The sequence below is a fragment of the Halomonas sp. NYA30 genome, from assembly GCF_976980765.1.
Genome location: NZ_OZ334477.1, coordinates 4526436 through 4584106 on the forward strand (window position 1 = coordinate 4526436; position 57671 = coordinate 4584106).

The following is a 57671-nucleotide window of genomic DNA, read 5'->3' on the forward strand; positions in this document are numbered from 1 at the left end:
AGGAGCAGAACCCAACAGCATTGCATAGCTTGGTTAGCGCGATTGCCCAGCAGATAGAGCAAGCACGCGGGCAGGTGCGCCAAGCCGTGAATACGGCCATGGTACAAAGCTACTGGGTAATAGGCCGATTGATAATCGAGCATGAGCAGCAAGGCAGCAGCCGTGCCGAATACGGTAAACAGCAGCTCCAGCAGCTTTCGCATCAGCTCACCGAACGGCTGGGTAAAGGCTTTGATGTCCGCAACCTACGCAATATGCGCCAGTTTTATCAAAGTTTTCCAAAACGGAACGCAGTGCGTACCGAATTGAGCTGGACTCACTATCGCACCCTGCTGCGAATAGACAATGCCCAAGCCCGGGACTGGTATTTGCAAGAGGCCATTAACCAAAGCTGGAGCGCCAGGGCCTTGGAGCGCCAGATTAGCACCCTCTATTATGAGCGCCTGCTGGCCAGCCAGAACAAAGCCCTGGTAGAACAGGAAGCAAAAGACAACACCCAGCCCTTAGCAGAAACCGCCAAGGACTACCTGCGCGATCCTTACATTCTGGATTTCCTTAATCTGCAGGATAAAACCTACCAGGAAAGCCAGTTAGAACAGGCCATTATCAGCAACCTGCAGCAGTTTCTGTTGGAACTGGGCAAAGGCTTTGCGTTCGTAGAGCGCCAGCAGCGCATCCTCTTTGACGACGAAGATTTCTACATTGACTTGGTGTTCTACAACTTCAAACTGAAGTGCTTTTTGCTGGTGGATCTCAAGCTCGGCAAGCTCAAACACCAGGATATCGGCCAGATGGATACCTACGTGCGCTTATACGATGAGCAACGCAAAGGCAGCGACGATAACCCCACCATTGGCTTGGTGCTATGCAGTGAAAAAAGCGAAGCCGTGGTGAAGTACTCGGTGCTGGCCGAGCAGAAGCAGCTGTTTGCGGCAAAATATCTGCCCTATTTACCGAGCGAAGAAGAACTCAAACGCGAGCTGGAACGCGAGCGAGCGCAGGCAGTGGAACAACTCCAGCAGAAGGAGTCAGAGGATGAGTGATCAAGTAGCGGAAATGAGTGCAACATATTTGGTTGAAGCGGCGCAGGATGCCGTGCCGGTGGGGTATAAGCAAACAGAGATTGGAATTATTCCAGCAGACTGGGAAATAGAAAAGCTAGGTAATTTAGTTGATATATCTAGTGGCGAGAGTCCATCTAAGTTCCAGTTTCTTTCAGAAGGTGTTCCATATTTCAAAGTTGAACAACTCAATAACGACTCTGTATATGCAGAAGCAACCTCTTATTTTATAGCAACTTCTAAAGCTATTCCTGCTGGTAGCATTATCTTTCCTAAGAGAGGCGCTTCAATTTTATCCAATAAGATCAGAATTTTAAAAAATGATTCTTTTATGGATACAAACCTGATGACATTGACTTGCTCTCAATGCCTTAACGAATTCTATTTATATAATCAATTAAATTATAAAGGCCTCGATTCTGTAGCAGATACTACATCTATTCCGCAGATCAACAATAAGCATATTTATCCTTATACTATTCCTCTTCCATCAAAAGTAGAACAAACCGCCATCGCCAATGCCCTCTCTGATGTCGATGCACTCATAAGCGAGCTGGAAAAACTGACCGCAAAAAAGCAGGCCATCAAAACCGCCACCATGCAGCAGCTACTCACTGGCCGCACTCGACTGCCACAGTTTTCTTTGCGCGAAGATGGTATGCCAAAGGGCTATAAGCAAAGTGAGCTGGGGGAGATACCAGAGGATTGGAAGTTTATAACTCTTGGGAAACTTGTGACTTTTTTAAAAGGATCTGGTCTTCCTAAAAGTGAATTAGTCGAAGATGGTTTGTCACCATGTATTCACTATGGCCAACTTTTTACTACTTATGGCCCTAAAATTGAAAATATTCTTTCGAAAACCAATTCGCCTGGTGGGGTTAAATCAGAAGCTAACGATATTTTAATGCCTACTTCTGATGTAACTCCGAATGGATTAGCTACTGCTAGTAGCATTACAGAATCAGAAGTCATACTAGGTGGTGATATTTTAATTATCAGGGGAGATAAAAAATCGCTTAACGGAGTATTCTTCTCATATTTAATAAATGTAATGCATCATCAAGTAATGCAATTAGTAACTGGTTCAACTGTTTATCACCTCTATGGAAGTGATATGAAAAAGTTTTGCCTAGCTCTACCGTCCATAGTAGAACAAACCGCCATCGCCACCATTCTCTCGGAAATGGACGATGAAATTCAGACCCTGGAACAACGCCTTGGCAAAACCCGCCAAATTAAGCAAGGTATGATGCAAGAGCTGCTAACGGGCAAAACGCGCTTGGTGGCGCCAGCCGCTTAAGTCGCCAATACACAGGCTGATTTAGCAGGCTTGTGTAAAAGATAAAAAAGGGAACAGGGCTATGAGCAACGTCGGCCAGCGTGAGCGTGCCACCCAACAGCGTATCGTTGATTTTTTTCAGTCCGAGCTGGGCTATCGCTACTTGGGCGATAAGCATGATCAGGACAACAAGAATATTGATGTGGCGCAGCTCAGCACTTGGCTGAGGCAGCGTGGTACCAGTGAAATGCTGATTACGCGGGTAATACGCCAGTTGGAGATCGCCGCAGCGCTGGGCGAAGGCAAAAAGCTCTACTACGCCAACAAAGAGGTCTACCGGCTACTGCGCTATGGCGTAAAGGGCAAGGAAGGCGCGGGCGAACAGAACCAGACCGTTTGGCTGATCGACTGGGAATACCCGGAAGCCAACGACTTTGCCATTGCGGAAGAAGTCTCCATCAAGGGTGAAAACAAAAAGCGCCCGGACATTGTGCTGTACGTGAATGGCATTGCGTTGGGCGTGATCGAGCTTAAGCGCTCGTCGGTGTCGGTTGCGGAAGGCATTCGTCAGAACCTGGATAACCAGAAAAAAGCCTTTATCCGTGATTTTTTCAGCACTATTCAGTTGGTGATGGCGGGCAATGACACCCAAGGGCTGCGCTACGCCACCATCGAAACCCCGGAAAAGTATTACCTGGAGTGGAAAGAAGACACCGCCAACCAGTTTGATTACACCCTGGACTTTCACCTCAGCCGCCTTTGTAACAAAGCGCGCTTCCTGCAAGTGATCCATGACTTTATTGTTTTTGATGCCGGGGTTAAAAAGACCTGCCGTCATAACCAGTTCTTCGGCGTTGAAGCGTCGAAACAGCATATTGCCCGGCGTGAAGGCGGCATTATTTGGCACACCCAAGGCTCGGGAAAAAGCCTCACCATGGTATGGCTTGCCAAATGGATTCGCGAACATATAAAAGATAGCCGCGTGTTGATCGTGACCGACCGAACGGAGCTGGACGAGCAAATTGAGAAGGTGTTTACCGGCGTGGATGAGGATATTTACCGCACAACAAGCGGTTCCGATCTTATCGCCACCCTCAACCAGCCGCACCCTTGGCTGGTGTGTTCGTTGGTACACAAGTTTGGACATCACTCAGAGTCGCAAAGCGACGCCGCCACCGATGCGTTTATCGAAGAGCTAAAGCAGTCATTACCGCAAGGTTTCCGCGCCAAGGGAGACCTGTTCGTGTTTGTGGATGAGTGCCACCGCACCCAAACCGGCAAGCTGCACGAGGCAATGAAAGTGCTCCTGCCGGATGCACTGTTTATCGGTTTTACCGGCACGCCATTGATGAAAAAGGATAAGAAAAAGTCCATTGAGGTCTTTGGTGCCTATATTCACACCTACAAGTTTGATGAGGCGGTGGCCGATGGCGTTGTGTTGGATCTACGCTATGAAGCCCGTGATATCGACCAGACCATTACCTCGCAGAAGAAAGTGGATGACTGGTTTGACGCCAAAACACGCGGCTTATCCAATATTGCTAAAACGCAGCTCAAACAGAAGTGGGGCACCCTGCAGAAGGTGCTCTCCAGCAAGTCCCGCTTACAGCAGATCGTTAACGATATTTTGCTGGATATGGACACCAAACCCCGGCTGATGGACGGTCGCGGCAACGCCATGCTGGTGTGCGCCAGCGTCTACCAAGCCTGTAAAGCCTATGAGATGTTCAATCAGTCAGATTTGGTGGGTAAAGTTGCCATCGTCACCAGCTTTCAGCCCACGGCAGCCAGCATTAAAGGCGAGGCAACGGGTGAAGGCCTGACCGAAAAGCTCTTCAAGTACGACACCTACCGCAAGATGCTGGCGGACTACTTCGAGCAGCCCGAAGATAAAGCAGCCAGCCAAGTAGAAGCGTTTGAAAAAGAGGTGAAGAAGCGTTTTGTCGGCGAACCAGGGCAGATGCGCCTGCTGATTGTGGTCGATAAGCTGCTGACAGGGTTTGATGCCCCATCAGCTACCTATCTCTACATTGATAAGCAAATGGCCGATCACAACCTGTTCCAGGCTATCTGCCGCGTCAACCGGCTGGACGGGGATGACAAAGAGTACGGCTACGTTATCGACTACAAAGATCTGTTCCGCTCCCTAGATAAAGCGATTACTGATTACACCCAGGAGGCGTTTGACGGCTATGACAAGGAAGATGTCGCAGGCTTGCTCAAAGACCGTTTAGAGCAGGCCCGTGAGGATCTCGATAACGCGCTGGAAATGGTGCGCGCGCTATGCGAGCCGGTAAAAGCCCCCCGACATACCCAAGACTATATTCACTACTTCTGCGGTGAGTCGGGTAGCAATAAAGAGGAGTTAACGGAAAAAGAGGCCCTGCGTTTAACCCTTTATCAGTACGTCGCTAAGCTGCTGCGCGCCTTTGCCAATATCGCCAATGAGATGCCTGACGCGGGCTACTCCAGCGCTGAGATTGACGCTGTACGCCGGGAAGTCACGCATTTTGAAGGTGTACGCGATGAAGTGAAGCTGGCGAGCGGTGATCTTGTCGAAATGAAGCGCTTTGAACCGGCCATGCGCCACCTGCTGGATATGTATATTCGTGCCGACGACAGCGAAGTGCTGATGGATTTTGAAGAGCTGGGGCTGATTGAGCTGATCGTCGAGAAAGGCGAGGATGCGGTGAAGGCACTGCCGGAAAATATTCGCAATAATACCGAGGCCATGGCGGAAACCATCGAAAACAACGTACGTAAAACGATTGTTGATGAAAACCCGGTCAACCCAAGGTATTACGAACAGATGTCGGTATTGCTGGATGAGCTCATCAAACAGCGCAGGCAACAGGCCATAACCTATAAGGAATACCTGCAGCGCATTCGTGATTTATCAAGAAGGGTGATTCGCCCTGAACAAAGTACGGAGGATTATCCAGCCACCATTGATTCGAATACTAAGCGTGCGCTTTACGATAACTTTGGCAAAGATGAGCAGCTTGCCATGAAAATCGATGAAGCGATTCGCCATACCAAAAAAGCGGATTGGGTGGGAGATCGCTTTAAAGAACGCGAAATTGCCAATGCCGTACGCCAAGAAACCGCCGGTTACGAGGTAGATATCCAAAGCGTACTGGAACTCGCCAAAGCCCAAAAAGATTACTTATGAGTAGAGACGCAACCTGATGGCAAATATCGAGATTGGCACGATAGCCATGCAACTTAATCGTAAAGCGATCAAGCATTTGCATATCAGCGTATTGCCGCCGGATGGTCGTGTGCGGGTGTCTGCGCCTACCGCCATGTCAGACACGTCGATACGCATGGCGGTCATCAGCCGCATTCCCTGGATTAAACAGCAGCAGCGTGATTTTGCGAAACAACCACGCCAGTCCGAACGCGAAATGGTTAGTGGTGAGTGCCATTACCTATGGGGAAAAGCGCATCGTCTTAACCTTGTTGAGCGAAGCGGCAAGCATGACATCCAAGCCAGTCGGCGCAAGCTCAATTTGCATGTAAATCCAGGCACATCGCTCGATAATAAACATCGGGTATTAATCGAGTTTTACCGGGCAGAAATCAAATCCCGCATCCCCGAGTTGCTCACCTACTGGCAGGATAAAATCGGCGTTGAAGCGTCTGGCTGGGGTGTCAAAAAAATGAAAACCAAATGGGGCAGCTGTAACACCGACGCGAAACGCATCTGGCTGAACCTCGAACTAGCAAAAAAGCCACCGGAATGCCTTGAGTACATTTTGGTACATGAGCTAGTGCACTTATTGGAACGCCATCACAACGAGCGCTTTATGGCCTATATGGACAAATACCTGCCCGATTGGCGTGAACGCCGGAACCTGCTTAATAGCATGCCATTGGCCCATAACCATTGGCTTTATTAATTTTTTGAAGGGCTAAAAAAGCGAAAAGACCCGGCGCACGTACCGAAGCTTTAACCCCAATCAAGCACTACGCGCTCGCCTATCTTTGTCATCTTATAAATTGCTTTTTAAAAAGATAGCAACTAATGTGTTGCCATAGACTAAAAAGCAACTTATTTGACGACATCACTATGCCGCTACTGGATCAGATCAAAACGCGCCGTGTTGAGCTGGGTTTCAAGCAGAGTGACATGCAGATGCGGGTGGGAATGTCGCGCCAGCAGTATCAGCGGCTTGAAGCTAGCGGAAACCCGCGCCTTAATACATTAGAACTGGTAGCTAAGGGGTTGAACAGCGAGATTATGTTGATCCCTCAAGAGAAGCGCGACGCGGTTTTGGCTCTGCTCGCGGGTCATGCCGCTGGCAAACCTGCCTCTGATATGGCGGATGAAAGCGATAGCCTCATTGATGACCCTTGGAAAGGCTTATTAGGGGATGATTAACCGTGCAAAGGCGGGCTAAATGGATCGATTGAGCATTCTGCAGCTCTCTCTGCATGGGAGCGTGGTGGGCCATCTTGCGGGTTACTCCCATGGCAAGAATATCCTGCTGTTCGATGATGCGTTTCGCCACAACCCTGAACGGCCAACGCTTAGCCTGATTACGCACCCTAATTTCCCTAAATCTGAAGAGATTTTAGCGAGAGACTGGTCGAGGCACCAACGGCTGCATCCCTTATTGTCTAACCTGCTGCCTGAAGGTGCGCTGCGTGAACTGCTAGCGCATAGTTTGAAAACCCATATTGACCATGATTTCTCTCTTCTAGCATGGCTTGGTCTTGACCTCCCCGGCGCCCTTATCGCTCGCCCTCTCACCACAGACAACATCCCGGCGAAAGTACTGGCTCGGTTACCACATGCACGATCTGAAACCCTTGAATACCCACCTATACTAACGCCTGGCAATAAATTCTCGTTGGCTGGCGTACAGATGAAATTCTCCATGAAGGAGAAAGATGGCCGTTATAACTTAGTCCATAGCGCCGTAAATGATGACCATGAGGCGTTGGGTGAGTGGATTATCAAAACGCCCTCCACCCAACATGCTTACGTTCCTTTAAACGAATTTTCGGCAATGCAACTGGCGGCCCTGGCAGGCATTGATATGCCCGAAACTCGCTTGGTTGCGCTTGATACGTTAGACAATCTGCCTGCTATCCGTTTACCAGAAGAGCCTATGGCGTTTGCTATCAAGCGTTTCGATCGTCAGAGCGGAGTGACAGGTACCGAGCGCGTTCACATGGAAGACTTTGCTCAAGTTTTGGCGAAATATCCTCATGAGAAGTATGGCTCGGCTAACTATGAACAAATTGGCCGTATTTTGTACCAGTTTTCCGGTGATGCTATTGCGGATGCCCAGCAATTTGCCCGACGCCTGCTGGTAAATATTTTGCTAGCCAATGGCGATGCGCACTTAAAAAACTGGAGCCTTTTGTACGCTGACCGCTACACACCACGGTTATCACCCGCTTACGATATTGTGACTACCAGCGTATATCTGGAAAACGAGCGTACTACTGCGCTCAATTTGGCGGGCCAAAAAGCGTGGTATCAAACTTCCATGGAAAGCTTTCAGCAGTGGGCTAAAAAAGCCGATATTCCTTGGCGCTTAATCAAGCCTCACCTAGATGACACGCTTGATAAAGCCCGCACCTTATGGCCTAAAGCACTGACGGAGTTACCAATGCATGAGCCCCATAAGCAGGTACTGCGTGAACATTGGCAGCGTCTCCATACTGATTTTCGTCTGCCTGGTGGTTAACAGCGATTTTTAGTAGTTGAAAACATCACTCAATATTCTGAATCTGCTCCCGCATCTGCTCAATTAACACCTTCAATTCCACCGCACAACGGGTCGTCTCCGCCACCACGGATTTTGATGAGAGCGTGTTGGCTTCGCGGTTGAGTTCCTGCATCAGAAAGTCCAAGCGTCGGCCTTTGGGGCCTTTTTGAGCGAGTTGGTGGCTGACTTCTTCGATATGCGCGGTGAGACGGTCTAACTCTTCATCCACATCGGCTTTTTGCGCCACCAGCACCAGCTCGGCTTCCAGGCGTTGGGGGTCGAGTTCGGTCTTGGCGACTTCCAGGCGTTCCAGCAGCTGGGCGCGTTGGCGCTCCAGAATTTGCGGGAGCAGGTTGCGTACGGTGGCCACTTGTTCGCTTACCGCGTCTAGGCGGGTGGTGATCATCTCGGCCAGCTTATCGCCTTCGCGGGCGCGGGCGTCGATCAGTTCATCCAACGCTTGGTTAAATAGCGCTTTGGCGGCGGCTTTAATGGCGTCTTGGTCGAGGTGCTGGGTTTCCAGTACGCCGGGCTGGTTGAGTAGTGCGAGCGTGGTGGGCGGCACGGCGCTGGGCACTTGCTGCTGTATGGCGGCCAGGGCATCGGCAATCTCTTTCAGGCGCTGGGCGTTCATGGCAGGCGCTTGTGCGGTGTCGGCGCTCTCAAACCTTACGCTGCATTCAACTTTGCCACGGGCTAAACGGGTGCGCAGTGCTTCGCGCAGCACCGGCTCTAAGTCACGCAGGCTTTCATGCAGGCGGAAATGTGGCTCTAAGTAGCGCTGATTCACCGAGCGAATTTCCACCTGCAGGGTGCCGAAAGGAGCTCCCTGCTCGGTGCGGGCGAAGGCGGTCATGCTGTGTACGCGGCTGGAAGTGGCCATGTTTCATCCTGATAGAGAACAACGGTGTATAAAAGCATTGCCAACAGTCTACCCGATAGGCCCATCAGCGCACTCCCAGACGTGTACAATGGAGGGCTTTTCCTAGTTGTGCGTTTATTGAGAGGTACTATTTGTGAGCAGCGCTAAGCGTCCTGATGTTGTGCGTCCCAGCGGTCGCGAAGCCGACCAGCTCCGTGATATTCGCCTGACCCGCGATTACACCCGTCATGCGGAAGGCTCTGTGCTGGTGGAGTTTGGCGATACCAAAGTACTGTGTAATGCCAGCGTAGAAGCCGGTGTGCCGCGCTGGCTGCGCGGTAAGAATCAGGGCTGGGTCACCGCTGAGTACGGCATGCTGCCCCGCGCCACTCACACCCGCAGTGGCCGTGAAGCGACCCGCGGCAAGCAAGGTGGCCGCACGCTCGAAATTCAGCGTTTGATTGGCCGCAGCCTGCGTGCCGCGGTCAATTTGAAGAAGCTGGGTGAGTTCACCATTACCGTGGATTGCGATGTGATCCAGGCAGATGGCGGTACCCGCACCGCAGCGATTACCGGTGGCTGCGTGGCGCTGATCGATGCGATCCGTTACCTGCAACGCGAGAAGAAGATCAAAGCCGACCCCTTCAAGCAGTTGGTAAGCGCTATTTCCGTGGGCATTTATAAAGGCGTTCCGGTACTGGATCTGGACTACCCGGAAGACAGCAAAGCCGATACCGACCTGAACGTGGTGATGACCGAAAGCGGCGAGTTAATCGAAGTACAGGGCACCGCCGAAGCCAGCGCCTTCAACCGTGCCGAGCTAAACGGCATGCTCGATTTGGCCGAGAAGGCAGGTGATGCACTTCGCGACCATCAGCGCGAAGCGCTGGGTATTCGTGGCTAAAAATTAACGCCCGCCACAACGCAACAAGCCGACCCAAGGGTCGGCTTGTTGCTTATTACCACTACTGACAGACTGCGACGCGGGAAAAGTTCGTTGCCTAGCGCTTAGAGCGCTAGGTCGTACTCAATGATCAGCGGTGCGAACTCGGAGAAGGTCGCATCGTAATCAATCCACGCGTCGACCACGTGGCGACGGAAGTTGGGGCCGACTAATTGATAGTCGATCCGCCAGCCTTCCTGGCGTTCACGGGGCACGTCTTGGTCAAGCTTCGGCCACCAGGTGTACTCGCCTGCATCGCGGTTAATTTCGCGGAAGGTGTCGATAAACCCGGTGGGGCCAAGCACCTGATCCATCCAGGCGCGCTCTTCCGGGCGGAAGCCTGAGGTCAGTTGATTGTCCGACCAGTTAGCCAAGTCGACGGTTTTGTGGGCAACATGCCAAGTGCCGCAGAGGATGTATTCGCGGCGTTTGCGCGACATCTTCGTCAGGTACTCCTGGTACTGCTCCATAAACGCCTGTTTGGCTTTTTGGTCACTTCCATCAGGCATCAGGAAAGAGACAATACTGAAGCGTTCATAATCCGCCTGCAGAAAACGTCCTTCATGATCACACTGAGGAAACCCTAGGCCATACATAATCGCCTTGGGGATTTTGCGGCAATAGAGTGCCACACCGGAGAAACCATCCTCTTCGGCATCTAGGAAGTAGCCTTCATAGCCTTCCGGATACAGAATGTGGTCACCCAGTTCAAAACTTTTTGCCTTGATGTTCTGCACGCAGACCACGTCGACATCCTGCTGAGCCAGCCAGTCCAGGAAGCCACGATCGACGGCATCACGAATACCATTGACATTGATGCTGGCAATTTTCATAAATCGTCCCTTTTGCGTCGCTGCTGTATGATACCCGACGTTTAGACGTTTGGGTAAAGGCAGCGACTAAAACTTGCCATTTACCCGCGTTTATTGTTGCTTTCGTGCCGATTTAAACCTACCGCCTAGTGAGGAACGCCGTGGCTACCACTCTACAACCCTACCAGCGCGATTTCATTGCCTTTGCCATTGAGCAAGGTGTGCTTAAGTTTGGTGAGTTTACGCTTAAATCTGGCCGTGTCAGTCCTTACTTTTTTAACGCCGGGCTTTTTCAAACCGGGCGCGCACTGGCCAAGCTGGGGCGCTTTTATGCCCAGGCAATTGCCGATAGCGGTTTAAACGCTGATGTGCTGTTTGGCCCGGCGTATAAGGGCATTCCGCTGGCAGCGGTCACAGCGGCGGCCCTGGCCGACCATCATGATATTGATATGCCCTACGCCTTCAACCGCAAAGAGGCTAAAACCCACGGTGAAGGTGGCAATATCGTTGGCGCACCGCTTTCCGGCGATATTTTAATTATTGATGACGTGATTACCGCGGGCACCGCGATTCGCGAAGTGATGACGTTGATTGAGCAGAGCGGTGCCCACGCTGGCGGGGTGATCATTGCCCTTGATCGGCAGGAGCGCGGCCAGGGCGAGCAGAGTGCGATTCAGGAAGTGCAGGCCCAGTATGGTATGCCGGTGGTCAGCATCGTCACTCTTGAGCAAGTGCTCACTTACTTGGAAGAGCATGCTGGAGGCGAAATGCTCGCCTACGCCGAAGCCATCAGGGCCTATCGTGACCGCTACGGTATTGCCAACTGATTAGACTGACAGCGCGCCAGTGAAACCTTGCTGGCGCCACGCTTCGTAGCTCACAATAGCCACAGCGTTGGAAAGGTTCAGGCTACGGTTATTGGGCTGCATAGGCAGGCGCAGTTTGTGCTCAGCGGTTAGCGCTTCGTGTACCTGGGGCGAGAGCCCAGCGGTTTCAGAACCAAATAGCAGTACATCGCCCGGGGCAAAGTCGGCATCGCTGTAGGTGCGCGTGCCTTTAGTGGTGATCGCCCAGATGCGCCGCCCCTGCATGGCCTGCTGAAAAGCGTTAAAATCCGCGTGGCGGGTCACGTTGTCGATATCACGGTAATCCAACCCAGCGCGGCGCAGCTTTTTCTCTTCCAGGTCGAAGCCAAGCGGCTCAATCAGGTGTAAACGGCAGCCATTGTTGGCCACTAAGCGCATAATATTGCCCGTATTGGGCGCCATGCGCGGTTCAAAAAGCGCTACTTCAAACATCTCCACCTGCCTGTTTATTATGCCTTCGCCAAGCGGCTGATTGTACTTGAAACCGTACTTGAAGCCGACTAGCAACTCTCGTAGAGGATGACCGACGCCATGACGCCTGCCACGCCCAAGAGCATTCTTAGCCGCATTAAAGGGCTAAACCCGCGCCAGCAGGAAGCCGTGCGCTACATCGATGGTCCTTGCTTGGTGTTGGCGGGCGCAGGGTCAGGTAAAACCAGCGTTATCACCACTAAAATTGCCTATTTGGTGCAAGAGTGCGGGATGAGCGCGCGTAAAATCGCGGCAGTGACCTTTACCAATAAAGCCGCCCGAGAGATGAAAGAGCGCGTGGGCCAGATGCTGCACGGCAAAGAGGGCCACGGGCTAACGGTCTCCACCTTTCACACCCTGGGGCTGAATATTATTCGCGGCGAGCTTAAAACCCTGGGCTACAAGCCGGGCTTTTCGCTCTTTGACCCGGAAGACGCCAAGGCACTGCTGCGCGATTTAATGAACAAAGACGCCCAGGTGGATGCCGAGCAGATCAACGCCGTGCAGAGCAAAATTTCCACCTGGAAGAATGACTTGGTGCTGCCCAGCGATGCCCTCTCGTTTGCCGCCGATGACGATGAGCACTTTGCCGCCCGGGTGTATGAAGCCTACGTCCGTCATTTAAAAGCCTACAACGCGGTGGATTTCGACGACCTGATTCTGCTGCCGGTGGTACTGCTCAAGAACGATCCGGAAGCACTAGAGCGCTGGCGGCGCAAAATCCACTACATGCTGGTGGATGAGTATCAGGACACCAATGTCTCCCAGTACCTGCTGGTGAAACTGCTCATGGCCGAGCGCTCCACCTTTACCGTGGTGGGCGATGACGACCAGTCGATCTACGCCTGGCGCGGTGCACGGCCTGAAAACCTGATTACTCTGGGGGAAGATTTCCCGCGCCTGAAAGTCATCAAGCTGGAACAGAACTACCGCTCTACTGCCACGATACTGCGCGCCGCCAATACGCTGATCGCCAATAACCCCCACGTTTATGAGAAAACGCTGTGGTCCGATATGGGCGACGGTGCGCCCATTCGGGTCATCGTGAATCGGCATGAAGAGGCGGAGTCCGAGCGGGTCGCCAGCGAAATGCTCACGCGCAGGATCAAAGAGAAGGCCGAGTGGCGCGACTTTGCGGTGCTTTATCGGGGCAATTTTCAGGCGCGATTACTGGAGCTCAAGCTTCAGCACTATCAGATCCCTTACAAGCTCTCGGGCGGCACGTCGTTTTTCTCCCGCAACGAAATCAAAGACGCCATGGCCTACCTGCGCCTGTTGATTAATCCCGCCGACGACAACGCGTTTTTGCGCATCGTGAACGTGCCACGCCGTGAAGTGGGCCCCGGCACCGTCGAGAAACTCGCTAACTACGCCACTGAGCGTTCCATATCGCTATTTGCCGCTTGCCACGAACTTGGGTTAGAACAAGTACTGCCGACCCGAGCTACTGAGCGTTTAAGCCGCTTTACCCACTTTATTGACGGTGTGCGTAAGCGCATGGATCAAGGCGATGCCATTGCCGCCATTCGTGACATGCTGCGGGATATGGATTACGAGGCGTGGCTGTACCAAAACGCCAGCGCACCCACCGTCGCCGAGCGCCGCATGGCCAACGTGTGGATTTTGATCGACCAGCTAGAGAAGTCACTTAACCGCGACCCGGAAGAGAATACCGACTCCACCGATACCGAAACCGACGGCGTTCAAGCGGCTATTTCACGCTTGGTGCTGCGGGATATTCTAGAGCAGCAAGCAGAAGAGGATGACTCGGATAGAGTGCAGCTTCTCACCATGCACGCCTCCAAAGGGCTGGAGTTTCCGCATGTTTATTTGATGGGGCTAGAGGAAGACCTGCTGCCCCACCGCAACGCCATTGAAGTAGGCACCGTGGAGGAGGAGCGTCGCTTGGCTTATGTGGGGATTACCCGGGCACGGCGAACATTAACGCTTACCCTGGCGCGGCAACGTAAAGCCTACGGTGAGTTGATGGACTGCCAGCCGAGCCGCTTTTTAGAAGAGCTGCCCGCCGAGGATCTGGAGTGGGAAGGCCGTGCAGATAAAGAAGACCCTGAGAAAAAGCAGGCCCGGGGTAAAGACGCCATTGCTGGGCTGCGTTCACTGCTAGGATGATTGATTATTAGGCAGGCAAAAAATAATCCACAGGGCAATGTTTAAAACGCCCTGTGGATAAATTACTTAAACGCTAGTGGTTGGCGACGTCTTACTGAGCTTCTGCCATTAAGTAATCAACGACGGCCATGACTTCTTCATCAGACAGGTTGGGGTTACCGCCTTTGGCAGGCATGGCGCCAATGCCGTTGATTGCACTGGCGTAAAGCTCGTCAGCACCCTTTTCTAAACGCGCTGCCCAGGCTTCTGAGTCACCTTTGGTCGGTGCACCGGCAACGCCGCTATCGTGACACGCCGCACAGCCAACGCTTGCGTAAAGCGCAGCGCCATCCAGGTCGCTACCGCCACTCGCTTCTTCTTCGTTTGCTGAGGCGTCTTCTTCACTCGCCGCGTCGTCGTTAGCAGCCATCTCTTCTTCAGCAGCATCACCTTCCGCAGCGGCGGTTTCTTCTGCAGCTCCCTCGTCTGTTGCCGCCTCTTCAGAAGCAGCGTCATCGCCACCGCCTAATTCTGGCACTTCCATCACCGGTTCAACCATATAGGCAACCGCTGCTTCGACTTCTTCGTCGGAAAGGCTGGCATTGCCGCCTTTCGGAGGCATGGCGCCAATACCATTAATCGCGTGATCTAACAGCGTGGCGAAACCTTGTTCGGTACGTTCAGCCCAAGCCTCTTCATCACCGCGGATAGGTGCACCCGCAGCGCCGGATTCGTGGCAGGCGCTACACACGTTGCCGTAAATACCTTCACCGTCGATATCACCGCCACTGCTGGCGCTATCGCCTGCAGGTGCGGCTGCCGTTCCACAGTCTTGGCCTTGCAAACAGAGTTGACCCACCGGCGCTAAACGCTCGGCAATCGCATCACGTGCGGCATCATCTTGGGCATAAACACTGGATGTGCCCGCCATGAAGCCGAGGGCCACCAGCCCGCTCATGATCAGCTTAGCTTTCACTCTCACCACCTCTTGAGTATTGTCATCAAACGTTTTTTCTTAACCTCTGTCTTAACCCCTGCGCGGGGCAGCGCCAATATCCTAAATGCACCGCTGAGACGCCAAGACACGCGTATAGAACTAGTATAACGGCAACGCAAAGCGCAAGAAAATGCTACTAAGCGCGCCTATGCCACCAACGACTGCTATTTAGGCCTTATTGAGGTGCTTCACTCCTTCCGCCACCCCCTTTCCACGCTAATAAACGCTGCTGTGCATAATGCACAAAACCAGCCTCCTGATAGAGCCGTTTGGCCGGTAGGTTGACGTTATCCACCGCCAGCATGACCTCTTGCACACCCGCCTGCTGGGCAAGCTCAAGTGCGCTATTCAATAGCGCGCGGCCCAAGCCAATCCCACGCCATTCAGGCGCTAGCCCCATCAACATAAGCTCCCAACGGCCTAGTGACGGGCGTGGCGCCAGCAGCAAAACACCCGCCACGGCATCTTGATAATTGACGGTGTACCAGTGCTGTGGCGCCTGGGGGTCCTGTTGATGGAACCCGGTCAACAACTCTTGCACCGAGAGTACGTCGCGCAAGGGGCGACTATCTAGCGAATCGTGCCCCACGGCGGCCAACAGGGCCAGCTGTTGCGTTTGCGAAAACTCGCCAAATGGCTGCAGTGACAATGGCCTTGCTTCCTTCATTACTAAACGGCGGTGACTGCTACCGGTTAAATGCGCCAGGTTGGCCAAGCGCTGCATGCCATGCTCCATCAGCAGCGCTTCTGTTTCAGCGGCCTGGGGTGAAAGCGTCAGGTGGCAGAGGCGAATAGGCTGATTGTTTACCCACCTATAGGCTGCATGTAGTAGCGCGTGGGCATGTGCGCCTTCGGCCTTGGGTAACCACAGCTGGGCCATGTTCATCGGCAAGGGTTGCACCCAGATAGCGCCCTTTAGTCGTCCCGCGTCCAGGCTTATCCATAACCCGCCCCACTGTTCGTCTGGCAGATCGTACATTGCCTTTACCGCCTCGCTCAGGGCGGTTTGCTGCTCAGGATCATGAGCGGCCGCCAACTGCAGCAGCGCCTCGCGACGTAGCGAGGGAGGACACTGCACGGTCTCAAGGGGCGTTACCTGCGCGGAGGTCATCAATGCGTTACCTCTCCATTGCTCGGTCAAACCAGAGATAAATATTTATCCCTGGTTAAGTTTTCGTTAAGTAAACCCGCCCAGAGTGTCGGAAAACATGATGGAGATCACCCGATGGCTCGCCTACGTTCGCTCCCCACTGCGCTGGCAACACTGGATTGGCACGAAGCCCTCAATTGGCAGGAAAAAGCGATGCTTCAGCAACTGATTCAGCAACGCTTCGCCCAGCAACACAGTGCTTATATCCAGCATTTTCTGCCCCGACTGTTTGGGCTGTGGCAGGCGGGACAACCGCAAGCGGCGGTGGGGCTGCGCCTTGCCAGCAGCGGGCCACTCTTTCTGGAGCGCTACCTGGATGGCAAGGCTGAACAGGTTATTAACCATGGGTTTCAGCAGTCACTTGCCCGTCGGGATATTGCCGAAATTGGCAATCTGGCCAGCCTGCGCCCTGGCTTGCAGCGGCAGCTGTTTATTTACCTGGCTCATCAACTGGCGGCGGAAGGCATCACTTGGCTGCTATTTACGGCCACGCCTGAAGTCGCCAACGGCCTGCGCCGCCTAGGGCTTGAACCACAACCGATTACCCCTGCCGACCCTAATCGACTAGGCGAAGAGTCGCATCTCTGGGGGCGCTATTACCAGCATCGCCCCTGGGTGATGGCCGGTGATCTTCGCAGCGCCATGCACACGCTCCAGGCTCAGTCAGCCTTCACAGAAACAGATAGTGAAGAGGTACTGCATGCACGCCTTGCCTAATGCGCTAATGGCGCGGCTTGCCCACCATGCCCAGCAAACCCCACAGCGTACCGCACTTAGCGATGGCGAGCAGAGTTTGTCGTATGCAGATGTCATTCACCACGTCGCCCAGAGGCGCCAGCGTTTACGCGATGTTAACGCACGACGCGTCGCATTAGCGCTGGATAACGGGCTGGAGTGGGCACTATGGGATTTAGCCTTGATGGCCGAAGCGTGTGTGGCAGTGCCTATTCCCGACTTTTTCAGTGAACAGCAGCGCCGCCACCTGGTTCAGCAGGCGGGCCTGGATAGTTGGGTTGGGCATGGAGGGGAGCCCTACGGTTTTCAAGCTACCCCCGACCCAGCCATCGCTCAGCGTCGGGTTGACCATCCCCCCGCGTTACACGAAGGCACCACGCGCATCACCTTTACCTCGGGCACCAGCGGCACCCCCAAGGGCGTGTGCTTGGATAACGCGGCGCTGCTGACCGTAACTGAAAGCCTGGCGGAGATAGTGGCACCGCTTGATATACGCCGCCACTTAGCCATGTTGCCCCTCTCCACGCTGCTCGAAAATATCGGCGGGCTTTATCTACCGCTATGGTTGGGTGCCTGCAGCATTTTACCGGGTATGGCCACTTTAGGCTGGCAGGGAGCTAGCGGTTTTAACGCTCGGCTCGCCCTTGATGCGATTGAGCGCTACCAACCCCAAAGCATGATTTTGGTGCCTCAGCTGCTTCAAGCATTGGTCAGCCAGTCCACAAGGGCACCTGATAGCCTGCGCTTTGTGGCAGTAGGCGGCGCGCAGGTGGCCAACACACTGCTCACTCACGCCCGGCGTGGCGGATGGCCGGTCTATGAAGGCTATGGTTTATCCGAAGGCACCTCGGTGGTCTGTCTGAATCGCCCAGGCGAGCCAAGCTGCGGCGTTGGCCGCCCACTGCGCCACGCCCAGATCCGCATTGATCGCGAAGGCCAGCTGCATATTCGTGGCGCCTTGATGCTGGGTTATATCGGCGAAGCACCTTGCGGCGACTGGTATGCCACAGGGGACACCGGTCAGTGGCAAGACGGCACCATCGCGCTCAATGGCCGCCAGCGGGAAGTCTTTATTACCGCCTATGGCCGTAATATCAACCCGCAATGGGTAGAGGGCGAGCTCTGCACGCAGCCTGCCATTGCCCAAGCCATGGTGTATGGCGAGGCCCTGCCCGCTAACCGCGCGCTGATCGTGCCCACGACGCCCCATATTACCAATGCCCAGATCGACGCTGCCCTCAATGCATTGAATCGCACGCTACCCGATTACGCCCAAGTGCATGAGTGGCAGCGCGCCGCCCCCTTTACGCCCCACAACCAACAACTCACGGCCAACGGCCGCCTACGCCGCGACACCCTGCTAGCCGCCTATGGCCACTGGCTAAGGGCCGTCGTGACCGACACACCCAAAGGAGTAACACCATGACCGCTTACCAACAGCTGCAAGACGCTACCCAAGACGCTCGTCACTGGTTGCTGACCACCCCCATCGTGACCCGCGCTCTGGCGGGCAATGTCACGCTAGAGGAGTATCTCGCCTTTTTAGGTCAAGCGTATCACCACGTTCGTTTCACCGTGCCGCTAATGATGGCCTGCGGCGCACGGCTGCCCGACCGGCTCGACTGGCTGCGCACGGCGCTGGTGGAATACATCGAAGAGGAGCACGGCCATGAAAAATGGATTCTGGATGATATCCGCGCCGCAGGCGGGGATGCAGAAGCCGCCGCTGCCGCCCTGCCAGACCCCGCCACTCGGTTAATGGTGGCCTGGATTCGTGATGCCGTAGAACACGGCAATCCGGTGGCGTTTTTCGGCATGGTGCAGGTGCTGGAAGGCACCAGTACCGCGCTTGCCACCCAGGCCGCCGAACGCTTACAGGCAAGCCTTTCGCTACCCAACAATGCCGTGCGCTATCTCACCTCCCACGGCAGCCTGGATATTGGTCATTTGGCCTTTTTTGAAGAGCAGATAAATCAGCTGGGTGCCGACGATCTGGCCGTGGTGACTGATAGCGCCAACATGTTCTACCGCCTGTATGGCGCAATGTTTAGAGGCATCGAAGCCCGCTGTCAGGGCGGCAGCGCGGTGGAGGAACTTAGTCATGCGCTTGCCTAGCCTGGCTTGGCCTAGAAAAAATAGGCTGCCCGGCGGATGGCCGGGCCAGAGGATTTTAATCACCGGCGCCAGCGGCGGTATTGGTATGGCCCTGGCCGAAGCGCTGGCGCAGCGGGGCGCGCACCTACTGGTAAGTGGTCGCCAACAAAACGCGCTGGCTTCGTTAGTCGACCGTTTTCCCAAGCACATCACCGCCGTTAGCGCTGATCTAACCAACGCGAGTGATCGCAGCCGCTTAGTCAGCGCTGCGCAAGAGGCAAGCTGCAATATGTTGATTAATGCCGCTGGCAGTAATCAGCAGGGATTTTTTGATACTGCCAGTGACAGCGATATCGAACAGCTGGTGGCGATTAATCTGACCGCCACCCTGCAACTGACCCGCGCGCTGCTTCCCCAGCTAATGGCTGGCCCCCGAGCGACGATTATCACCATTGGTTCGACGCTCGGGCGGCTGGGCTACCCAGGCCAAGTCACTTACTGCACCACCAAATTCGCCCTGCGCGGTTTTAGCCAAGCGCTGCGCCGGGAGCTGGCCGATACCCGTGTGCGGGTGATGTATATCGCCCCACGAGCCACCCGCACCGCGATGAACTCGCCACAAACCGAGGCACTCAATGAGGCGCTGGGCAATACCATCGACTCTCCTGACGCCGTTGCCCTGGCCATTATCAATGCCATAGAACAGCAGCGTGAGGAACTACAAATTGGCCTGCCAGAACGCTTCTTTACCCGCTTGAATATGCTATGGCCAGGCGCTGTTGACCGGGCCCTGTTACGCCAACTGCCCGTCATTCGCCGGTTCGTTGCCACCAAGGAGTCTTCCTCATGATCATGCTAGCTTTCAAAACGCTGCGTACCACGCTACTGGCTAGCGCCATTGGCTTGATAAGTTTTCAGGGGTTTGCCAGCGAGGTCGACAGCGCGGCTGTCGCCGCATCGCTTACCGAACTACAGCAGCGTTGGGCGGAAATTAACTATACGCTGCCGCCGGGTGAACAGGCGGCAGCCTTCAGCCGCTTGGGCGACCAGGCCGAACAGCCCGTCAAACGCTACCCGGACGCCGCCGAACTGCATATCTGGGCCGGCATTATCCGCTCGACAGAAGCAGGTGCCAGTGGTGGGCTGGGCGCGCTGGGGCTGGTAAAACAGGCTAAAAAGGAGCTTGAAACCGCGCTGGAACTGAACCCGCTGGCGCTGGATGGTTCGGCCTATACCAGCCTGGGTGCGCTCTATTATCAGGTTCCCGGCTGGCCACTCGGCTTTGGCGATGAACAAAAAGCCGAATGGCATTTGCAAAGAGCCCTTGCGATTAACCCCGAAGGGATCGACAGTCTCTATTTCTGGGGCGACTATTTACATGAACAGGGTCGCGATGCAGAAGCGCGTCAGGCATTGGAAAATGCACTAGTAGCACCACCCCGGGCGGGGCGTGAATTGGCGGATAATGGCCGCCGTGACGACATTCGCCAGTTAATGTCAGAACTCGAATAATAAGGATCCCTATGCGCATTTTGCTGGTAGAAGACGACCCAAGCTTAGCCTCGGGTATCCGCTTAGCGTTAAAGCCCGAGCACTACACGGTGGATCACCTGAGCGACGGCACTACCGCGCTAAATGCGCTAACAGAGGGAGAACCCTTTGATGCTGTGATTCTTGACCTGGGGCTGCCGCGCATGGATGGCATGGCGGTATTAAACGCTGTCAGGCGCCACGGCAGTCAGGTGCCCATTTTGGTACTGACGGCCCGCGACGCGGTGGATGACCGCATCGCGGGGCTGGATGCTGGCGCCGATGACTATTTAACCAAACCGTTTGAAGTGGCGGAACTGAAAGCCCGATTACGCGCCTTGCTGCGCCGCAGCCAAGGCCAGATCAGCAGCATATTGAGCTGTCGTGGTATCCGCCTGGACCCGCACACCTTTAACGTCAGCTATCAAGACCAAGATGTGAGCTTGTCGCGGCGCGAGTTGACGCTACTGCAAGAGTTTATGAGCCATCCGGGCCGGGTGTTTACCCGCGATACCTTGACCCGCTTGGTCTACGGCTGGGACGAGGATGTCGAGAGCAATGCCATTGAAGTCCATATCCACCATTTACGACGCAAGCTATTCACCGACGTCATCCGCACGGTGCGCGGCATTGGCTATGTGATGGATAAGCCAAAGGATGAAGTATGACGTCTATTCGCCAACGCACCCTAGGGCTGGCGCTACTGGTATTTGGCCTAAGCATGCTGGTAATCGGCTTTGTCAGCTACCGTTATGCCGCCCATGAAATAGAAGAACTTTACGATGCCAGCCTGGCGCAGAATGCACGCTTGCTGGAAGGGTTGTTACAGGCACCGCTGCCGGATTCTGACCGCAATGTGCTACTAAACAGTCTGGAAAGCGCCTTGCAGCGCGCTCGTCAGTCCGACAAGCGCTTTGCGGGCCACCGTTACGAAAGCAAACTGGCCTTTCAGTTGTGGGAGGACGAGCAACTGCTGCTGCGCTCTGCCACGGCCCCTGAAGCCCCCCTTGCCCAACAGCCTATCGGCTACTCGACGCTGACCGTGGACGAGCACGATTGGCGAGTATATGTGCTTGAAGTGCCGGACTCATCAAATCGTGTGGTAGTGAGCGAGCGCGAAGACGTTCGCGGGGAACTGATCAGGGCGGTAGCGCTCCGAACGCTGTTGCCCGACCTGATCGGCCTGCCACTCCTCTCCGCGCTGCTATGGTGGTCAATTGGCTGGGGGCTGGCACCGTTATCCCGCATGGCCGAGCAGATTCGCAGTCGTGATCCGCACAATTTGCAGCCCTTGACGCTTAGCCCCTTGCCCCACGAGTTGGACACCATCGCCGGCGCGCTTAACCGGCTGTTAGAGCGCATCCGCATCATGCGCGTACGCGAAAAGCGCTTCATTGCCGATGCCGCCCATGAGTTACGCACCCCCTTAGCAGTGCTTGACCTACACGCCCAGAACGCACTGACAGCCGATAATCTTGAAGATCGCCAGGAGGCGCTCAGCCACCTGCGCGGCGGCGTTGCCCGGGCCACGCGCTTGGTTACCCAGTTGTTAACGCTGGCGCGCCTGGACCCTGAAGAAGAGTCACAACCTGAGTACCGCGCCACCAACCTACTCAGTGAAGTGCGGGAAACCCTGGCCAAGCTTTCGCCGCTGGCCGCTGAACGCCAACAGCAACTGCTGCTAAACGCCGATGAGCAGGGGGAGTGGTCCATCACAGAAGAGCCCGGCGCGATTGAAACCTTGGTACAAAATCTGGTCGGTAATGCCATCCAGCACTCGCCTAATCAGAGCGCCACCAGCATCACGTTGGCGACGACGCCACACGGCTTTCAGCTCATGGTGGATGATCAGGGACCCGGCATCCCGGTCAATGAACGCAAAAAAGTGGTCGAGCGCTTTCAGCGCGCAGGCCCCAGCGCGGGTTCGGGGTTAGGGCTTTCCATCGTTGAGCGGTTAGTCACTCGCCATGGCGGCACTCTTCAACTTGATGATGCGCCCAGCGGAGGGCTACGCGTACGTATTGTTCTGCAACGTCCAGAAAAGCAATAAATTTTTCTTTGCTTCCTAAGCTGAGTTTTATGGATCTCTTAAGGTTCTGATAAGAATTGCATGCAACTGTGGAGGCACACTGCGAGCCAGATACCCACGGCTCGCTCTTTTCTCCACATGGAGGTCCCCCGATGAACCAAGTAACCTTTTCACCTAAGCCATTAGTTCAACTAGGCTCAACCCCTCTTTTGGCGATGCCTGCCCCACGGCGGCTGTTGCCCACCAGTCCTGCCATGACGGTGCTTACCGACTTTTCCCAGGTAATGCCGCAGTCGGTTGAAGCCGATACGCCTATCGACGAGGCACACCTTAAGATGCGGCATGGCGGTGTACGGCTTTTGTTCGTCATGGATAAACAGGCGCACTGTATCGGCGTTATTACGTCGAAAGAAGTGATCGGTACCCGGCGCATCAACCTGGCCATGCAGCAGCGTAACCTGACCCGTGCAGAAGTCACCGCTGAAATGATCATGACGCCATGGCACAAGCTGAGCGCTTTGCCTGTCGCGCAACTGGCATCGCTGACCATCGAAGACCTGGTACTATCAATGGAAGCCGTTACCGACCAGCATCTCTTGATCACCGAGCAAAATGATAATCACGAACTAAGAATTCGCGGCATTATCTCAGCAAGCGATATACAGTCGGCGGTAGGCAAAGAGATCAATCCGGTGCCGATGGCGAAAAGCTTTGCCGACATCTGCCATGTCGTAACCGGTCACGATCTATAACGCTTCAGCAGGGCTAGCCTTTAGGTTAAATAGAAACGCCCTTCACCGATTTCTCGGTGAAGGGCGTTCGCATTTGAGGAGCGCTTTCTGTCTAGAGCTTCTTTTTGTCTAGAACATTGAGGCGTTAATCCACAAGTGGGTAACGATGCTAGCGGCATAGCCTAATAAAATGGCTGGCATCCAGCGAAGGTGAACGGCAAAGGTATAGATCCCCCGCGCCTGCCCCATCAAGGCGACGCCCGCAGCAGATCCCATCGAAAGCAAACTGCCCCCCACGCCTGCGGTCAGGGTAATCAACAGCCAGTTACCCTCGGTCATGTCCGGGGCCATGGAAAGTACCGCGAACATCACCGGGATGTTATCCACAACGGCCGAGATAAGCCCCAGCACCACGTTAGCCCACACCGGGTTCCAGCTACCGTAAAGCGTTTCGGAAAGCAGGCTGAGGTAGCCCATAAAGCCAAGGCCACCGACACACATCACGACCCCGTAGAAGAACAGTAGCGTGTCCCACTCGGAGCGCGCAATACGGCTGAAAATATCAAACGGCACCACGCTACCGAGCTGTTCAAGCTTCTTCCAATCGCCACGGCGAGAATAGCGCTCGCGCTTGCGTTCCAATGAACGCGGCAAACTGCGACGCAGGTAGTAACCAAAGAACTGCAGTAGGCCTAAACCAAACATCATGCCCATGGCGGGCGGTAAGTAAAGAATAGAATGACAAAGCACGGAGATGGCCACGGTAATCAAAAACAGCACGATAATCCGCCGCGCGCCGCGCTTGAGCCAGACATTCTCTTGTAACGCCGCCGGCTGGCGATTAGCAATGAAGAAATTCATGATCACTGCAGGCACCATAAAATTAACCACGGCCGGCACCAATAATGCGAAGAAGCCTTCAAACGGTACTTGGCCCGCCTGCCACACCATCAACGTGGTGATATCGCCAAACGGGCTAAAGGCACCGCCTGCGTTAGAAGCCACCACCACGTTAACGCAGCAAAGGCCGATAAATTTCTTATCACCTTCAGCCACTTTGAGTACCACCGCACACATCAACATGGCGGTGGTCATATTGTTGGCGATCGCCGAAATACCAAACGCCATGACGCCGGTAATCCAGAATAGGCTGCGATAACTGAAGCCTTTGCGCACCAGCCAAGAGCGCAGCGCATCGAATACACGGCGCTCTTCCATGGCGTTGATATAAGTCATCGCGACCAGCAGGAACAGTAGCAGCTCGGCGTATTCAAGCAGCGTTTCACGGAAGGCGGTTTGCGCCTCTTCTGGCATGCCCGCTTGCACATAAGCCCAGGCGACGAGCGCCCAAATAAGGCCGGCAGCAACCAATACAGGTTTAGACTTACGCATATGCAGTAACTCTTCAGTCATCACCAATGCATAGGCGAGCACGAAGATCACAACAGAAGAGATACCGGTTAGCGTGAGGGTAAGGTCAAGTGTCCCGGCGGCGGCATAAGAGAGCGAAGGAAAGATAAAAAGCGAGCAGGCGAGCAACAACCAAGCGACTCGGCTAGCGTAATGCCGAGTTGCGAGGACGTTTGGTGGTTTCATGGCGATATTATCCAATCAGGAGGGAGAAAGACCGCCACGATAATAAGCACCCTAACGACATGCTGCAACGCAACGGCTGCGCATAAGATGCGGCGTATTGCCGCATCTTGTAAAGCGTTTTTATTAGCTTAATGCTAATGTGGGAGAGTAATAAAGTTTCATACTTAAAATCCATGTACAACGGACTCTGTGGCTTGGGATTCAAGTCATTTTTGAAAAAAGTATCATACTCATCAGACAAATTTAGTTGTTAAAGCCTTAATTATAAGTAATAAAGTCTCATACTAAACCTATGGGGATCGGCCGTGTTATCGAGGTATGTACGTTAACTCGGGTGAGATCTAGTTCTCAATCCATTGAAGTTTTCGTTAAGACCTCGCTCCCAGCGATGAATACGGATAAGCAAAGTGGGCTCCCGCTTCCAGCGCTTCAATTCAATGACGGGTAATTGCTTACGGTGGCTAAATAAAAACTCAACCCACGGCCTGAATTGAGCCTCCAAATAGAGCGAGGATGGTCCTTAAGACTAAAAGCATAGCTGGAAAATCGTTAGCGCCAAAACATCACGGCTAGCTAGAGCACACTGTTCCGGCAACAGATCTGACGCTATCAATTTATCCTGTCGGAAAGAGGCCAGTAGCCAGCAACCATGCATCTTTCGGCTGACCTTGACCGACCTAAACTACCACCGGTTTAATCGCCACTGAGCAGCAGCAAGTTCAAACTCAACTCTTACGTCTCATTAGTTCCGGGTTTGGATGGTTGGCACCACAGACATACCCACGCGTAGTTTATTCGCCTCAGGCTGACCAGAATCCACGCGAATGCGTAAGGGAAGGCGTTGCACAATTTTAGTAAAATTACCGGTTGCATTGTGTGGCGCAATGGCGGAGTAGCTGACCCCACTAGCAGGGCCTAAACTTTCTACTGTCCCTTTCAGGGTGGCGCCGGGCAAGGCATCTACTTTGATGTCCACCGTTTGTCCTATTTGGATATGAGCCAATTGCGTTTCGCGATAGTTCGCCTGGATATAGACGGCATCAAGTGGAACGATTGCTAGCAGTGGAGTACCGGTATTGACGAAGGCTCCGACACGAACCGATTTCTGTCCCACGGTACCGTCAACTGGGGCCGTGATACGCGTATAGGACAATTTTAATTCCGCTGCGGCTTGAGCGGCCTGGGCTTGGGCTAGCGCTGCTTTGGTCTTTTCCAGTTCAGCTTGCAGAATGGCCACCTGCTGCTGGGCCGCTTTTAGTCCCGCTTGGTTCTTCTCTTGGCTCGCCAGACGGATATTCAACTGTGATTGGGCCTGTTGCATGGCTTGGACAGTACCTGAACCATCGGCGGCCAGGTTGCGATAGCGTTCGTGGTTAGCTCTCGCCAATACTAGCTCGGCCTTATCCATGGCAACGGCTGCCTGCGCTTGGTGTATCGCGTTTTGCTGCTGTGTCAGACGAGCTTCCAGACTGGCGACACTGGCGTTAGCACCGGAAACTTGTGCTTTAGCGGCATCCACGGCGACGACGAAATCCCGGTCGTCAATGGTCGCGAGCAAGCCCCCTGCCTTCACCTGCTGGTTCTCCTCCACGAATACCTGATCGACCTTCCCAACAATCTGTGGGGCAACAAAAGTGAAGTCTGCCTGTACATAAGCATCTTTTGTGGACTGACTTGATGCGCTTGATTCTGGCCGATTGAGATAAAGCACACAGCCTATCGCGACTGCCAATAGCAGTACTGCACTGGTGATTTTGGCTTTCTTTGGCAATGCCATGATGAAATGATCCTTATGAAGATGATGATAAAGAAGTACTGGCCTTCAGGTCAGGCGCAGGAATGTAGGTCAGCCGCAGCACGAAAGGAATCAAGATCAGTGCCAGAACCCCCAAGGCGCGATAGGCATCCGACACCGACAGCACCAATGCTTGTTGGCCGATAATGCCCATCAACTGGGACGGCTCAGGCACCGATGAGAGAGAGGACTCAGCTAGCGCGGCATGATCCAGCAACATTTCCCCATGAAAGCGTCCGCGAACCGTCAGGAACTGCCCGACCACGGCACCGCCTATCAATGAGCCGAGAGCACGCAGCGTATTAATGGTTCCCGACACATAAGGACCTTCGCTAGGCCGCACCACGCTGGTGGCGAGAAACAGCATTGATACCACCGCCATGGGCTGGCCGAGTGCCTGCAGCATCTGTACCATCACGAACTGATCCCGATTCCAATCTGGAGTAAGCCAACTGCCCGAGAAACACGCCAGCGCAATCAAAAGCAGGCCAAGGCTGAAAACGAAGCGAGCATCGACCCATTTCTGGTACAGCAAGACCGCTACTACTGAGCCAAAGATCAGTTGTGGCAAGGCGATAATCAAACCAATGGGAGCTATCTGCTGGGGGCGGTAATCCTGTAATGGCCCGAGGTAGTGCATTGGCAACATCACCCCGGAGCTCATGACTACCAGTAGAAAGACAAACAGTGTACAGTTCAGCCCCAGGTTGCGCCGCTCCAGCAATTGCAACTTGATGAACGGAGAAGGGTGGTACCATTCAGTAAGTAGATAGACGCCCAGCAAAGTGAAGCCAGCCACCAATGACACGACAATCAGGGGGGAGTTAAGCCAATCCAGCCGCACTCCCTGATCCAGAGCAACCGCAATAAGGCCCAGCGCAGGCGCACCCAGTGCCAGGCCAACCCAATTGGCTTGCCGGAAACGCCCGGTCTGAATGGCATCCTTCGGCAGCCCCCAGGCAATCAGCCCACCTGCGATAAGGGCCAAGGGTATGATCTGCCAATACACCCAGCGCCAGTCGAGCAGTCCGTCAGTCCAATGCCCAGCCAACCAGATCGACACATTGGGTGCGAAAGTAGCCGTCAGTGCATACAACGCCAGACCATGCAGCCGTATATGGACAGGAAGGAATTTCAATGCCGCCATCATCAGCAAGGGAATCATAGTTCCGCTAGCGACACCTTGCACGAAGCGTAGGGCGAGCAACAGATCGAGACGCTGGATAAAGGGCATCACCAAGGCCAATAATGCGCAGGTGCCAATCATCCACAGCTCAAAGCGCCGTATGGACAGCGTAATGGCAAACCAGGCGGCGAAGGGCATGGCGATGAGCTCACCGGCGGTATACACAGTGGTAAGCCAGGAGGCGCCGTCCAGGCTAAAACCCAACGCCCCTCGCACGTCCGCCAGCGCCAGCGCACCAACGCGGTTGTTCAGCCCCGCCATCATGGCGGCGACAAGAATGCCGACCAGGCCACCAAGCGCGCGCCCGGATGGCTTTGCCGCCACAGCAGGCGAGCTTGCGGGCGGCTGTACTACGACCGTGCTCATTGGTCCGCCTCCAGGGATGACGGCGCAATCGACAGGGCGTCCGGATCCCATCCGCCCCCTAGTGATTTGTAGAGGTTCACCAGCGCTAGGGTGGCGTCGGTGGCATTGTCATTGAGCCGGGATTCGCTCTCCAGCACGTTGCGCTGTGCGGACAGTACTCGCAAATAGTCCACCGCACCCTGCTGGTAGCCTCGCTCGGCGGCATTCAGCGCCTGTATGTTCTGCTCGTAGGACACCTGCAGGTTGGCGTGCTGGCTGCGTTGTGCTGCCCAGGCATCCAAGGCGTTATCCACTTCGTGCCAGGCCTGCAGTACCGTTTGCCGGTAGGCCAGCGCGACGCGCTTTTGTTTCGCCTCATTCAGTGCTAGTCGCTGTTTCAGCCGCCCCCCTTCAAAGATGGGCAGATAAACGGTAGGGCCGACGGAAAAAAAGCGGGAATCCCAACTATCTAGGTCGTCGGATTCAAAGGCTTCTACCCCAATTCGAGCTCCCAGGCCAATGCGGGGATAGAAATCAGCCCTGGCAACGCCGATGGCGGCGGTGGCCGCATGCAGTTCGGCTTCGGCACGCTGAATATCGGGTCGTCGCTGCGCCAGCTCGGATGGAACCCCCATCGGCACCTTGCTCGGCAATGAAGGCAGGGGCATGGCGTTTTTCAACTCGGTGTCGAATGCCCGCGGTTGCTCTCCCAGCAGTAAGGCCAACGCATTCATCAAAGCGTTTCTGTGCTGAATGAGCGCAGGCACCATGCCCTTGACTGTAGCCACTTGCGCACGAGCGGACGCGACCTCAAAGCCGGTGGCTACCCCATTGCGTTCACGGCTTTCGATCAGTTCTAGGGCTCGCTCGGCAATCGCCTGATTTTTCTGCGTAATGTTCAGCTGGGCCTGGGTGCCCCGTAATTGCAGGTAAACACGGGCCACCTCAGCGGACAATGCCACCCGGGTCGCCTCATGGTCGTATACCCTCGCCTCAAGGGCGGCAGTGGCCCCTTCGCGCGCTCGATGAGCTCGCCCCCACAGATCAAGCTCCCAGCTGGCGTCAAATCCGAGTTGCCAGAAACCGGTGGCGCTGGTCGGTGCTCCCAGCGCGGCCAGCCGGCCGTGCTGGCTGAGCCCGCCACGGGAATAGCTCGCATTGCCCGCCGCACCGGGCAACAGCTGGGCCGACGTGATACCCAGCTGTGCGCGGCTTTGCTCTATGCGTTCCGCCGCCATTTGCAGGCCCAGGTTACCGGCCTGGGCTCGTTGCTGCAGTTCGGTTAATATCGGATCATTGAACAGTACCCACCACTGCACAGGCACATTGACTACGGATGTTTCCTGCATATGACGGTAATCATCCCGAGGCGATAACGGCGTTCCCGGCAGACTGTTGCCGGGCTGAACAAAATGGGGGCCGACCGCACAGCCGGCAAGCAGCAGTATACTGAGCGCTACCGTGGATTTACGCAGCGAAGGTAACAACGATTGTGGAGTCATATAAGCTCACCGAACTGGTGGCAAAAAAATAATCCGGGTAACATTGCCCACCAAGAACGATGGGATGCACCAGGATAGCGATACAATTTGCACTGTACCGTACAGTTCGATACAGTGTCAAGAATATACATCATTGCCAAGAGGCCGATTCAGATGCAACAACGCAACCTAACCGAACATGTTTCCCTTTCGGGTGAAACCGAGCTTAGTGGTAAAGCACTCAAGGTTTTGCAGGCTGCTCGAAAGGTATTTCTGGCCCATGGCTTCAGTGCTGCCACCACCGACATGATCCAGCGCGAAGCCGGGGTTTCAAAATCAACGGTATATGCGCACTTCACCAACAAGGAAGCGCTCTTTACCGCCGTGATCAAATCCGAGTGCGCTGCTTTTACCAGAGCCCTGCATAATATCCGCTTTCAGCCGGGGCGACTGAAAGAAACCCTGGGCATACTGGCTCGGACCTATCTGGATGTGGTGCTCTCCCCGTCCGGACTGGCACTATATCGTGTTGCCATTGCCGAAAGCGCCCGCTTTCCTGCTCTGGCACATACATTTTACCGTGCCGGGCCGCAGGTTAGTGCCAGGCTGGTTGCCGATCTGTTAGCCGGTGCCAGCCAGTCCGGTGAAGTAAATTTTGGTGACACCAGTCTGGAGGCCGTCGCCTGTATGTTTGTAAACCTGGTCCGCAGCGAGCTGCAGTTACAGTACCTGACTTACCCGGACAGCCCACCCTCGGCAGCGCAGATAGAGACTTGGGTAACCAATGTAGTGACCCTATTTATGCGTGCCTACGGAGGCGGTGATAAATAAACCAGAATCAACATAAACACTTGATGGCAAAAACTAATTGCTCTGACAGCACCACAGGATCGAGAAGGTAATTGGCAACTTCACGGGAAAATGCGGGGAGTAGGGCCACCGGTCCTTATATCAGGAGCCTGCTGGCGGCGGGTAAATACCAAGCATGTGATAAACCCGGTATAGCCTAATCACGATGTCCGGCTGCAAGCGCACAACTTGCAAACTCAGAGCCTTCAATTTGTGCCGCTAAGCCAGGCTTTGCATGTGCCTCTTGAGATGCATTGTGTGATTATTGTTCTGTAGAAATCAGCCTCACAAACACCCTTTCAGCCCACTTATCAATGTCCTCTGCGGTAATTGCTCCGGGCTTGTCAGACTTTTGGTGTGGAATCCAAGTGTGATTCTCTGCACCGACCAAGTTATCCAAATGCTGCTTCGGCCAGGATAGAGATGCCTTAAGCAACTGCTTTTCCATCTCAAACAAGTGGGGCTCTATGTCGCCGATAGCCTTGGCGAGAATCACTTTAGTCGATAAGGCCTTGCTTGCATCTGAAGTATCGACTTCCAGCAGATAGTACCCTGTGAGGCCTGCTGTAACATGGGCGACCGACATACACCTCGGATTTTGATCAGTTTCCAATATATGCTTTTTGCATTTACCAATATTCGGCAACTTTCTCAGTGGATCGGTGTTGACCTTAAAGCCATATTTATCCCTAAGTAATCCGAGCATTTTTAAGTAGCTCTCGAATTTGTTCAGATACAGGTAAGCATCATCAGTTTGGTCATCAAGATTGTTCCATTCGGCGCTTATCAGACCTCCGTATGGTCCTTGCTCTTCGGTACTGACATCTTTGGAAACTTCACCCTGCTCACCATCGTTCTCGTGGCCTTTCACCGTGGACTTTCTCTTTTTGCTGATCTTCGACGTCTCCACCGCACGATTGAACGCAAGCTCAGTCGTGTTTTCTCGAATCATGACCGGCTTGTTTTCCCGGCTTCCTTCCGCCGCGTCATCCACGTTATACCCAGGCGGCCGCTCAAGAGCAGAGCCGGCTACTACACCTTTCCCAGCGACCCGAGTGAAAAACTTGGGACTGTAAAACTCGATATGCTCAGGTAAGTTGGCGGGAATATTTCTTATGCTGGTAACCTCGTAAACCAAGAACGTTTGGCTTTCTGGGTCAAAATTACCTTTCAACTTCAGGCTGGCACCTTCCAGTACTGGAGGTTCGAACTGAAAGGTCCATACTCTGTATTGCCCGTCATCAGCTCCATTACGCAGCTGGTAATTGCCAATACTGTCGTATGAACGCCAGGCATCAGCATCCATCAACAACCAGGCAAGCACCCGGCGATAACCATAATCGTTAAACAGCTCTGCCGGACAATTGCAGGTATCCAGTACGTTGATGATGGCCTTTCCCCACACGTTGTCGTACTCAACTGCAAACTCATTGTTCAATACGTCATGAATTACCGAAGAACGGGCCAGATAGCCATTGTGAAAAAAGAGCGCTCTCGCCAGTTCGAACTGGGGAAGATAGATCCTGGTACCGTCTGGATGGTGGAACACGAAGCAATGTTGCCTAGCTTCCTTATGCAGCCGCCTCTCAAGAGCCGGACAGTTACCAAGCTCGTCAACTAGCCATTCGTGGGTCGAGGTTACTGTAAATGTTATCTCGTAATTCTTACGGTAATAGTCTTTGGTTGGGTTGATGATGTTCTTGCGTATCAGCATAGGTGCATTGGAAAGAGAGGTTGAATCCTTTCCATGCTCCTTGCTGGGGTAGATGCTTAAATTGATCCCCCATCTGACTCCGTCCACCCTACAGAAAAAATCGCCAATTCCGTTGAGCCAGGTATCGTCCTTGAACCCTTTCAGGTAGGTGCTGCTGTTCAAATTTCGAGTACCTCCTCAAGAAATCGACGGGCCAGGTTGGTAAGCCGCTGCTCGCTCAAGCTAGCTCCCCTCAGCACCTGCCAACGTTTCAGTGGCTCGTCATCCCGTGTTATGTGTATGACGGTGCGGGTGATTCTTCTTATTTGATATTCAAATATACTTTCACAGTACCGAACAAAAAACAAACTACACAAAGGTAGTAGATCTAAGTGCTTTTCTACCTGGGCCTTATACTCCAACTGGTTCAAATACCAGTTCATTGAGTGCCTAGGTGTATCGAGCTTCTGTTCGCTTAGTTCTAGAATGCCTATAAGCTTTCTAACGATATCTTTGTCACGTCTCTGCCAATCAACCTTAGCTTTATGTTTGGGCTCCAGCTTTCTATTAGTCTGGTTAGTTTTGAACAACCAGTTTCTATCGCGACGATACAGCCAAGCATATACCCCCCCAAATCCATTGAGACGAGCCTGTTTAGTACCTTGCTTTTCGACTACGGCCAGCCACCGACTGCGATATTCAATTAGCAAAGGATTATCTTTTTCATCCAGAATCTTTGTCGGGATTTTCTTATCCAATTTAAGTCGAGCAACCCTATCGACGACATCAACTAGTTTCCATTTTGGCTCCATAAAGGCGTAAAGCACTACTAGGTGCTCCAGGTAGCTGAAAGCCTTGCGGTGCTTCCGAAATATATTCTTAAGCCAATTAGTTTCACTATCATCTGGCATAAGTCCGTATAAAGAAAGCCAGCTTGCTCCCCAGTACCCGACGACCTTTTCGCGGATAAGCTTATGGCGCATTTGGATACCGCGAGTTAATCTGTGTTCGGCTGCCAAATTGGCATACCAAAGGCTCCATTGGGGCAGTTCGGGTACTACTACTGTTCCTAGGTTCAACAGTTCATCTATGCTTTCTGCAAGCAAATTGCTTTGCCATTTCCCCGGTAGTTGATCGATTAAAGGGCAAATATTCGGATCCGCCGCCATAAATTCATGCCGTTGGGCATCGTGACGACGTGTTTTTGAATTGATGAGGCTTCCGTGTGCAGGACAACTATCGGCACCAGCCACCTGCCAGTCACGCCGCCAATAACATTCTCCGTGCTTGCTCACTTGCTCGCACATGCAAGCAGGACAATATCTAAGATAGATCGGTTGCCTAATGCGCGAAGCCGCTACCCCGACAGCGAGGTGAACCGCACTCTTGTCGTTTGCGGTCAGTTCCCGGATCAAAGCAATCCGCCGAGTTTCCCCCACGAAAGGCGCATATAAAGGGAAGAGGGTATTTTGATAGAGTAAATCGAGCGGTGTAACACCGAGTGCTGCAGGGTAAAGCTCTGCGATCCGCCCCAGATGCGATGGCAGATCAGACGTGGCTAAGACCTTGGTATCGCCGAAGACCTCCAATAACAGCCCCTTCGGCGAGACAATACCACTGTGAACCCTGTGCCTAGCAATAGTGCTATATAGCAATTCGTCGCGATAAGGCAGAGGGAAACCCAGCATGTCAGCCCACATGCCTTAGCCAATTAGGCACATCGAATAACTCTTTATCGTATTTCAGATCATCGTACAGCCGTCCCTTGTCTGCCTGAGAGAACTTAAATCTCAAATCTTCAGAAGATAGCGTATGCCAATCTCTAGGGTTCACCTTTTCAGCTTTGATCTTTTTTGGTTCAGACGGCTTAGAATACCACTCCAATATGATTCGACTCAGCTCCGGCAGAGAAAGATTCGGGTGTTCTTTGAAAGCATTTACGATCAGAGGCTGTAACAGTTCGGAAGTACATCCCATGGCTTGCAACATAGTATGCAGCCGCAGTGCTTTTTTACCTTAGTACCAGATACGTAACCGGGCACGAAAGGACCGAAAGAAGCCTGAATAGTTTTGAAACTACGCTCGACGATCCCCTTAGCATCACCGCGATAGGGCGGTGTATTTTCTATTCTTACTGAAAAATTACTCTCTAGATTTTCGATCTGATAGCCCAACAGCTCACCTCTGTCAGCCAGAATTGCGTCTGGCAGACCAATGCTTGGCCAGTTCTCCAATTCGATGTCAAAATCCAATTCTTTGCAGTACGAAGTTTTATCGGTAGTAGCCATAAATAAAGCCTGCATAGCTGCAGCATAGGAAGCATTTTCAAAACCTATATAGAAACCGGCAATCATGCGGCTGAACACATCTATAACCATGTAGACAACGGGACGGCCGACTATATTTCCCCTCTCACTATCAGATACAAGGTAAATATCGGCGATGGTGGCGTCTATCTCGTAGCGGGATCCTGGCCCGAGTACCTGAGTATTCGCCGTGCCATACAGAGGTCTAATATCCTTGTTATATTCTATGCTCGACACACGCTTTCTGAGCTTGTCCGGTTGAGAATACTCGCGCTTATAAAAATGCATCATCTGCCAGTTGCTGGGCAATTCTTCTTGAGGTGTATCGGGGAAATAGTTTAGATATAGAGTCTCGAAGCGACGATGGGCATAGGGGAATGAATGTCCTTTGTCCTTCAACAAATAACGATCAATGGCCATACGAAACAGGCGCTCTATAAACTCATCAATTTTGGCTCCGATGCCAGGCTCATATTTACGCGGACGCCCAAGTTTCTTGTCATTGGCTATCCGCCTCTTACCCTTGCCGCCAGAATTTTTGTAGTCAGGCAATAAGGAATTCGGCGTCTGCCCGCGCTGCCAGTAGCGACGAGCTAACCTATACAAAGTCTGCTTGGTAGAGCCATGTTCGGCGAGGATGCTTTTAATGACAGCGCCACGGCTTTTCGGTACAAAGAAGTCGGGTAAAATGAGCAGCGGTTTGATCAGAGCATAGTTAGTGTCGCGTTTGGTTCTGGCAGTGCTTCCTTCATTAGGCGTTTCAAAGGCTAATTCGCGATATGGGTCCTCGACACGCTCAAGGTTTTCCTGCTCAATGGCTTTTATCAATTCGTCGATAGAAGCTAATTCAGGGAACGCAGACTCGTCGTTAATATCTATCCATACTAGGTATTCACCTAGCAACTGTAGAACGCGGTAACTACGTTCGCCGATCTTAAGAACTTCATTGATTCGAAACAAGATATGTCTCCCGGATAAAACCCAGCTCTCCGGCTTTTAAATCACACGCCTTGAGCTTTGTGGTCGGAATAAATATATCGAAGGAGAAATAGCGCTTGGCTAACAAACACCTAACTTCGTAAAGCGATTCGCCGAGCTGCAGGTCATAAGCGATGTCCATCTCTTTACAGATGACAAGTACCGTCTTGTGAGGGCTTTTTTTGAAGTGGTGGGCATAGAATTCGATCTGCTGCAGCGCCAGCTCAGCATCTTTTTCTTCCTCTCTTTGAGCCGGATAGAGCCACTTGATATTATTGGTTACTACATCTGGCACGTCCTGATCTGTTATCAAATACCAAGGCAAGGTTTTTTCTTGCCAATATCGGCGTTCGAGTTCCACTTTTTCCACAGTTCTGACATCGTTGAGAGCTGATGCATACTTAGCCTGTAGTACCCATCTAGGCTCTTTTTCGTCGGTAGAGTCGACCAAAAAATCCGACGACATATACTGGTCTAACCCGGCGATATTGGGGTGTTTTATCCCTGAATCTATTGCCAGTCTACGGGTAAGATCCCGCTCCAGTGGAAATTGCTCGCGGATCTGGGTGACTTCACTGTGCCATTCCAGCATCAAGAAAACGCAAAGTTCAAGATCAGAAAATAGATGATGGGTTCGTTTCGATTTATGGCCAAAGACTCGATGAACGCGGCCTAGAGAAGGAAAATCTCTAACCGTTAACCAAGGTCTGTAGTCTGCATGCTGGCCGCTACCGCGACCCTCTTTGATCCACTTATCGAATTTAACCTCGGTAAATCCCTTCTTGTACGATGCCATAAAAAAAACCGCCTGACTCAGCTCATTAAATAAGCATAGTTCTGACGGTCTTGGTATGCAACTCTATTACTCAGTATGATACTTTAATACTTAGTATGATTGTTTATTACTATCCCACAGCTAAATATGATTTAGCGTATTAATTACTCTACTGTCACGCTTTTAGCTAGGTTACGCGGCTGGTCAACATCGGTGCCTTTAAGCACGGCTACGTGGTAACTCAGCAGTTGTAACGGCAGGGTATAGAGTAGCGGCGCCAGCGCTTCATGCACGTGGGGAAGCGTCAGAACGCGAATATCTTCCTGGGCATCCATACCCACACTTTCGTCGGCAAACACGAACAGCTGGCCGCCGCGGGCGCGGACTTCCTGAAGGTTGGATTTCAGCTTTTCCAGCAGGTCGTCATTGGGGGCGACCGAAATCACCGGCATTTCGCTGTCCACCAGTGCCAGCGGGCCGTGCTTTAACTCCCCGGCGGGGTACGCTTCGGCATGAATATAGGAGATCTCTTTGAGCTTAAGTGCCCCTTCCAGCGCAATCGGATAGTGGGCGCCGCGTCCCAAGAAGAGTGCATGATTTTTTTCCGCAAATGCTTGGGAAAGCGCTTCGATCTGGCTGTCTAGCGCCAGCACCCGTTGGCACACCTCGGGCAGCGTGCGCAGTGCGGCGATGATATCTGGGTGTTCGGCTTGCCCTTTTGCTTTGCTCACGGAAAGCGTGAGTAGCATTAACGCCACAAGCTGAGTCGTAAAGGCTTTGGTGGAAGCCACACCAATTTCAGGGCCTGCACGTGTCATCAGTGTAATGTCCGACTCACGCACCAATGAACTGCCAGGCACGTTGCAAATTGCCAACGACCCGACATAGTTCAGCGTTTTCGCAAAACGCAGCGCCGCCAGCGTATCTGCAGTTTCACCCGACTGGGAGAGGCTGACGAACAACGTACCTTCGGGCACGACTGGATGGCGATAACGGTACTCAGAGGCCACTTCAACTTGAACCGGTACACCGGCGTAACGCTCTAACCAGTAACGCGCCACCAGCCCGGCGTGGTAGCTGGTGCCGCAGGCGATAATATGCACTTGGCGGGTACGCTGGAAAAGCGCCAGAGCATCGGGGCCAAAGCTCTCCACTAACACGCTTTGAGCACTCAGCCGCCCTTCTAATGCTGCCTCGATCACCTTCGGCTGCTCAAATATTTCCTTGAGCATGTAATGACGGTATTCGCCTTTGCTGGCAGCACCGTCACCGTGCTCAAAGGTCTGAATAGGACGCTCAACGTGGTTACCATGACGATCCACAATGCGAATAACGCCCTGCTCGCGTAGCTCAACCAGGTCGCCCTCTTCAAGATAAATAAAGCGATCCGTCACTGGCAGTAGTGCCAGCGGGTCAGAGGCTAAAAAGGCTTCATTAATGCCCACGCCAACTACCAGCGGGCTTCCCTGGCGGGCGCCGACCACCACACCTGGTTCTTTAGCGCTCATCACGCCCAAAGCATAAGCGCCACCTAAGCCGTTAACGATCTGTTGCGTCGCGTCAAAAATGGTGAGGCCATCGTTCAGCTTTTCGGAGAGTAAGTGGGCAATCACTTCGGTATCGGTTTCGGAGTCAAACGCGTAGCCGTTGCGCTGTAAGTTATCTTTTATATTCTCGTAGTTTTCAATAATCCCGTTATGCACCACCGCCACTTGGTTTTCATCAACATGGGAGCCGCTATGATGCGGGTGGGCATTGGCTTCAGAGGGTTTGCCGTGGGTTGCCCAGCGGGTGTGTGCAATGCCCGAAAAACCCGGTAGCGCGGAAGCTTCCAATTGCGCAGCGAGCGCCGCCACTTTTCCGAGCGCCCGGCGGCGGGTCAGCACGCCATCGCTAAACACCGTCATACCGGCCGAATCATAGCCTCGATACTCCAGGCGTTTTAGACCTTCTAATAGAATTTCTTGGACGTTGCGCTGGGCAACGGCGGCAACAATGCCACACATAATCACTCTCCTAGGTCATTAACCAGAGCACTTTACAAATACTACTCAACCAATCCGCAGAACGGTAAAACGACGGCCACTGATTATGAATACGGCTTTTTAATGATCCTTAACACCATTTTAAGAACTATGGCTTTAAGAACTATGGCTCTGTGCGCTTGCTGGGGCGCAGCCAGTCGATTTTTTCTAGCTGGCGACCACGCGTGACGGCTAAGGCGTAATCGGTAACGTCTTTAGCAATTGTCGACCCTGCCCCTACGGTAGCGCCTTTGCCTACCGAGACAGGCGCGACTAGGGCTGTGTTCGAGCCAATAAAGGCATTATCACCAATCTCTGTGTGGTGTTTGTTAGCACCGTCGTAGTTGCAGGTAATCGTGCCCGCACCAACGTTCACATCCCGGCCTAAGCGTGCATCACCTACATAGCTTAGGTGATTTATCTTACTACCCTCACCGACATCGGCATTTTTGGTTTCAACAAAATTGCCCACCTTGGCTTTTACCGCCAACCGTGTCCCGGGGCGTAACCGCGCAAAGGGGCCGATCTGGTTCAAGCCCGCTGCCACGGTGCCCTCTATCACACTATGGGTGTCTACCACGCTTTCGGCACCAATGGTGCTATTTTTAATCACGCAGTAAGGGCCAATACGCACGCCTTCACCCAGCTCAACGTCGCCTTCAAAAACGCAGCCCACATCAATGAAGACATCATGCCCGCAGGTTAAACGCCCGCGCACATCCAAGCGTGCGGGGTCGGCAAGCGCCACGCCCTCTGCCATCAGCTTATCGGCAAGCTGCTGCTGATAAGCACGTTCCAGGCGGGCCATTTGTGCGCGATTATTGACCCCTTCCACTTCAACCGCAGTGGCTGGCTGGGCCGTGCATACCTTGATGCCTTCATCGGCGGCCATGGCGATCACATCGGTCAGGTAGTACTCACCCTGGGCATTCTCGGCGGAAAGCTGCGGTAACCAGCGTTTTAACTGAGCGCTGGTCATGGCCATAATACCGGTATTGCATTCGGTGATCTCAAGCTGGGCACTGTTGGCATCTTTTTGCTCAACGATCGCCACCGCCTCACCTGCATCGTTGCGCTCAATACGACCATAGCCGGTGGGGTCATCCAGCGTCACCGTCAATAGCCCGATGTGCTGTTCATCCACTTGGGCCAACAGCTCCCTTAATGAATCACGCTGTAACAGGGGAACATCGCCATAGAGGATAAGCACCTTGCCGCTACCGAGCTGCTCAAGCGCTTGGGCCACCGCGTGACCGGTGCCTTTCTGTTCGGCCTGCACCGCAAACTGCACCGCAGTGTCGGCCAGCGCCTCGCGCAGCTGTTCTGCACCATGGCCGATGACGACATGGGTACGATCAGGCTGCAGCCCGGAGGCAGTATCCAGTACATGCTGCACCATTGGCTTACCCGCCAAGGTATGCAGTACTTTAGGGGTTTGAGAACGCATACGCGTGCCTTTACCCGCGGCGAGAATGACGATATCCAGTTCATGCATGTTATTCACCTGTTACGGGTTATTCGGCGGGCATGGCCGCTGGTGGGTTCGAGGCTGATAAGGGGGAGGCTGATAATTGCTCAATGCCCAGTTCATCCACCAACAATTCACCGAAATAATTAACGAATTCGGGTGAGGCGACACTGCGCCACTGCTCTCCATCACGCACGAGCAGAAGCACCTTGAGATCGTTTTCGATGGCCATCTGCATGGCCTCCTGCTCGCCCACCACCAGCAATGCTGTCGCCCAGGCATCCGCCCAAGCGTTGGAAGGATGGAAAACCGATGCCGACGCCACTTGGTGAGTTACCGGTCGACCTGTTCGTGGATCGATAGTGTGCGAGAAGCGCTGGCCATCCACTTCAAAATAGTTGCGATAGTCGCCTGAGGTAGCGACTGCCATGCTCTCCAGCGGAATAATATGTTGTGCACGCTGCTGGCCATCTTCGGGGACTTCAATGCCAATCCGCCACGGCGTCTGCTCGTCTTCATCTCTTACGCCACGGGCGATCAGATCGCCACCTAAATTGACTAAGTAGTGTTCAATACCCTGTTGATCCAAATATGTGGCCACTCGGTCCGTGGCATGGCCTTTGGCCACACCGGAAAGATCGATAAACACATCGCGAGTACGCCTTGCCTGCATATTTTGGCTATCAAGCTCTACTGCATCAAAACCCACTCGGGCAAGTTGCTCGGCCAGCAACTCATCAGCAGGTACCTCTTCAGGCCGGGACCCGGGGCCGAAGCTCCATAAATTAACTAGGTCACCCACCGTAATATCAAAGGCACCGTGGCTAGCTTCAGCCACCGACTGGCTGATGGCCAATACTTCAATCAGTTCGTTGGAGAGTGGTTGCCACTCGTCTACAGGCGCCTCGTTAAAGGCGATTAGTTCGGAATCGTCACGGTAGGTGGACATCGCCTGATCAACGCTCTCAAGCTCTGCTTTGAAACCCTCTTCCAGTGCAAGAGACTCGCCCTGAGTGAGCGGATCCATAATGGTAACTTGATAAAAGGTGCCAAAAATATTGCCGTCAAAACGGACGGGGGGTTCCAGCGGGCGATCACTCTCGGAACAGCCAGGCAATACCAGCAGAGCACCCAACAATACGCCTAACACTCCTAATGCCCTTCCCCACCTACCCGACCTTTCTACCAACTCAGTTTTGCCAGACTTTTTCTTATCAGATCTGTTCATAGCTGCCTTGCCCTGGAAATAAAACTTTTAAAAATTAAGTTCTTAAAATCAATATTTTAAAATAAATTATTGAAAACAAACTGTTAAAAATAAAAGAACCACAGCAGCCAAGCGCCAAACAATACGCGATAAATAACAAACGGCTGCATTCCCAATTGTTTGATGATGACTAGGAAATAGTGGATACATAGGTACGCGCTGACCCCGGACAATAACGTACCCACTAGCATCGCTAACCAATCAATCGACTGCGGCGCGCTAAAAAGGCCTATGGCTTCCAAGCCACCGGCCAACACAATCACCGGAATCGACAGCAAAAACGAGAAACGCGAAGCGCCTTCCCGGCTCATTCCCACCATTAACGCCGCTGTAATGGTGATGCCCGAGCGTGAAGTGCCCGGAATTAGCGCCAGCGCCTGGGCACCGCCAATAATCAGCACATCCTTCAAACGCAGTTGGTATTCGCTGCGCGTTCCCCCTTTACGCCAATCGGCATACCCCAACAATAGCCCGAAACCAATTAAACTGAAGCCTATTATCAGCGTAGAGCGCATAAAATGAGAAATAACATCGTGCAGTACTAAACCAATAATACCGACGGGAATGGTGGCTAATGTCACCCAAAAGGCGAGCCGTGCATCATCATTAACGCCTTTACCGCGTATAGCCGCTAGGCTGCTGGTCACCATCTGCCAAATTTCTTGGCGAAAATAGAGTATTACGGCGGAGAGGCTGCCCAAATGCAGCGCCACATCAAAGGCTAAGCCTTGGTCTTGCCACTCTGTCAGCACAGGCACCAAAATTAGGTGGGCAGAGCTTGAAACGGGTAAAAATTCAGAAATTCCCTGAACAACCGCTAACACCACCACCTGGAGCCAATCCATAAATAATCCCGTGTGTCGTCATAATTTGATGGTTTTCAATGGCGCTAAAGCATACACATCCGTCCATTCTTTGTCCGCCATTGCCTTACTGAGATTGCCCGCTACCGCCGCTTAAAAGCGCTGTTTCACCCTCCAAAGGCAGTGGATGCTATAGAGGATATAAGGAGTGCGCTACAATAGGCGTCTATTGAAAGCGTGCGTCCTTGCAAGGTACCCATGACTCAGACCGTTGAAACGCCAGTGGTTCACGACCAAGCGCGACTTAGCCAAGAAGCCAAGCGTGTCACCTACATCGGTGCGTGGTTGGATGCCCTATTGAGTATCGTTAAAGTCACGATTGGTTTTATGGTCGGCTCAGCGGCGTTGATCGCCGACGGCATTCACTCTTTATCGGATTTAATCACCGATGGCTTTGTTCTCGCGGCGATTCATTATGGCCGCCAGGAGCCCGATAAAGACCACCACTACGGCCATGGCCGAATCGAAACCCTGACCACCCTATTGCTGGGGAGTGTACTGATCTTCGTCGCGGGCGGTATTGCCTGGTCGAGCCTGGACCGCCTGTTTAGCGGCACCGACGTCAACGCCCCTGGCCTGCTGGCGATTGTTATCACGGTGATTGCGCTGCTCAGTAAGGAGTGGATTTTTCGCTACACCATGCGCGTCGCCAAGCGAGTAAAGTCGAAATTACTTGAAGCCAACGCTTGGCACTCGCGCAGTGACGCACTCTCCACCGCCGTGGTGCTGGTAGCCCTGGTAGGCGCCCAATTTGGCTTGGGCTGGTTGGATGCTGTTGCTGCCATCATCGTGGGCTTATTGGTCGGAAAAGTAGGCTTGGACTTGCTGTGGGAATCGGCCCGCGAGTTGGTAGATACCGCGCTACCGGTGGATGTACAGGATCAGATGCACGATGTGGCCTGCAGCGTACCGGGTGTGGATAGCGTTCATGACCTGCGTACGCGCCAGTCGGCGGGCTGGGTGATGGTTGATCTGCACGTGGTGGTGGGGCCCAAAATTACTGTGTCAGAAGCGCATGAAATCGGTAACGAAGTCAGCCGCCGCCTACGCCATGAATTCCCCGCGTTGACCGATGTGATCTTCCACGTTGACCCCGAAGATGACGCCGGTGCGGGCGACCCAAGTCGTTTGCCTGGGCTCCCACTTCGCCCTGAAGTAGAGGCGGCCCTGGATGCCCGCTGGTATAAGCACCCTGTGTGGCGCACTCTGAACGAGCTGCAGTTGCACTACCTGGACGACAAGGTCTCGGTATCGCTGATTATTGCTGATGCGGTCCATCAACCGCCTCAGTGCCTCGCTAGCCAGTTAAAGGCACTGGCCAGCGATATTGAGTGGCTCGGACACGTCGAAGTGCTGTTTATTACCCGGGCGGCCAGTAGCTCAATGCGCTAGGTTTAACCGCTTATTTATAGACCGGATAGCATGAGGGTGGCGATACTGAAGTAGATCACCACCCCAGAAGCATCAATCAGCGTGGTCACCAGCGGTGCCGATGCGGTTGCTGGGTCGACATTAAAGCGTTCCAGCACAAACGGCAGACACATACCCAGCAAGCTGCCGAACAGTACAATAACCACCATGCTAAAGGCGACCACCATGGCCAGCGCCTCACCGCCGCGCATGATGCCAATCGGCGTTACTGCAATGGCCATGGTAATACCTAACGAGCCCGCTACGAGCAATTCGCGACCAAGCAGTTTCCCCCAATCTTTAACGCCCACATCCCCGGTCGCCATACCACGCACCATCAGCGTGGCTGCCTGAGCCCCGGCATTACCGCCACTACCGATCAACAGCGGTAAAAAGAATACCAGCGCCACCTGGGCGGCAATGGTCTCTTCAAAATAGGCAATCCCGGCACCCGAAAACAGGTTGGCAAAGACCAGCAGTACTAGCCAAAACACTCGCTTGCGATAGAGGCTCCAGAGCTTCACACGGCTCACGCCATCCTCTAACTGACCGATCGACATCCCTTTATGGAAATCCTCGGTGGCCTCGGATTCGGCCACGTCCATGGCGTCATCGTGGGTCACGATGCCAACCATCCGGCCGTCCGCATCGATCACCGGCAGCGCTAACAGGTCGTACTTTGCCACAATTCGGGCAACATCTTCCTGAGCATTATCAACGCGGGTGCTGATAACATCCTTGATCATGATGTCATCCACAATGGCGCCTGGGCGTGCCACCATCAGTTGGCGTAACGACATAGTACCGATCAAATGCCCATCACTATCGAGGATATAGAGCTGATAGACCGTTTCTGCATCGGGCGCGGTTTGGCGTACCCGCATCATCGCTTGTGACACCGTCATGCCACTGGCTATAGAGACATAGTCAGAGGTCATGATGGCGCCAGCGGTACCCTCTTCGTAGCTGGCAAGCCGTTTGAGATCTTCCCGCTCGCGATGGGCCATGCGACGCAGCAGCGCTTCCCGGCGGTCTTCACTGAGTAGATTAAACAGGTCGGCGCGTTCGTCTGAACCCATCTCTTCCAGCAGCTTGAGTACCTGGCTGTCGTCCAGCTCCCTGACGACCTCAAGCTGGCTCTCACCGGGCAAGTAACCCAGTACGTTTGCAGCACGCTCGGCAGAGAGAATATTGAGCAACGCGAGCGCGGCTGGCAGCTCCTCATCGTCTTCAATCATCTCTTCAAGCACTTCACCGATATCCGCGGAGCGGGTTTCGGCCAAACGCAAAGAGAGCACCGATTTACTAGGCACTTCCTTGGCCAACTCGTCGAGTAGTTCGGCTTTTAATTGCTGTAGGCTTTCATCGTTAAGTGCCATGGCTCTCCCCTTCACACTGACAAACGTCGTGCTGCCGACTTAATCCATTACAAAATCCATTACCTAACTCATCATACTTACTTATATTACTATCCTTACTACCCAACAAAAAAACGCCCCTTAAACCCTGATAACGGGCTTAAGGGGCGCTGTACCACGCCAAATGCGTGGGTATTAGCCTTTACCCGCCTTTTTACGCAGCTGCTGAATCGTTCGCAGCTGAGCAACGGCTTCGGCAAGTTCAGCGGCCGCTCGAGTATAATCAAGCTCCGATGACTTATCGTTAAAGGCTTTCAGCGCTTGCTGACGCGCTTCTTCGGCAGCAGCCTCATTGAGGTCGCTGGCCCGTGATGCGGCATCAGCCAGTATCGTTACCACATCCGGCTGGACTTCCATGAAGCCACCAGTGACGTAGAAGTTCTCTTCTGCGCCACCATCATAGATCACGCGAACCGGACCCGGCTGAAGCTCAGTCAGCAACGGAGCGTGACCTGGCAAAACGCCCAGATCACCCATCACCCCGGAAGCAATCACCTGCTCAACGGTACCTGAGAAGATGGATGCTTCAGCGCTGACGATATTGCAAGTAAAGCTATTCGCCATAGCGAATCCCCCTCATGGACGGGATTACTTCTTCATCTGGTTGGCTTTCTCGACGGCTTCGTCGATTGAACCGACCATGTAGAAGGCCTGTTCCGGCAATTCGTCGTATTCACCAGCCAAAATGCCCTGGAAGCCACTGATGGTGTCTTTCAGCGAAACATACTTGCCTGGTGAACCAGTGAACACCTCAGCTACGAAGAACGGCTGCGACAAGAAGCGCTGGATTTTACGCGCACGAGATACGGCTAGCTTGTCTTCATCAGACAACTCATCCATACCCAGAATGGCGATGATATCCTTAAGCTCTTTATAGCGCTGAAGAACGTTCTGCACACCGCGAGCGGTCGCATAGTGCTCTTCACCGACAACCAGCGGATCCAACTGGCGCGACGTGGAGTCGAGCGGGTCGATCGCCGGGTAAATACCCAATTCGGCGATAGAACGCGCCAATACCACGGTAGCATCCAGGTGCGAGAAGGTGGTCGCCGGCGACGGATCGGTCAAGTCATCCGCGGGCACGTATACGGCCTGTACGGAAGTGATTGAACCGGTTTTCGTCGAGGTAATACGCTCCTGCAGAACGCCCATCTCTTCAGCCAGCGTAGGCTGATAACCTACCGCTGACGGCATACGGCCAAGCAGTGCCGATACTTCGGTACCTGCCAGGGTATAGCGGTAGATGTTATCGACGAACAGCAGTACGTCGCGGCCTTCATCACGGAATTTCTCAGCGATGGTCAGGCCCGTCAGCGCCACGCGCAGACGGTTACCCGGGGGCTCGTTCATCTGACCGTAAACCAGCGATACCTTATCGATAACGTTGGATTCAGTCATTTCGTGATAGAAGTCGTTACCCTCACGCGTACGCTCACCAACACCGGCGAATACAGAGTAGCCGCTGTGTTCGGTGGCGATGTTGCGGATAAGCTCCATCATGTTAACGGTTTTACCCACACCGGCGCCGCCGAACAGGCCAACTTTACCACCCTTAGCAAACGGGCAGACCAAGTCGATAACCTTGATACCGGTTTCCAGCAGCTCGTTAGAGGCTGCCTGGTCGGCATAGCTCGGTGCTTTACGGTGAATAGGCATACGCTCTTGCTCACCGATCGGTCCTGCTTCGTCGATCGGCTCGCCGAGTACGTTCATAATACGGCCCAGCGTTTCCTTACCTACCGGTACGGAAATAGCAGCACCTGTGCTGGTCGTTGCCATGCCACGCTTCAAGCCCTCAGTGGAGCCCATGGCGATGGTGCGCACCACGCCGTCGCCCAGCTGCTGCTGGACTTCGAGGATAGTCTCAACATCGGAGACCTTCAGCGCGTCGTAGACCTTGGGCACAGAGTCCCGCGGAAACTCTACGTCAATCACCGCGCCGATGATTTGTACGATACGTCCGCTCATCTTGGTTCCTCTCTAAAACCTGCAAATGAAACCTGTCTGCCGGGAGCCGCTAAAAGCGTCGGCTCCCTAGGCGTTATACGGCAGCAGCGCCGCCGACGATCTCAGAAATTTCCTGGGTGATGGCGGCCTGACGGGCCTTGTTGTACACCATCTCCAGATCGTCGATCAGGCCGCCTGCGTTGTCAGTGGCACTTTTCATAGCGATCATCCGGGCGGCTTGCTCACAAGCGCCGTTTTCCACTACCGCCTGATACACCTGCGATTCGATGAAACGAACCAGCAGGCTATCGAGCAACGCCTTGGCATCCGGTTCATACAGGTAGTCCCAGCTTCCGGGACGGGCGTTTTCGTCGTCTTGCTCAGCGTCTGCGCCTAGATCAGGCGACAAGGGAAGAAGCTGACGCACAACTGGCCTTTGCGTCATGGTGTTCACAAACTCGTTGTGCACCACGTACAGCCGGTCGAGACGTCCTTCATCGTACGCTTCGAGCATGACCTTAATACTGCCAATCAACCCTTCAACGGTCGGGGCTTCGCCTAAACCGCTCTTCGCCGCTACCAAATTGCCACCGTAGTTACGGAAAAAGGTGCTGGCTTTAGCACCCAGGGCACAAAAATCCTGCTCTGCGCCCTGCTTTTTCCATTCGCTGGCCTGTTTGAGTAAGGCTTTGAAAAGATTATGGTTCAAGCCACCGCACAGACCACGGTCGGTGGAGACCACAATGTAACCAACGCGTTTCACCTCGCTACGCTCGACCATATAGTCGTGCGTGTACTCGGGGTTCGCGTCGGCAATGTGGCCGACCACGTTGCGGATCTGCTTAGCGTAAGGCTGACTAGCTCTCATCAGATCTTGCGCTTTACGCATTTTAGATGCAGCCACCATTTCCATGGCGCTGGTAATCTTTTGCGTATTTTTAATGCTCCCGATCTGGGTGCGTATCTCTTTTGCAGCTGCCATAGCGATCTACCCTTCGTTCGTGGCTCTCAGAAAGCATGCAAACCCGCCCGCAGGCGGGCTAGACATTACCAGCTCTGAGTCGCCTTGAACTTCTCGAGACCCGACTTCAAGCTGTCTTGAATCTCACCGTTGTAGTCACCGCTCTGGTTGATTTTGTCGAGCAAATCACCGTGTTCAGACTTCATGTAATCGTGCAGCGCACGTTCAAAGTCCAACACTTTGTTCACTTCGACATCATCCAGGAAGCCTTCGTTGGCGGCATACAGAGACAGCGCCATTTCAGCGATCGACATCGGCGAGTACTGATTCTGCTTCATCAGCTCAGTCACACGCTGGCCGTGCTCAAGCTGCTTACGCGTGGCTTCATCAAGATCAGACGCGAACTGCGAGAACGCCGCCAGCTCACGGTACTGAGCCAACGCTAGACGGACACTACCGCCGAGCTTTTTGATGATCTTGGTTTGCGCCGAACCACCCACACGAGAAACCGACAGACCTGCGTTAATCGCCGGACGAATACCGGAGTTAAACAGGTTGGTTTCCAGGAAGATCTGACCATCGGTAATCGAGATTACGTTGGTCGGAACGAACGCAGAAACGTCACCACCCTGGGTTTCGATGATCGGCAGCGCGGTTAAGGAACCGGTTTTGCCTTTCACTTCACCGTTGGTGAACTTTTCAACGTAGTCGGCGTTAACACGCGCAGCCCGCTCAAGTAGACGCGAGTGGAGATAGAAAACGTCACCAGGATAAGCTTCACGGCCGGGCGGACGACGCAGCAGCAGCGATACCTGACGGTACGCAACGGCCTGCTTGGAAAGGTCGTCATACACAATCAGCGAGTTCTCGCCGCGGTCGCGGAAGTATTCGCCCATGGTGCAGCCAGAGTAAGCAGCCAGGAACTGCATGGGAGCCGGATCGGCAGCGCCAGCGGCGACAACGATAGTGTGCTCCATGGCGCCGTGCTCTTCGAGCTTGCGCACCACGTTGGCAATGGTCGACTGCTTCTGACCAATGGCAACGTAAACACAGGTCACGCCTTTGCCTTTCTGGTTGATGATCGCATCAATGGCAATGGCGGACTTACCAATCTGACGGTCACCGATGATCAGCTCACGCTGACCACGGCCGATCGGCACCATGGCATCGATCGACTTCAGACCGGTTTGAATCGGTTCATCAACGGATTGACGAGTAATAACGCCCGGCGCCACTTTCTCAACGGCGTCAGTCATTTTAGCGTTAATCTCACCTTTACCGTCGATGGGGTTACCCAGCGCATCGACAACGCGACCAATCAGCTCAGGGCCTACCGGCACTTCGAGAATACGACCGGTACACTTGGCGGTCATGCCCTCTTCAAGCTGCAGGTAGTCACCCAGCACCACGGCACCTACGGAGTCGCGCTCCAGGTTAAGTACCATGCCAAAAATGCTGTTAGGAAATTCAATCATTTCACCAAACATCGCGTCTTCTAGGCCGTGAATTTTCACGATACCGTCAGAAACGCTAACGATGGTGCCCTGATTACGGGCTTCAGATGCGACGTCAAGCTTTTCAATTCGCTGCTTGATGATGTCGCTGATCTCGGAAGGATTCAGTTGCTGCATGCCATGTCCCTCAGACTCAAGCGGTTAGCGCTTCGGAAAGGCGGTTCAATCGACCACGTACCGACCCGTCAATAACGGTGTCGCCAGCACGTAGGATGACACCGCCGATAAGCGACTTGTCCACCTGAGTAGTAATGGAGATTTCGCGATTCAGACGTTTCTTGAGCGCGTTCGCGAGCTTGGTCTTCTGCTTACTATCTAATTTGTAAGCAGAGGTGACGTTCACTTCAACACGCTGCTCATGTTCGGCACGTAGGTGCTCAAACTGCTCAGCGATTGATTTCAGTGACATCAAGCGACCTTGGTCTGCTAATACATCTAAAAAACGACGTAAAGCGTCGTCTTGCTCGCCTGGTGTCATATCGGCCAGCAGAGATACTTTTTGCTCGTTCTCAAGCTTTGGACTGCCTAGCAAACGACGAACATCGCTGTCAGCTACCGCAAAGCTTAAAAAGCTCAGCGACTGTGACCAGCTATCAAGCGCATCATGATCACGCGCGTATTCAAACGCTGCTTTAGCGTAAGGACGAGCGACGGTCAGTAGTTCCGCCATGATTCACCTCCTTACAGTTCAGCAGCAAGCTCATCGAGTAACTTGCGATGTGCTTGTTCGTCGACCGACGCTTCAAGAACACGCTCGGCACCCATAACAGCGAGATAAGAGACTTGGGCGCGAAGCTCGTCTTTTGCACGGTTCACTTCTTGCTCAATCTCTGAACGTGCGCTGGCTACAAGGCGTTCACCTTCGGCACGGGCTTGCTCGCGGGCCTCTTCAATCATCTGGGCAGAGCGTTTGTTGGCCTGCTCTAGAATCTGAGAAGCTTGCTCCTTGCTTTCACGCAGCGTCTGCTCAGCGCGTTCTTGAGCAAGCTCAAGATCACGGTTAGCACGGCTAGCTGCGTCCAAGCCATCAGCAATTTTTTTCTGACGCTCATGAAGCGCGTTGCTGATCGGAGGCCACACATACTTTATGCAAAACCAGACAAAGATCGCGAAGGCGATCGTTTGCCCGATTAGCGTCATGTTGATATTCACAGGAATGTACCTCTGACAAGTTCGTGGCGACCGGAGTGAAACAAAACCGAGCGCTTAGCGCTCGGCTGAGCTGTCATTAACCGGCAACAACGAAAATCAGGTACATCGCAATACCAACACCGATCATCGGAACAGCATCCAGCAGGCCGGCCATGATGAAGGTTTTGGTTTGCAGTTGGTCGCCCAATTCAGGCTGACGCGCAGTTGACTCAAGCAGTTTGCCGCCCAACAGAGCGAAGCCGATGCCGGTAGCCAGTGCGCCCAGACCGATGATGATGGCAGCTGATAGATAAACCATTTCCATGATAAAGCTCCTGAGTTTAAGTTTTGGTTAAGGTTGAGGGTTAATGAAAACGTTATTGCTAGGTTAATGGTGTTCGTGTGCAGCGCTCAGATAGACAACCGATAGGGTTGTAAAAATGAAGGCCTGCAGAGTGACCACCAAGATGTGGAAGATGGCCCACGGCACATCCAATAGCCAGATAGCCCAAAACGGCAGCAGGGCGATCAAAATAAAGATCACTTCACCGGCAAACATGTTGCCGAAAAGACGTAGACCGAGACCAAGCGGCTTCACCAGCAAGCCAATAATTTCGAGCACTAGGTTGAAAGGAATCAGCGCCCAGTGGTTGAACGGAGTAAGTGACAACTCTTTGGCGAAACCACCGACGCCTTTCACCTTAAGGCTGTAATAAATAATCAGGCCAAACACGCCTAACGCCATGCCGAGTGTGGCATTGGGGTCAGTCGTTGGGACGATTTTCATATAGTCGACGCCGAGCTTGGCGAACAACACTGGAAAATAGTCCACTGGAATGATCTTCAGCGTGTTCATCAGCAAAATCCAGACAAACAGCGTTAGCGCCAGCGGTGCAATGTTTGCGTTACGCCCATGGAAAGTGGCCTTAACCAAGTTTTCGATGAACTCGACCACCATCTCTACCGCATTTTGTAGCCCGCCGGGTACTCCGGTAGTCGCCATTTTACCGGCTTTACGGAAAACCCAGATAAACAGCAACCCCATGGCGATGGACCAGCCCATGGTGTCTAGGTGAATGGCCCAAAAGCCCATTTCACGGGCTTCTTCAGCAGAGTGTGCCAGCGACCAACCATTAACGGGGTGGTTACCAAAGGTCAGGTTCTGCAAGTGGTGCTGGATATAGTAAGTCGAAGAGACTTCGTTTCCTGCGGCCATGGATGTGTCACCTCAATTAGTTGTGCGATCTCTAGGCATTAGCATTTTTTGGGATTAACCAAGGCGTCAGCCAATGCGTTAGAACAACCGCGACGTAAGCGTAAAAAAATAAAGCGGGGTTTGAGGGGGGCGCTACTACAAACACTGCGACAAACAGTGCCACCGTCAAACCAAACTTGCCTGCTTCAGCGCGAAATAAGTGAATTGCTCCTCGTGTTCGGCGCTTGGCGTGAAAAAACCCCATTCGCTGAATAAAAAACGCCTGGGGCAACAGCGCGACTAAGGCTCCTAGCAATACAGATAACAAACCTTCCGTTTGCCCAAGCATGTAGCCAAGCACCATGCCCACTACTGTAACAATCAACTGCGCGATGGTAAGTCGAACGATATAGGCTCTTCGCCGCCGGGTTTCGTATCGCTGCATAGCTTTCTAAATAGCTCTCTGACATAGCGTTCTGAAATAACACCCAGCTTTTACATAAAAATCGTTATATCTCGACAAGCGTATTCCTAGACAATCGCAGCCAACCTGCACAAATCTTGCGCGATTATAGGGAAGCGCTATCACACCTTCAACCGAAGTCGCATCGATTTTGCCCGCTTAAGGGCTGATTTGCGACCAAAGGGGGAAAACGTGTCCGCTTCTTACGCGATATTGAATAGCCTGCTATTTAATATGGTTTAAGATTCCATCCAGTTCTTCCAGGCTGGTGTAGCGAATCGTTAACTTACCTTTGCCTTTTTGACCATGATCAATCGAGACCGGCGCGCCCAGTAACTCGCCAAGGTGGGTTTCCAGTTTTGCCACATCGGGCTGTTTGTTTGGACGGCTAGGCGTTTTAATAGGGGCTTGGCTGGTCTGCACTTTTTTCACCAGCGCTTCGGTTGCCCGAACGGTCATATCGTTATTGACCACTTCATGAGCTACTTGGCGTTGCTGGGCGCTATTTAACGTTAGCAACGCCCGCGCATGGCCCATATCCAAATCGCCCCGTTCGAGCAGCGTTTGTACTTCGGGGTCTAGCGCCAGCAGGCGCAGCAAGTTGGCTACCTGAGTGCGCGATTTACCCACTGCGTCGGCAATCTGCTGCTGGGTAAGCTCAAACTCTTCGCCCAGGCGCTTGAGCGCCATGGCTTCCTCAATAGAATTGAGATTTTCACGCTGGATATTTTCGATCAGCGCCAGCGCCAAGGCAACTTCATCGCTAACTTCCCGGATCACTGCCGGGATAACGTCAAGCTCTGCAAGTTGGGCTGCCCGCCAGCGGCGCTCACCGGCAATGATTTCGTAGCGATCAACGCCGATCGGGCGCACAACAATGGGCTGCATCACGCCCTGGGCACGAATAGAATCGGCCAGCTCTTCTAACGCTTCAGGCTGAATATCGCGCCGCGGCTGATATTTACCGCGGGTTAATTGGCCTAACGGTAGCCGTTCCAGACGATCTTCGGTCACTTCGTCGGTTGCGGTGCTTTTCGTTGCGTCCGCAAGCTCCAACGGTGTGCCGCTACCGGCAAGCTCTAAACTGTCACGGCGACGGGCACCGGCACCAATTAGGGCATCCAGGCCACGTCCCAGCGCGGGTTTACGCGTCATTCGCTTTCCCTCATTTTTTACAGCGCGTAGCTTTTAGAGTGCAAATCGTGTTTACAGTGCAAGGCGACGAATGATCTCTTTCGCCAATACACGATAGGCCTGACTGCCCCGGGAAAACCGGGCATATTGCGTCACGGGTAGCCCGTGGCTCGGCGCTTCGGCAACTTTAACGTTGCGCGGTATGGTGGTTTTTAACAGCATATCGCCAAAGTAGTCACGCAGCTGCTTATCCACTTCCCGCGTTAAGCTGGTGCGCTTGTCGTACATAGTGCGCAGAATACCCGCAATCGCTAAATCGGGATTCACGTTTTGCTTAATCTGCTCAACGGTATCAAGCAGTGCCGATAACCCTTCTAGCGCATAGAACTCACACTGCAGTGGGATCAATACGCTATCAGAAGCCGTTAGCGCATTGACGGTGAGCATATTCAAAGACGGTGGGCAGTCAATCAGCACCACATCGTACTCATCCGCGACTGACCCAAGCGCTGTGGTCAGGCAACTTTCACTTTTGTCACGATCCAATAGCTCGACTTCGGCGGCGGTGAGGTCACCGTTACCCGGCAGAACGTCGTATTTTACCGCTAGCTTTTTGACGATGGTTTCAGCTGCCGTTGCTTCACCCAGCAGGACGTCGAGCACGCTTTTATCGAGCTCATATTTATCAATGCCGCTGCCCATACTGGCATGACCTTGGGGGTCAAGATCCACCAACAGTACGCGACGGTCGAGCGCTGCGAGACTGGCTGCCAGATTAACGGCTGAAGTGGTCTTGCCCACGCCGCCTTTTTGGTTGGTCAGGGCAATGATCTGGCTCACTTACTCAACTCCTTCTTGGGGTCAGAATCAACGTTCAGCTTTTGACATTCAGCTTTCACTATTTAGAACCAACAGCTGCCGCTGGGCCGCTTCAAAGGGCACTTCCAGCAGATAACGCTTGTGTAAACGTATATCGGGGGGCAGATCACGCAGTTCTTCGTCCGCCCCCGGCCCTTTCATCGCTAGCCACTGGCCATCCACGCTGGGTAGCTGGCGGGTCAAGGTGACAAAATCGACCAAGCTAGCAAACGCTCTCGAAATCACCTGATCAAAAGCTGCGGCCTCAAACTGCTCTACCCGTGCCTGCACAGGCGTCACGTTTTTAAGACCAAGCTCCATTACCGCCTGGCGCTGAAAACGCACCTTTTTGCCATTACTGTCCAGCAGCGTTACCTCTAGCTCGGGCGCTAAAATAGCCAGCACGATACCGGGTAGCCCTGGGCCAGCGCCTACATCCAGCAGCCGGGGCCCGTGTACATAGGGCATTACGACAGCGCTATCGAGCACATGGCGCGACACCATTTCGTCAATGTCGCGCACCGCTGTGAGGTTATAAGCCCGGTTCCACTTGTGCAACAGTGCCAATAAGCCTAGCAGTTGCTCGCGCTGATGGTCGTCAACGCTGATAGCCAACTGACTAAGCCCTTGATCGAGACGTGGTGCAACGCTTGTAGGAAGCGTTTTCAACAGTGGGGTCAACGAACTCATCCGTTAACGACCTCTGCCGCTGCTACCAAGCGGCGCTTTTTCAGATGCACTAACAAAATAGACACAGCCGCCGGGGTGACACCTGAAATTCGCGCCGCATGGGCGAGGGTTTCCGGCCGCGCTTCGGCTAGCTTCTGGCGAATTTCGTTAGACAAGCCTTCCACTTTTAAATAGTCCAACTCTGCAGGTAGCGGCGTGGCTTCGTGGCGTTTGAGCTTATCGATCTCATCCTGCTGACGTTCAATATAGCCTTGATATTTAGCCTGAATCTGAACCTGCTCGGCAACCGCGGGATCGGTCACCAGCGTGCCTTCGATGCCGGGCAGATTGGCTAGATCGCTGTAGCTGAGTTCCGGACGCTTGAGCAGATCGCTCAGTCGATACTCGCGTGATAGCGCTGATCCGGTTTTTTCAGCCACTTGTTCCGCCGCCGGAGTTCCGGGCTGGATCCAAATAGTATCCAGGCGGGCGCTCTCTTGCTCGATGGCCTCGCGTTTTTGGCTAAACGCGGTCCAGCGAGAGTCATTGACGAGACCCAATTTGCGACCCGTTTCGGTTAAGCGCAGATCCGCGTTGTCTTCACGCAGCAGCAGACGGTATTCCGCACGGGAAGTGAACATGCGGTAGGGCTCTTTGGTGCCCATAGTGATCAAGTCATCAACCAGCACACCGAGATAGGCTTCATCGCGGCGGGGATACCAAGCGTCTAGCTCTTGAGCGCGGCGTGCGGCATTCAAGCCTGCTAGCAAACCTTGAGCACCGGCTTCTTCGTAACCAGTGGTGCCGTTGATCTGACCAGCGAAAAACAGGTTGTGGATAAATTTTGTTTCCAGCGAGTGTTTTAAGTCTCGCGGATCAAAAAAGTCGTATTCGATGGCATAGCCAGGCCGGGTGATATGGGCATTTTCCAGGCCTTTAATCGAACGCACGACTTGAATCTGCACGTCAAACGGCAGCGAGGTCGAGATACCGTTGGGGTAAAGCTCGTGGGTATCCAGGCCTTCGGGTTCGATGAACACTTGGTGGCTGGATTTATCGGCAAAGCGATGAACCTTGTCTTCGATCGACGGGCAGTAACGGGGCCCAATTCCTTCGATCACACCGGAATACATCGGCGAGCGATCAAGATTCGCCAGAATCAGATCGTGGGTTTGCTGATTGGTGTGAGCAATGTGGCAACTCACCTGCCGAGGGTGCATTTCCCGTGACCCCATGTAGGACATGACCGGTGTAGGGCTGTCACCGGGTTGTTCTTCCAACTGGGAAAAATCCACGGTTTTGGCATTAATACGTGGCGGTGTGCCGGTTTTCAGCCGATCGACGCGAAATGGCAGCGCACGCAGCCGTTCGGCCAGTGCGTTGGAAGGCGGATCACCTGCTCGACCACCCTTGCTTTGATCCAAGCCAATGTGAATCACACCACCCAAAAATGTGCCGGTACACAGCACGACGCTTTCAGCATGGAAGCGAATACCGGTTTCCGTGACAACGCCACGCACGGTGTCGTTATCCACAATGAGATCACCAGCAGCCTGCTGGAAGATCGTCAAGTTGGGCTGGTTTTCCAGCATACCGCGGATAGCGGATTTATAGCGGATGCGGTCAGCCTGGGCACGGGTTGCCCGAACGGCAGGCCCTTTGCGGGCATTGAGCACGCGAAACTGGATGCCACCTAAATCCGTGGCAAGCCCCATGGCGCCGCCCAGCGCATCGATTTCCTTAACCAAATGGCTTTTGCCGATGCCGCCAATCGCGGGGTTACACGACATTTGGCCCAGGGTTTCGATGTTGTGGGTGAGCAGCAGGGTCTGACAGCCCATACGAGCAGAGGCCAATGCGGCTTCAGTTCCCGCATGGCCACCGCCGATGACAATCACGTCAAAGCGGTCGGGATAATTCAAGAGGCACCTCGTCTTGCGCCTTTCGGCACGGATGATGTGGCCAGTGCAGTTCTCAGACATGGCCACCTTAGATCAATGAGCCGGCAAGTATAAACCCCCTGTGGGTAACCGTCAGGTTTTTCCACACCCCAAATCACCAACCCTCCGTTATTAATAACAACATAAATATAAAATAAGAGAAGTTCTGTAAATGTTGTAATTACTAGTGTGGACAATTTCTGTGTATAAGCGACTTATCCTTAATATTTTCATGTGCTTATATTGTTGACTTCTACATGTTTGAAGGCGGGAGTGCCTGGGTAGAAGGGGTGTTAAGCCTGTGGATGGAATAGCGCTTTATCCACAGAGTCAATTAAGCACGGCTTATCCACCGGCCAGTACCTGGGTTGTTACCGCACCTGTGAACAACCTCCGATTGATGTGAAGCTAACGCTAAGCGACGTACATGGTAGGCCTTACGGAGATAAAACCGATCAATGTAAAAAAAGTTTATCCACAGGCAAAAAAATGGCCTGTCGTGTCGACAGGCCAGTAAAAAAGCGTAATTCAGAGCAAATTAGCGGTTATTTTAACGCGTAAAAAGGGCTCAATTTAATGTTTGAGTACGCGAGCAAGGAAGGATTGAGTACGTTCGTGTTGAGGAGAGTCGAACAGTTTTTCAGGGTGGCCCTGTTCGGTAATCTCGCCTTTATGGATAAAAATCACCCGGTCGGCGACCTCGCGGGCAAAGCCCATTTCATGGGTGACAATTACCATGGTCATGCCCTCTTTGGCCAGCTCGCGCATGGCATCCAGCACTTCACCGATCATTTCCGGGTCAAGCGCCGATGTGGGCTCGTCAAACAGCATCAGGCGGGGTTCCATCGCCAGGGCGCGGGCGAGTGCGACGCGCTGCTGTTGACCGCCTGAGAGCTGGCTGGGGTACTTGTCGGCCTGGTCGGCGATACCTACCCGGTCAAGCAAGCGTTTGGCGTTGCTGACTGCGTCGTCACGGCTTAAACCACGCACTTTCATCGGCGCCAGAGTGACAT

52 protein-coding genes (2 of these 52 cut by a window edge) are annotated in these 57671 nt (G+C 53.5%); 19 read left to right on the forward strand and 33 right to left on the reverse strand.

Features of this window, described 5'->3' with window-relative positions; genetic code table 11:
* The 6 genes from ACWI0H_RS21015 to ACWI0H_RS21040 form a co-directional block, all read left to right on the forward strand.
* Positions 1 to 1043 carry the 3' portion of a PDDEXK nuclease domain-containing protein gene (locus ACWI0H_RS21015; protein ID WP_485874453.1) on the forward strand. 4 nt of this gene lie to the left of the window's left edge, so only the last 1043 of its 1047 coding nucleotides appear in the window; the start codon falls outside the window, past its left edge; it ends in the stop codon at positions 1041 to 1043.
* On the forward strand, positions 1036 to 2361 hold the full coding sequence (locus ACWI0H_RS21020) for a restriction endonuclease subunit S (RefSeq protein ID WP_485874454.1): 1326 nt from the start codon (positions 1036 to 1038) through the stop codon (positions 2359 to 2361). Before ACWI0H_RS21015 ends, ACWI0H_RS21020 begins: the two co-directional genes overlap by 8 nt.
* Before the next feature lie 61 nt (positions 2362 to 2422).
* Positions 2423 to 5512, forward strand: coding sequence for a type I restriction endonuclease subunit R (locus tag ACWI0H_RS21025; RefSeq protein WP_485874455.1), 3090 nt, complete (start codon positions 2423 to 2425; stop codon positions 5510 to 5512).
* Between the two features lie 16 nt (positions 5513 to 5528).
* Positions 5529 to 6242 (forward strand): M48 family metallopeptidase, encoded by a 714-nt coding sequence (locus ACWI0H_RS21030; protein WP_485874456.1) that lies wholly within the window; start codon positions 5529 to 5531, stop codon positions 6240 to 6242.
* A gap of 170 nt (positions 6243 to 6412) precedes the next feature.
* Positions 6413 to 6724, forward strand: a complete 312-nt coding sequence (locus ACWI0H_RS21035; protein WP_485874457.1) for a helix-turn-helix transcriptional regulator — start codon at positions 6413 to 6415, stop codon at positions 6722 to 6724.
* Between the two features lie 19 nt (positions 6725 to 6743).
* Positions 6744 to 8042 carry a type II toxin-antitoxin system HipA family toxin gene (locus ACWI0H_RS21040; protein WP_485874458.1) on the forward strand — a complete coding sequence of 433 codons (1299 nt, stop codon included), beginning with the start codon at positions 6744 to 6746 and terminating at the stop codon, positions 8040 to 8042.
* A gap of 25 nt (positions 8043 to 8067) precedes the next feature.
* On the opposite strand, the gene ACWI0H_RS21045 is transcribed toward ACWI0H_RS21040, so the two are convergent.
* Entirely contained in the window at positions 8068 to 8946 is an 879-nt protein-coding gene (locus tag ACWI0H_RS21045; RefSeq protein ID WP_485874459.1) for a YicC/YloC family endoribonuclease, read from the reverse strand.
* 160 nt (positions 8947 to 9106) lie between these two features.
* Between ACWI0H_RS21045 and rph the strand changes: the two genes are divergently transcribed.
* On the forward strand, positions 9107 to 9829 hold the full coding sequence (rph, locus tag ACWI0H_RS21050; protein WP_485876289.1) for a ribonuclease PH: 723 nt from the start codon (positions 9107 to 9109) through the stop codon (positions 9827 to 9829).
* 104 nt (positions 9830 to 9933) lie between these two features.
* On the opposite strand, the gene ACWI0H_RS21055 is transcribed toward rph, so the two are convergent.
* Positions 9934 to 10701 carry an exodeoxyribonuclease III gene (locus ACWI0H_RS21055; RefSeq protein WP_008959049.1) on the reverse strand — a complete coding sequence of 256 codons (768 nt, stop codon included), beginning with the start codon at positions 10699 to 10701 and terminating at the stop codon, positions 9934 to 9936.
* Positions 10702 to 10841: 140 nt separating this feature from the next.
* On the opposite strand from ACWI0H_RS21055, the gene pyrE reads away from it, so the two are divergent.
* On the forward strand, positions 10842 to 11507 hold the full coding sequence (gene pyrE / locus ACWI0H_RS21060; protein WP_485874460.1) for an orotate phosphoribosyltransferase: 666 nt from the start codon (positions 10842 to 10844) through the stop codon (positions 11505 to 11507).
* Here the strand turns inward: pyrE and ACWI0H_RS21065 are convergent, their stop codons facing one another.
* Positions 11508 to 11978: a tRNA (cytidine(34)-2'-O)-methyltransferase gene (locus tag ACWI0H_RS21065; RefSeq protein WP_298964731.1), complete on the reverse strand. Its 471-nt coding sequence runs from the start codon at positions 11976 to 11978 to the stop codon at positions 11508 to 11510. It abuts the gene before it with no gap.
* Positions 11979 to 12077: 99 nt separating this feature from the next.
* On the opposite strand from ACWI0H_RS21065, the gene rep reads away from it, so the two are divergent.
* A complete protein-coding gene (rep, locus tag ACWI0H_RS21070; protein WP_485874461.1) occupies positions 12078 to 14147 on the forward strand; it encodes a DNA helicase Rep in 2070 nt (689 codons plus the stop codon).
* A 91-nt stretch (positions 14148 to 14238) separates the two neighbouring features.
* Here rep and ACWI0H_RS21075 read toward each other — a convergent pair whose 3' ends face one another.
* Both ACWI0H_RS21075 and ACWI0H_RS21080 read right to left on the reverse strand, forming a co-directional pair.
* Positions 14239 to 15102, reverse strand: coding sequence for a c-type cytochrome (locus tag ACWI0H_RS21075; protein WP_485874462.1), 864 nt, complete (start codon positions 15100 to 15102; stop codon positions 14239 to 14241).
* Between the two features lie 196 nt (positions 15103 to 15298).
* On the reverse strand, positions 15299 to 16234 hold the full coding sequence (locus tag ACWI0H_RS21080) for a GNAT family N-acetyltransferase (protein ID WP_485874463.1): 936 nt from the start codon (positions 16232 to 16234) through the stop codon (positions 15299 to 15301).
* A gap of 114 nt (positions 16235 to 16348) precedes the next feature.
* On the opposite strand from ACWI0H_RS21080, the gene ACWI0H_RS21085 reads away from it, so the two are divergent.
* The 8 genes from ACWI0H_RS21085 to ACWI0H_RS21120 all read left to right on the forward strand — a co-directional run bounded on the left by ACWI0H_RS21085 (position 16349) and on the right by ACWI0H_RS21120 (position 23413).
* On the forward strand, positions 16349 to 16990 hold the full coding sequence (locus tag ACWI0H_RS21085; RefSeq protein ID WP_339885957.1) for a thermostable hemolysin: 642 nt from the start codon (positions 16349 to 16351) through the stop codon (positions 16988 to 16990).
* Entirely contained in the window at positions 16974 to 18434 is a 1461-nt protein-coding gene (locus ACWI0H_RS21090; RefSeq protein ID WP_485874464.1) for an AMP-binding protein, read from the forward strand. Before ACWI0H_RS21085 ends, ACWI0H_RS21090 begins: the two co-directional genes overlap by 17 nt.
* On the forward strand, positions 18431 to 19123 hold the full coding sequence (locus ACWI0H_RS21095; protein WP_485874465.1) for an iron-containing redox enzyme family protein: 693 nt from the start codon (positions 18431 to 18433) through the stop codon (positions 19121 to 19123). Before ACWI0H_RS21090 ends, ACWI0H_RS21095 begins: the two co-directional genes overlap by 4 nt.
* Complete coding sequence (locus ACWI0H_RS21100; RefSeq protein ID WP_485874466.1) at positions 19110 to 19952, forward strand: SDR family oxidoreductase; 843 nt, start codon at positions 19110 to 19112, stop codon at positions 19950 to 19952. Before ACWI0H_RS21095 ends, ACWI0H_RS21100 begins: the two co-directional genes overlap by 14 nt.
* Positions 19949 to 20614 (forward strand): hypothetical protein, encoded by a 666-nt coding sequence (locus tag ACWI0H_RS21105; RefSeq protein WP_485874467.1) that lies wholly within the window; start codon positions 19949 to 19951, stop codon positions 20612 to 20614. The genes ACWI0H_RS21100 and ACWI0H_RS21105 overlap by 4 nt, the downstream gene beginning before the upstream one ends.
* A gap of 11 nt (positions 20615 to 20625) precedes the next feature.
* On the forward strand, positions 20626 to 21300 hold the full coding sequence (locus tag ACWI0H_RS21110; protein ID WP_485874468.1) for a response regulator transcription factor: 675 nt from the start codon (positions 20626 to 20628) through the stop codon (positions 21298 to 21300).
* Complete coding sequence (locus tag ACWI0H_RS21115; protein ID WP_485874469.1) at positions 21297 to 22682, forward strand: ATP-binding protein; 1386 nt, start codon at positions 21297 to 21299, stop codon at positions 22680 to 22682. Before ACWI0H_RS21110 ends, ACWI0H_RS21115 begins: the two co-directional genes overlap by 4 nt.
* A 131-nt stretch (positions 22683 to 22813) precedes the next feature.
* A complete protein-coding gene (locus tag ACWI0H_RS21120; protein WP_485874470.1) occupies positions 22814 to 23413 on the forward strand; it encodes a CBS domain-containing protein in 600 nt (199 codons plus the stop codon).
* A 108-nt stretch (positions 23414 to 23521) separates the two neighbouring features.
* On the opposite strand, the gene nhaD is transcribed toward ACWI0H_RS21120, so the two are convergent.
* The 4 genes from nhaD to ACWI0H_RS21140 form a co-directional block, all read right to left on the reverse strand.
* Positions 23522 to 24988, reverse strand: a complete 1467-nt coding sequence (gene nhaD, locus ACWI0H_RS21125) for a sodium:proton antiporter NhaD (protein ID WP_485874471.1) — start codon at positions 24986 to 24988, stop codon at positions 23522 to 23524.
* A 742-nt stretch (positions 24989 to 25730) separates the two neighbouring features.
* Positions 25731 to 26765: an HlyD family secretion protein gene (locus ACWI0H_RS21130; RefSeq protein ID WP_309167851.1), complete on the reverse strand. Its 1035-nt coding sequence runs from the start codon at positions 26763 to 26765 to the stop codon at positions 25731 to 25733.
* A gap of 13 nt (positions 26766 to 26778) precedes the next feature.
* Positions 26779 to 28335 carry an MFS transporter gene (locus ACWI0H_RS21135; RefSeq protein ID WP_485874472.1) on the reverse strand — a complete coding sequence of 519 codons (1557 nt, stop codon included), beginning with the start codon at positions 28333 to 28335 and terminating at the stop codon, positions 26779 to 26781.
* On the reverse strand, positions 28332 to 29816 hold the full coding sequence (locus ACWI0H_RS21140) for an efflux transporter outer membrane subunit (RefSeq protein ID WP_105188712.1): 1485 nt from the start codon (positions 29814 to 29816) through the stop codon (positions 28332 to 28334). Before ACWI0H_RS21140 ends, ACWI0H_RS21135 begins: the two co-directional genes overlap by 4 nt.
* 153 nt (positions 29817 to 29969) lie before the next feature.
* Between ACWI0H_RS21140 and ACWI0H_RS21145 the strand changes: the two genes are divergently transcribed.
* On the forward strand, positions 29970 to 30626 hold the full coding sequence (locus ACWI0H_RS21145; RefSeq protein WP_105188713.1) for a TetR/AcrR family transcriptional regulator: 657 nt from the start codon (positions 29970 to 29972) through the stop codon (positions 30624 to 30626).
* Positions 30627 to 30906: 280 nt separating this feature from the next.
* On the opposite strand, the gene ACWI0H_RS21150 is transcribed toward ACWI0H_RS21145, so the two are convergent.
* From ACWI0H_RS21150 to ACWI0H_RS21190, 9 genes are all read right to left on the reverse strand, one after another.
* Positions 30907 to 32520 (reverse strand): Tn7-like element transposition protein TnsE, encoded by a 1614-nt coding sequence (locus tag ACWI0H_RS21150; protein WP_309167853.1) that lies wholly within the window; start codon positions 32518 to 32520, stop codon positions 30907 to 30909.
* A complete protein-coding gene (locus ACWI0H_RS21155; RefSeq protein WP_339934513.1) occupies positions 32517 to 34025 on the reverse strand; it encodes a TnsD family Tn7-like transposition protein in 1509 nt (502 codons plus the stop codon). The genes ACWI0H_RS21150 and ACWI0H_RS21155 overlap by 4 nt, the downstream gene beginning before the upstream one ends.
* Before the next feature lies 1 nt (position 34026).
* On the reverse strand, positions 34027 to 34326 hold the full coding sequence (locus ACWI0H_RS21160) for a hypothetical protein (protein ID WP_485874473.1): 300 nt from the start codon (positions 34324 to 34326) through the stop codon (positions 34027 to 34029).
* Positions 34281 to 35603, reverse strand: coding sequence for a hypothetical protein (locus ACWI0H_RS21165; protein ID WP_485874474.1), 1323 nt, complete (start codon positions 35601 to 35603; stop codon positions 34281 to 34283). Before ACWI0H_RS21165 ends, ACWI0H_RS21160 begins: the two co-directional genes overlap by 46 nt.
* Positions 35587 to 36417, reverse strand: a complete 831-nt coding sequence (locus ACWI0H_RS21170) for a TnsA endonuclease C-terminal domain-containing protein (protein ID WP_309167857.1) — start codon at positions 36415 to 36417, stop codon at positions 35587 to 35589. Before ACWI0H_RS21170 ends, ACWI0H_RS21165 begins: the two co-directional genes overlap by 17 nt.
* A 143-nt stretch (positions 36418 to 36560) precedes the next feature.
* Positions 36561 to 38402, reverse strand: a complete 1842-nt coding sequence (glmS, locus tag ACWI0H_RS21175; protein ID WP_485874475.1) for a glutamine--fructose-6-phosphate transaminase (isomerizing) — start codon at positions 38400 to 38402, stop codon at positions 36561 to 36563.
* A 142-nt stretch (positions 38403 to 38544) separates the two neighbouring features.
* The gene (gene glmU, locus ACWI0H_RS21180) at positions 38545 to 39915 is read right to left on the reverse strand and encodes a bifunctional UDP-N-acetylglucosamine diphosphorylase/glucosamine-1-phosphate N-acetyltransferase GlmU (protein WP_485874476.1); all 1371 of its coding nucleotides are present in this window, start codon (positions 39913 to 39915) and stop codon (positions 38545 to 38547) included.
* Between the two features lie 19 nt (positions 39916 to 39934).
* Complete coding sequence (locus tag ACWI0H_RS21185; RefSeq protein WP_485874477.1) at positions 39935 to 41116, reverse strand: FAD:protein FMN transferase; 1182 nt, start codon at positions 41114 to 41116, stop codon at positions 39935 to 39937.
* Between the two features lie 83 nt (positions 41117 to 41199).
* Entirely contained in the window at positions 41200 to 42000 is an 801-nt protein-coding gene (locus tag ACWI0H_RS21190) for an undecaprenyl-diphosphate phosphatase (RefSeq protein WP_485874478.1), read from the reverse strand.
* 216 nt (positions 42001 to 42216) lie between these two features.
* Between ACWI0H_RS21190 and ACWI0H_RS21195 the strand changes: the two genes are divergently transcribed.
* Positions 42217 to 43410: a cation diffusion facilitator family transporter gene (locus ACWI0H_RS21195; protein ID WP_485874479.1), complete on the forward strand. Its 1194-nt coding sequence runs from the start codon at positions 42217 to 42219 to the stop codon at positions 43408 to 43410.
* 14 nt (positions 43411 to 43424) lie between these two features.
* On the opposite strand, the gene mgtE is transcribed toward ACWI0H_RS21195, so the two are convergent.
* The 15 genes from mgtE to ACWI0H_RS21270 all read right to left on the reverse strand — a co-directional run.
* Positions 43425 to 44807 carry a magnesium transporter gene (mgtE, locus tag ACWI0H_RS21200; protein WP_485874480.1) on the reverse strand — a complete coding sequence of 461 codons (1383 nt, stop codon included), beginning with the start codon at positions 44805 to 44807 and terminating at the stop codon, positions 43425 to 43427.
* A gap of 174 nt (positions 44808 to 44981) precedes the next feature.
* On the reverse strand, positions 44982 to 45410 hold the full coding sequence (locus ACWI0H_RS21205; protein WP_008959070.1) for a F0F1 ATP synthase subunit epsilon: 429 nt from the start codon (positions 45408 to 45410) through the stop codon (positions 44982 to 44984).
* Between the two features lie 24 nt (positions 45411 to 45434).
* Positions 45435 to 46814: a F0F1 ATP synthase subunit beta gene (atpD, locus tag ACWI0H_RS21210; RefSeq protein ID WP_101145102.1), complete on the reverse strand. Its 1380-nt coding sequence runs from the start codon at positions 46812 to 46814 to the stop codon at positions 45435 to 45437.
* 73 nt (positions 46815 to 46887) lie between these two features.
* Positions 46888 to 47775, reverse strand: a complete 888-nt coding sequence (gene atpG, locus ACWI0H_RS21215; RefSeq protein WP_485874481.1) for a F0F1 ATP synthase subunit gamma — start codon at positions 47773 to 47775, stop codon at positions 46888 to 46890.
* Positions 47776 to 47840: 65 nt separating this feature from the next.
* Entirely contained in the window at positions 47841 to 49385 is a 1545-nt protein-coding gene (gene atpA / locus ACWI0H_RS21220) for a F0F1 ATP synthase subunit alpha (RefSeq protein WP_485874482.1), read from the reverse strand.
* Between the two features lie 16 nt (positions 49386 to 49401).
* Positions 49402 to 49938, reverse strand: coding sequence for a F0F1 ATP synthase subunit delta (locus ACWI0H_RS21225; RefSeq protein WP_485874483.1), 537 nt, complete (start codon positions 49936 to 49938; stop codon positions 49402 to 49404).
* Between the two features lie 11 nt (positions 49939 to 49949).
* Positions 49950 to 50420: a F0F1 ATP synthase subunit B gene (locus ACWI0H_RS21230; RefSeq protein ID WP_064232398.1), complete on the reverse strand. Its 471-nt coding sequence runs from the start codon at positions 50418 to 50420 to the stop codon at positions 49950 to 49952.
* A 76-nt stretch (positions 50421 to 50496) separates the two neighbouring features.
* Positions 50497 to 50724 carry a F0F1 ATP synthase subunit C gene (atpE, locus tag ACWI0H_RS21235; protein ID WP_007112217.1) on the reverse strand — a complete coding sequence of 76 codons (228 nt, stop codon included), beginning with the start codon at positions 50722 to 50724 and terminating at the stop codon, positions 50497 to 50499.
* Positions 50725 to 50787: 63 nt separating this feature from the next.
* Positions 50788 to 51615 carry a F0F1 ATP synthase subunit A gene (atpB, locus tag ACWI0H_RS21240; protein WP_485874484.1) on the reverse strand — a complete coding sequence of 276 codons (828 nt, stop codon included), beginning with the start codon at positions 51613 to 51615 and terminating at the stop codon, positions 50788 to 50790.
* Between the two features lie 31 nt (positions 51616 to 51646).
* Positions 51647 to 52039 (reverse strand): ATP synthase subunit I, encoded by a 393-nt coding sequence (locus ACWI0H_RS21245; RefSeq protein ID WP_485874485.1) that lies wholly within the window; start codon positions 52037 to 52039, stop codon positions 51647 to 51649.
* Positions 52040 to 52282: 243 nt separating this feature from the next.
* A complete protein-coding gene (locus ACWI0H_RS21250; protein WP_485874486.1) occupies positions 52283 to 53212 on the reverse strand; it encodes a ParB/RepB/Spo0J family partition protein in 930 nt (309 codons plus the stop codon).
* A 51-nt stretch (positions 53213 to 53263) separates the two neighbouring features.
* The gene (locus ACWI0H_RS21255) at positions 53264 to 54031 is read right to left on the reverse strand and encodes a ParA family protein (protein WP_485874487.1); all 768 of its coding nucleotides are present in this window, start codon (positions 54029 to 54031) and stop codon (positions 53264 to 53266) included.
* Positions 54032 to 54079: 48 nt separating this feature from the next.
* Positions 54080 to 54739 carry a 16S rRNA (guanine(527)-N(7))-methyltransferase RsmG gene (gene rsmG, locus ACWI0H_RS21260; protein ID WP_485874488.1) on the reverse strand — a complete coding sequence of 220 codons (660 nt, stop codon included), beginning with the start codon at positions 54737 to 54739 and terminating at the stop codon, positions 54080 to 54082.
* Positions 54736 to 56640: a tRNA uridine-5-carboxymethylaminomethyl(34) synthesis enzyme MnmG gene (mnmG, locus tag ACWI0H_RS21265; protein ID WP_485874489.1), complete on the reverse strand. Its 1905-nt coding sequence runs from the start codon at positions 56638 to 56640 to the stop codon at positions 54736 to 54738. Before mnmG ends, rsmG begins: the two co-directional genes overlap by 4 nt.
* Positions 56641 to 57231: 591 nt before the next feature.
* A protein-coding gene (locus ACWI0H_RS21270; protein WP_008959083.1) for an amino acid ABC transporter ATP-binding protein crosses the window boundary here: on the reverse strand, positions 57232 to 57671 show its 3' portion. It continues 319 nt past the right edge of the window; the window shows 440 of its 759 coding nt (coding positions 320-759); its start codon lies beyond the right edge, outside the window; its stop codon occupies positions 57232 to 57234.

Bases quoted from the DNA above. Each gene is read 5' to 3' on its own strand.
- ACWI0H_RS21020 (WP_485874454.1), top strand. From the start codon at position 1,036: ATGAGTGATCAAGTAGCGGAAATGAGTGCAACATATTTGGTTGAAGCG.
- ACWI0H_RS21025 (WP_485874455.1), top strand. From the start codon at position 2,423: ATGAGCAACGTCGGCCAGCGTGAGCGTGCCACCCAACAGCGTATCGTT.
- ACWI0H_RS21030 (WP_485874456.1), top strand. From the start codon at position 5,529: ATGGCAAATATCGAGATTGGCACGATAGCCATGCAACTTAATCGTAAA.
- ACWI0H_RS21035 (WP_485874457.1), top strand. From the start codon at position 6,413: ATGCCGCTACTGGATCAGATCAAAACGCGCCGTGTTGAGCTGGGTTTC.
- ACWI0H_RS21040 (WP_485874458.1), top strand. From the start codon at position 6,744: ATGGATCGATTGAGCATTCTGCAGCTCTCTCTGCATGGGAGCGTGGTG.
- ACWI0H_RS21045 (WP_485874459.1), bottom strand. From the start codon at position 8,946: ATGGCCACTTCCAGCCGCGTACACAGCATGACCGCCTTCGCCCGCACC.
- ACWI0H_RS21055 (WP_008959049.1), bottom strand. From the start codon at position 10,701: ATGAAAATTGCCAGCATCAATGTCAATGGTATTCGTGATGCCGTCGAT.
- ACWI0H_RS21065 (WP_298964731.1), bottom strand. From the start codon at position 11,978: ATGTTTGAAGTAGCGCTTTTTGAACCGCGCATGGCGCCCAATACGGGC.
- rep (WP_485874461.1), top strand. From the start codon at position 12,078: ATGACGCCTGCCACGCCCAAGAGCATTCTTAGCCGCATTAAAGGGCTA.
- ACWI0H_RS21080 (WP_485874463.1), bottom strand. From the start codon at position 16,234: ATGACCTCCGCGCAGGTAACGCCCCTTGAGACCGTGCAGTGTCCTCCC.
- ACWI0H_RS21085 (WP_339885957.1), top strand. From the start codon at position 16,349: ATGGCTCGCCTACGTTCGCTCCCCACTGCGCTGGCAACACTGGATTGG.
- ACWI0H_RS21090 (WP_485874464.1), top strand. From the start codon at position 16,974: ATGCACGCCTTGCCTAATGCGCTAATGGCGCGGCTTGCCCACCATGCC.
- ACWI0H_RS21095 (WP_485874465.1), top strand. From the start codon at position 18,431: ATGACCGCTTACCAACAGCTGCAAGACGCTACCCAAGACGCTCGTCAC.
- ACWI0H_RS21100 (WP_485874466.1), top strand. From the start codon at position 19,110: ATGCGCTTGCCTAGCCTGGCTTGGCCTAGAAAAAATAGGCTGCCCGGC.
- ACWI0H_RS21105 (WP_485874467.1), top strand. From the start codon at position 19,949: ATGATCATGCTAGCTTTCAAAACGCTGCGTACCACGCTACTGGCTAGC.
- ACWI0H_RS21110 (WP_485874468.1), top strand. From the start codon at position 20,626: ATGCGCATTTTGCTGGTAGAAGACGACCCAAGCTTAGCCTCGGGTATC.
- ACWI0H_RS21115 (WP_485874469.1), top strand. From the start codon at position 21,297: ATGACGTCTATTCGCCAACGCACCCTAGGGCTGGCGCTACTGGTATTT.
- ACWI0H_RS21120 (WP_485874470.1), top strand. From the start codon at position 22,814: ATGAACCAAGTAACCTTTTCACCTAAGCCATTAGTTCAACTAGGCTCA.
- nhaD (WP_485874471.1), bottom strand. From the start codon at position 24,988: ATGAAACCACCAAACGTCCTCGCAACTCGGCATTACGCTAGCCGAGTC.
- ACWI0H_RS21130 (WP_309167851.1), bottom strand. From the start codon at position 26,765: ATGGCATTGCCAAAGAAAGCCAAAATCACCAGTGCAGTACTGCTATTG.
- ACWI0H_RS21135 (WP_485874472.1), bottom strand. From the start codon at position 28,335: ATGAGCACGGTCGTAGTACAGCCGCCCGCAAGCTCGCCTGCTGTGGCG.
- ACWI0H_RS21140 (WP_105188712.1), bottom strand. From the start codon at position 29,816: ATGACTCCACAATCGTTGTTACCTTCGCTGCGTAAATCCACGGTAGCG.
- ACWI0H_RS21145 (WP_105188713.1), top strand. From the start codon at position 29,970: ATGCAACAACGCAACCTAACCGAACATGTTTCCCTTTCGGGTGAAACC.
- ACWI0H_RS21155 (WP_339934513.1), bottom strand. From the start codon at position 34,025: ATGCTGGGTTTCCCTCTGCCTTATCGCGACGAATTGCTATATAGCACT.
- ACWI0H_RS21160 (WP_485874473.1), bottom strand. From the start codon at position 34,326: ATGTTGCAAGCCATGGGATGTACTTCCGAACTGTTACAGCCTCTGATC.
- ACWI0H_RS21170 (WP_309167857.1), bottom strand. From the start codon at position 36,417: ATGGCATCGTACAAGAAGGGATTTACCGAGGTTAAATTCGATAAGTGG.
- glmS (WP_485874475.1), bottom strand. From the start codon at position 38,402: ATGTGTGGCATTGTTGCCGCCGTTGCCCAGCGCAACGTCCAAGAAATT.
- glmU (WP_485874476.1), bottom strand. From the start codon at position 39,915: ATGCATGAACTGGATATCGTCATTCTCGCCGCGGGTAAAGGCACGCGT.
- ACWI0H_RS21185 (WP_485874477.1), bottom strand. From the start codon at position 41,116: ATGAACAGATCTGATAAGAAAAAGTCTGGCAAAACTGAGTTGGTAGAA.
- ACWI0H_RS21190 (WP_485874478.1), bottom strand. From the start codon at position 42,000: ATGGATTGGCTCCAGGTGGTGGTGTTAGCGGTTGTTCAGGGAATTTCT.
- ACWI0H_RS21195 (WP_485874479.1), top strand. From the start codon at position 42,217: ATGACTCAGACCGTTGAAACGCCAGTGGTTCACGACCAAGCGCGACTT.
- mgtE (WP_485874480.1), bottom strand. From the start codon at position 44,807: ATGGCACTTAACGATGAAAGCCTACAGCAATTAAAAGCCGAACTACTC.
- ACWI0H_RS21205 (WP_008959070.1), bottom strand. From the start codon at position 45,410: ATGGCGAATAGCTTTACTTGCAATATCGTCAGCGCTGAAGCATCCATC.
- atpD (WP_101145102.1), bottom strand. From the start codon at position 46,814: ATGAGCGGACGTATCGTACAAATCATCGGCGCGGTGATTGACGTAGAG.
- atpG (WP_485874481.1), bottom strand. From the start codon at position 47,775: ATGGCAGCTGCAAAAGAGATACGCACCCAGATCGGGAGCATTAAAAAT.
- atpA (WP_485874482.1), bottom strand. From the start codon at position 49,385: ATGCAGCAACTGAATCCTTCCGAGATCAGCGACATCATCAAGCAGCGA.
- ACWI0H_RS21225 (WP_485874483.1), bottom strand. From the start codon at position 49,938: ATGGCGGAACTACTGACCGTCGCTCGTCCTTACGCTAAAGCAGCGTTT.
- atpE (WP_007112217.1), bottom strand. From the start codon at position 50,724: ATGGAAATGGTTTATCTATCAGCTGCCATCATCATCGGTCTGGGCGCA.
- atpB (WP_485874484.1), bottom strand. From the start codon at position 51,615: ATGGCCGCAGGAAACGAAGTCTCTTCGACTTACTATATCCAGCACCAC.
- ACWI0H_RS21245 (WP_485874485.1), bottom strand. From the start codon at position 52,039: ATGCAGCGATACGAAACCCGGCGGCGAAGAGCCTATATCGTTCGACTT.
- ACWI0H_RS21250 (WP_485874486.1), bottom strand. From the start codon at position 53,212: ATGACGCGTAAACCCGCGCTGGGACGTGGCCTGGATGCCCTAATTGGT.
- rsmG (WP_485874488.1), bottom strand. From the start codon at position 54,739: ATGAGTTCGTTGACCCCACTGTTGAAAACGCTTCCTACAAGCGTTGCA.